Origin of the sequence: Veronia pacifica, assembly GCF_001707825.1 — a bacterium.
GTDB classification, from domain to species: Bacteria; Pseudomonadota; Gammaproteobacteria; order Enterobacterales; family Vibrionaceae; genus Veronia; species Veronia pacifica.
Genome location: NZ_LYBM01000004.1, coordinates 1 through 57,671 on the forward strand (window position 1 = coordinate 1; position 57,671 = coordinate 57,671).

The following is a 57,671-nucleotide window of genomic DNA, read 5'->3' on the forward strand; positions in this document are numbered from 1 at the left end:
GCAGTCTCAGCCAGTGATCAGTAGTCAGGCAGAATGGTGCCTTCATGGTGCACATGTGCAGGTGTACTTTGTCGATCTTGAGCTGTCCTTTGCCGATACTTTATTGTCATTTTGGTGTCAGACTCTGATATCCGCAGCGCCAGAATTCATCCAGCGGTCGATACAGGTTACTGATGCGGGCCTGATCGCTTTTGTCAAAGATGAAAACGGGACGGCTGACTACTGTGTTCCTGCCAAGACAGAACAAAGATTGTCGGTTAGCTATCATCAGACGACACAGGGCTGGCGGTTATGTTCGACTTTCCCTCCCGAGACAACAGACAGTGAAGTGTGTCTATTGGCACAAGGGATCATGATGTCACCAGAGGTTCAGGACAGAAGGCTTGAGGGACAATGTTATACCTTGGCGGCCAATCTGGATTTGATGCATCGCCAACTTAACATTGAGGGTATCTGGGATCAGTCACCAATTGACAGCATCTCAGCGATTCGACAGTCGCTGCGGTCGCTTGTTGACGAAGTACTGGTCGACAAGGCACAGATTATTGGAATCGGCTCGGGCGCAGAGGGGTTATGGCGGACACATTACAACAAATTCAGCCCTGCCTATCATAGTGCCTTGCTTCAAGCCAGTGGCTGCGAAACACAACCAGACTTTTACCATCCAGATGTCACCCGCCTGACGGACATTGCCAGACAGATGCTTAAGGCGTTGGATAATGTTGAAATGTCTTGATACAGAATTGGTGAAAACAGGTCAGCGTTTTAGGTAGCGGTCAAAATCAATATTCGTGACTCCGACGACAGCCTGAATACGGTTATGAACACCCAGCTTTCTCAAAATCGCTGACACATGAGATTTCACTGTGGTCTCAGAGATATTCAGATCGTAAGCAATCTTCTTGTTTGCCGATCCCTGTGCCATCGATTTGAGTACCAGCAATTGCCTGCGAGTCAGGGTGTGCAGCATTTCTGGAGAAAAGCCAGTGTCATTGCGGCTTGTCGGCGGCGAACAGTGATGGTCTGACGCGCGAATAATATCCGCGGGCAGAAAAATATGTCCTGCCAATATTTGTTCGATGGCATCCGCCATTTGCTCTCTCGCAGCACTTTTAGAAATGAAGCCCGCTGCACCATAAGTGATTGTCTGCAAAATGATCTGACGGTTTGTTTCTGCAGAAATGATCGCAACAGGGTGCAGCGGATAGTGATTTCTGAGTTCTAAAAGGCCTTTAAGTCCGGCCATGCCCGGCATGTTGAGATCAAGCAGGATTAGGTCAATATCAGCATGGCTTTCAGCCATGGCCAGGGTTTGATCAATTTCATCTGATTGCAGGATCTCGGCGTCCTGAAATCTTGAGCGAATCACTGAAACCAACGCATCCCTGAATAAAGGATGATCGTCAGCAACAAGAAACTTTGGCATATCTGCTCCCTCTGCTGTGAATAGTACCTCTGCCAGCCAGCAAAATTTCAACCATAAGAAACTGATTGCATTGAGGTTAAATGAATTCCGGTGATTACCTTTCTTTATCAGGAAGTGTAGTTATGTCCGTATAAGTTAAAGGGCTTAAGGCGTATCAGTTGTGAGAAGTGAAAGAAGTTAAGACAAGAGACGACCTAATATCCTTCTTACGGATGAGGTTGAAGTTCTAAGCTGCAAGTACACTTTTGATGTTGTTGTCTGTGACTGTCAGCTGCAAGACATGCTTTGTGAGAGCAAGCGCGAGTTTTGTATCTACCCCATGACAGTGGCAAGGTATCAGCGAGTTGTCGGAGGAGTTTCAATATGGTCAATCACGCCAGCATTCCCATCGTAAAGCAGGAATCGATTTATAAAGCAGAGACCTATCAGCTTGACCCTATCAAAGCCTCACGGGAACTCGCCCGCCAACTGGACGCTGAGGATATTGGCTTCATTCTGTTTTTCTGCTCGTCGGCTTATGAACTGAGTGCACTGGCTCCTGCGATGGATGACGCGTTTGCTGGGATCTCCGTCATGGGCTGCACCACAGCCGGAGAGATCACCAGCCAAGGCTACTCAGAAAGCAGTATCAGTGCGTTGGGATTCAGCCGGGATCTCTTTACAATTTGTGGTACTCGTGTGCCATTGAGTGACTTTGATCTGCAAAAAGCACAGCACTGCGTCAATTCGCTGGTGTCCTGTTGCAGTCGAGATCAGAAGGCACCGATCAACGACAATACTTTTGTGCTGACCTTGATTGATGGCCTCTCGCCCAGTGAGGAAAACTTTCTCGTCACGCTGGATACCGCACTGGGCGGTATTCCACACTTTGGCGGCTCGGCCGGAGACGATCAGAATCTGGCAAACACTCATGTCTATCATCAAGGGCAGTTTTATTCCGAATCAGCCATCGTGGTGATGTTTAACACCCTGTGTCCGTTTGAGGTTTTTACAACCCACCATATTGAGAGTCTCGACAGCAAGCTGGTGGTTACCCGCGCTGATTGTGAGCATCGCCGGGTCTATGAGTTTAATGCTGAACCCGCTGCTGTCGTTTATGCGCGTGAGATTGGCGTGTCGCTTGAGGATTTAAAGCCACAGGTTTATGCCACCAATCCGCTGGCCGTGATGATAGGTGATCAGTACTTTGTCCGGTCGATCCAGAAAGTGAATGATGACCTCAGTCTGGATTTTTACTGTGCGATGGATGATGGCGTCGTGGTCACGGCGATGCGTCCGGGCGATATTTTTGCCAACCTCTCGAAGACGCTGGACAGTGCGATTGAGCGGCTGGGTTCAATCGAAGTCACACTTGGTTGCGACTGTTTTTTACGTCGGTTAGAAATTGAACATAATATGGCATTAGCCAGTGCCCGATCTGCGTTGAGAGATTATCGTATCGTAGGATTTAACACCTATGGTGAGCAACTCAATGGTATCCATATGAACCAGACCCTGACTGGTGTGGTGATCGGTGAACCCAGTGACGTCGGTGATTCCTCCAGCGTTTTAACAGACACCGCGCTCAGGGCGGGTTGAGGGTGACAGATAGTAAGCAGGCTCTTCAACAACAACTTGATGCGCTTCGTCAGGAGAATGACCGACAGAAGAAGATTATCGATTCTCTGATCCACAGGGTAGAGAAGGGCAGTCGTCCACATGGGGATGCATGGAGCGCATTCCAGCATTCCGTGGTACTGGCTGATCAGGTCAGAGAGAAAACAGAAGCCCTCAACAATACTCTGCAAGATCTCGCCCTGATCAATCATCAGCTTTCGGCGGCCAAATCTGAGGCCGAGCAGGCGCAACAGCGTTTTGTTGATGCCATCGAATCTTTTTCTGACGCCTTTGCCCTGTACGATGAAAACCGCCGGCTGGTGTACTGTAACAGCCATTACCTTAACTTCTGGTCACAGCAGCCTTTTGTGATTGAGCATCAAGCGTTGGCACCGGAAGACATGTACATGCTGGCGATTGAAAAAGGCATGATCGAGCACGTCGAGGAAAGCTCCAGAACACCTGAAGAGCTCACTGTCAGATTGTGGGATCAGCGCTGGGTTAAAATCAATCAGAGAAAAACCAGTGAAGGTGGTTCGGTCATGCTGTATACCGACATCACTGAGTTAAAGCTGGCAGAGACCGCCCGTTTCGAGGCGGCAATGGCAGAGAAAAGCCGGGTGCTCCAGGCCATGATCGATAACCTCTCCCAAGGAGTGTTGATGGTGGATGGAGATGACCGAATAAAAGTGTTCAATCGCGCCTTTATTACCATCAGTGGTATTGAAAAGCCCCCTCTGGCTGGTGAAAAGATTGCAGACCTCTGCCAGACGTCACTGCTCAAGGTTTCCCGTATTGCCTCCGAAAAAATCCACAATCACGATGTACAGATACAGACGTTGGCCGATGGCAGGGTGATTGAAGTCCGTAGCCATTCGATGGGAGGTGACGCGTATGTTAATACCTACACTGACATTACGCAGGGTTATCAGGATGCCAGAGAGCTTCGTGAAAACGCTCAGTGGCTGCGCCTTATCACGGATAATGTTCCTGCACTGATTGCTTATGTCGGGGCTGACCTCGACTATCAGTTTACCAACCGTGCATATGATGAATGGTATGGCTTCGCGCGGGGCAGCCTGATTGGTCAGCACATCTCAGTACCGCGCGGGCCGCAGCGGTTCAGAGCGCTCAAGCCCTTTATTGAAAGGGCACTGGCGGGCGAAACCGTGATGTTTGAGTTTGAAGATAATGAAGACCCGAGCGGACAGCCACGTTTTGTAGTGAAAAGTTTGGTGCCAAACAAAGATGCCCGAAAAAAGGTCACGGGTTTGTTCGTCCTTAACTGGGACATCACCGAGCGCAAGCGGCATGCGGAACAACTTACCCAGTCTTACCAGACACTCGAAGCCAGAGTTCAGGAACGTACAGCGCAACTTCAACATGTTAACTACAAGCTGCAAAGCGAGGTGGAGGAGAGACGGGAAGCGCAGGCCAGATTACTGGAAGCCAAAAAGGATGCCGAGCACGCTAACCTGTCAAAAACTAAGTTTCTTGCCGCTATCAGCCATGATCTACTGCAACCCCTGAATGCTGCTTTGCTTTACCTTGGTTCTCTTCAGACACTACGTATGTCTTCCTCTGTTCGGCGGGTGACGGAAGCGTTGTCTTTCTCACTCCGTGACGTAGAGAGTTTGATCACCACGCTGGTGGATATATCCAAGCTGGATGCAGGCGCGGTTACCGCAGATAAGCAGTCGCTGCCGATGAGTGATTTGCTCGATAATCTGGCCGATGAATTTGGGGTGTTGGCAGAAAAGCTTGATGTGGATTTTCGCTATGTCAGTACTCATGTGTCTGTGTATACCGACCCACAGCTACTTGGTCGGATTGTCCGTAATCTGGTGACCAATGCCTTGCGATACGCCCCGAGAGGGCGGGTATTACTGGGATGCCGCAGGCGGGAAAATGGTGTGTCAGTCGAAGTGATCGATACTGGGGTTGGGATCCCGGCAGAGAAGCAGCGGGAGATCTTCCAGGAATTCTGTCGTCTTGATCCCAAGCATGATACGCACCATCACACCCAGCTCGGTCTTGGACTGGCGATTGTTGATAAGATCTCTCGTGTACTGGGGCACAACGTCAGTGTCAGATCAGAGTCGGGTAAAGGATCATGCTTTTCTGTGCTGGTGCCCTTCGGCGTGCAGCACGACCTTGCTGTGGCGCAGAAAAAACTACCCATACTGGATCAGGGGGTCGCCCTGCAGGGAGCCAGAGTCTGGGTGATCGACAATGACCCCAACATCTGCGCTGCCATGTCTGAGCTCCTGACACTCTGGGGATGTGAGGTCATTTCTGCCAGTTCGTTGTCCGATCTGCAGATGCAGTGCGATTTGGCGAGGACTCCGGTCGAATTGCTCGTGGTTGACTATCATCTCGACGACGGTGAGAACGGCATTGACTTGGTCACTTTCATTAACAGTCAGCGAGTCAGGCCCGTGGCTACCCTTTTAGTGACCGCAAATCGTAGCGAGGCGCTCAGCCAGCAAGCCAGAGAATCCGGATATCTGGTGTTGTTCAAACCCGTTTCTCCAATCCGGCTTAAAACAACGCTGATTCATCTTATTAAACAGCATAGCCACACTCCTCCTGAGCTTGTCACACAGAAAAATAGCGATTCTTCGCCCGTCTAATAGCCACTAGTCATCGAAAGACAGCCTTTTTTACTGCTCATCTCATTCAGCAATCATCCTTTACATTCGTTAAAAACCCTAATTAATGTCAGGTCTCACAAACGGAACGACCAATCCGGCAGGTATAAAACACACTGACTAAGCTTAATGTGAGCAATGTTTTACACAAAACAGCTAGTTGAATTGTCACTACTGTTTTGTTTCATTGAAGGAAACGACTTATGACTAAAACAGAACTTCGTGACCTTTTTAGCCAGCAAATGCTTGTTGAGGCGGTGGTTGAACCCTCATTGACTTCGGGTGGGTGGATTGTCGAGTTCAGGCATGCGAGAGGGGGACTGGTGCCTCTTACTGATGGAAAAGGTATCGAGCAGTGTTTTCAGGATGTTGACTTGGCAACAGAAAATGCGCTGGATATTGGTTTTCATCAGGTTCGAATCGTAGACAGCGATTGATATCTTAATACTTATTCTTAAACCTATTCTCATCGGTCAGCGCGACGTATTCATGTCGCGCTGATTTTCTTACCATTAGTTATAAAACATGCAGATCTATTCTTTCTAGTTATTACGGTCAATAGCTACCCTATGGTCACACTAGCGCGCGTCCCCCACGTCGTGCCGGAAAGAAGAAGGAATGTCGTGTCATGTTACTAAAGGATCTTTCTGCCCTCGCAAGCCCACTTAATGATCAGCAAATTGGTCAGTTGCAGCAGGCGGCGGCGGAGCTCAGCCCGCAACAGCTCGCCTGGATTAGCGGTTATTTCTGGGGCCTGAGTCAGACGCCTGTGGGTGCGTCCGCAGGTGCTCAGGTTGCAACTGCTGCCGCTGCGGTACCCGCGGGTAAGCTGACCATCATCTATGCCTCACAGACAGGTAACGCCAAAGGTGTTGCCGAATCGCTCGAAGAGCAGGTTAAATCCGCAGGCCTTGATGTGGCGCTTTACTCTGCAGATGATTACAAACCACGTGAACTGGCTAAAGAAACGCACGTGGTCATTGTTGCCTCGACAAACGGCGAGGGTGAGCCGCCCGATAACGCTATTTCATTGCATGAATTTCTTCAGTCGAAGAAAGCCCCAAAACTCGACAAACTGCAATATGCCGTTATTGGTTTAGGTGACTCAAGCTACGAGTTTTTCTGCCAGACGGCGAAAGACTTTGACAGCTATCTGTCAAAACTGGGTGCGACAGCCATGGTTCCGCGTGTCGACTGCGATGTTGACTACGAAGAGGAAACAGAAAGCTGGGCGGCTACCATTGTTAAAGAAGCGCAGGAGCGCCTCAAGTCTGGTTCGGGTGAAGTTGTCGTGCCACTGCATGCGACAGCAGCCGCTGTGGCTTCCGCATTCAACAAAAAGAACCCATATCAGGCAGAGTTACTCACTAACCAGAAAATCACCGGACGCGATTCTGGCAAAGATGTCCGTCATATTGAAATTGACTTGGGTGAATCCGGTATTACTTATCAACCCGGTGATGCCTTGGGCGTATGGTTCAAGAACTGCTCTGATCTCGCGGGAGAGATCCTGTCGACTGCTGGCCTGAATGGCGATGAAACTGTGGATGTTGGCGGTGAGTCTCTGTCGCTGAAGCAAGCGCTGACCGAAAAATTTGAAATCACTGCATCGAACCCACAACTGGTAGAGAAATACGCTGAACTGTCTGGCAGTAAGAAGCTTGAGAAGCTGGTGGCAGACAAAGATAAGCTGCGTGACTATGCCAATAACACTCAGGTAGTCGATGTACTGAAAGAGAAGAAAACCAAGCTCAGTGCTGAGCAGCTGGTAGGCCTGCTGCGTAAACTGACGCCGCGTCTGTATTCTATTGCTTCCAGTCAGGAAGAAGTTGGCGAGGAAGTCCATCTTACCGTCGGCGTAGTTGAATATCAGCAGGGTGATCAGACCCGTTTCGGGGGAGCCTCAAGTTTCTTGGCTCATAGAGCTGACGATGAAATTATTGGTGTATTCATCGAGCACAACAATAACTTCAAACTGCCTCAGGATGACAATGCACCTGTGATAATGGTAGGGCCGGGCACAGGTATTGCACCGTTCCGCGCCTTTTTACAGGAGCGTGACGCACGCGGAGCAGCAGGCGAAAACTGGCTGTTCTTTGGCGACCGTACCTTCACTCAGGATTTCCTGTATCAGGTGGAGTGGCAACAATTCCTCAAGTCGGGCACCTTGAACAAAATTGATGTTGCCTTCAGCCGTGATCAGGCCGAAAAAATCTACGTGCAACACAAGCTTCTTGAGAATGCCGAGGAGCTGTGGGCGTGGCTCGAAAAAGGCGCGTATTTTTATGTTTGTGGTGATGCCACTTACATGGCAAAAGATGTCCATGAAGCCCTCATTACTGTTGTGGAACAACAAGGCGGAAAGAGCCGTGAAGACGCAGAGAACTACTTAAACGAACTGCGCAAGGCGAAGCGTTATCAGAAGGATGTGTACTAATGAGCGATCAAAATATCTTAGGCGAAAATCTTGGTCCGCTTTCGGATAATGAGCGCTTAAAAAGGGAAAGTAACTTCCTGCGCGGGACGATAGTTCAGGATCTGGGGGACAGAATCACTGGTGGCTTCACCGCTGATAACTTTCAGCTGATCCGTTTCCACGGAATGTATCAGCAGGATGACCGTGATATCAGGGCGGAGCGTGCCAAACAAAAACTTGAGCCGCTTCAGAATGTGATGCTTCGTGCCCGTATGCCGGGTGGGGTGATCAAGCCAGAACAGTGGTTAGCCATTGACAAGTTCGCCACTGATCACACCATGTACGGCAGTATCCGCCTGACAACCCGTCAGACCTTCCAGTTTCACGGTGTTCTCAAGCCAAATATCAAGCTGATGCACCAGACGCTGAACCAGATTGGCATCGACTCCATCGCAACGGCAGGCGATGTTAACCGTAACGTACTGTGTACCACCAACCCTGTTGAATCTGAGCTGCATCAGGAAGCCTATGAATGGGCGGCAAGGATCAGTGAGCACCTGCTACCAAAAACCCGTGCTTACGCGGAGATTTGGCTGGACGGTGAGAAGGTTGAAGGGCATCAGGATGAAGAGCCAGTATTAGGTTCCAATTATCTGCCACGTAAATTCAAAACCACTGTGGTGATCCCGCCGCAGAACGATGTTGATGTTCATGCAAATGACCTTAACTTCATTGCTATGTCTGACAACGGCAAGCTGGTGGGCTTCAACGTCTTGGTCGGTGGTGGTCTCGCGATGACTCACGGTGACACTTCAACCTATCCGCGCCGTGCTGATGATTTGGGCTTTATTCCACTGGATAAAACCCTTGATGTTGCCGCTGCCGTAGTCTCGACACAGCGAGACTGGGGTAACCGTAGTAACAGGAAGAATGCAAAAACCAAATACACACTGGATCGCGTTGGAACAGAGGCCTTTAAAGCTGAGGTCGAAAAGCGTGCCGATGTGAAATTCGAGCCAAGCCGTCCCTTCGAGTTTACCGGACGTGGTGACCGTATTGGGTGGACACACGGCATTGATGGAAAATACCATCTGGCACTGTTCATTGAGAATGGCCGTTTGCTCGATTACCCCGGTAAACCGCTAAAAAGTGGTGTAGCTGAAATCGCCAAAATTCACACAGGTGATTTCAGGATGACGGCAAACCAGAACCTGATCATCGCAGGTGTGGAAGAAGCTCAGAAAGACATCATTGATAAAATTGCCCGCGATCATGGCTTGATCGATGATGGGGTGAGTGAGCAACGCATGAACTCTATGGCGTGTGTTGCCTTCCCAACCTGTCCTCTGGCGATGGCCGAAGCAGAGCGTTTCCTGCCAGGTTTTGTCACTGACATTGAAGGCATTATGGCTAATCATGGTGTGGGTCATGAACACATCATTCTTCGGGTCACAGGCTGTCCGAACGGATGTGGACGAGCCATGCTTGCGGAGATTGGTCTGGTGGGTAAAGCACCCGGCCGTTATAACCTCCACTTAGGCGGCAACCGTGAAGGTACCCGTGTCCCTAAGATGTACAAAGAAAACATTACTGATAAGCAGATCCTTGAGGAAATTGATTCTCTCGTTGGTCGTTGGGCGGCTGAACGTGAGGGGGATGAGTGCTTTGGTGACTTTGTTATTCGTGCTGGAATCATCGCTGAAGTGAAAGTATCCGTGAGGGATTTTTATGCCTGAATTTACATTATCGTCGCTGCTCGATCTCACCAAAGCGCAGCAGGTGATGGCGCTGGCAGAGATCAACGCCGAGCTGGAAACATTGAGTGCGCAGGAACGTGTGCAGTGGGCGTTGGAAAATTTGCAGGGTGAGTTTGCCCTGTCATCCAGTTTTGGTATTCAGGCCGCCGTTATGTTGCATCTGGTCACTCAGGTCAAACCTAACGTGCCTGTTATCCTGACTGATACGGGCTACTTATTTCCTGAAACCTATCAGTTTATTGATGAACTGACTGACAAATTGTCATTGGACTTGCGCGTATATCGTGCCGAGCAAAGTGCTAACTGGCAGGAAGCACGTTACGGTAAGCTATGGGAGCAAGGCGTCGAGGGTATTGAGAAATACAACCGCATCAACAAGGTTGAGCCAATGCGTCGCGCCCTTGATGAGCTTAATGTCAGCACCTGGTTCTCTGGTCTGCGTCGTCAACAGTCGAGTACCCGGGGTACCTTGCCTGTACTGGGTATTCAAAATGGTGTGTTCAAGTTTTTGCCTGTCATTGACTGGAGCAATAAAGATGTCCATCAATATCTGACTGACAATGACTTGCCTTATCACCCGCTGTGGGAGCAAGGTTATGTATCGGTTGGGGATGTACAGACAAGCCGCAAGCTTGAAGCTGGCATGACAGAAGAAGAAACCCGTTTCTTCGGCCTCAAGCGAGAATGTGGTTTGCATGAAGATGACGTGACTGATGGTGCGGGTATTTAAGCTCTGTTATCACGTAAAGAAAAAACGGTGCCAATTGGCACGTTTTTTTGTGTCTAATTTGTATCTTCTGATCTTGAAACACAGGAAAAAAGATATTTCGTATCTATATGAGCGCGTTTTCCGCCAACCATTTCTCCTTGAAAGTACACTCCGTTTGCATAAATTTTTCTATTAGGCCCCCACCTCAGCACGTCAGGTGCCTCGTAGTCAAAAAACGTCGGTCTGTTTGGTACCCAGTCACCCGTCTCTCGCATCATCGGGAAAGTGCCATTGCGGTAATAATTAGAACAGAATTTTTGTGCATCAATTGGTTTCATTTTGACGTAGTCGACCACACCATGATGGTACTTTTCAGCGAAGAGTTGCCAATCACGGTCATCCAGTGTCATCAGTTGTTCCCAGGTGATCGGCCAAAAGAAGGTTTTGGTTTTTCCGCCCTTGGTCACTTTGAGTTTCACTTTGTACGGGAAGGCGATACGTGTCGGATCATTTGCATCAAAGACACGCGCTAGTTTTCCTTTGAAAGACTGATTGTCGAAAGTCAGGAGTTTGTTATTGCTGTAGGTTTTCATTTCCCGACAGATATGATTTTGCTTACTATTAGGTTCCCCATTCAGGTCAATACAAAACAGCACTGGCTGACCTCTGAACAAAGAGGCCAAAACACTCGTTCCATCAAAAGGTGCAGGTGAGTTTGGATTCACGCTATTGAAAGCCCACATACCGCCATCCATTGACTCCCAATTTGATGACTTAAATGACGGATAACCCTTGAGTACGGGTACTACTTTACCCGTTTCATCGAAACGACCTTTACCTTCAAACCATGCGATATCTTCTTTAATACAGGTCTGACTGCCCGGACTGGTTGCATCATGTGGGGTGACACAAAACTCGATGGTATTTCCTCTTCCCTCATCCCCTTTCTGAAGCGTGTAGGAAAGATCATGACTTACGATTTCGTAATCGTTAGTGTCAGTTTCTCTATGGATCCGCCATTCATACATTGAATTTGATTCTGGGTCATGGTTCTTATCAAAATATTGATAACTACCAGTAACTTTGTGACCCTCAAATTTCGCCCCTGAAATATGAAGCTCAGTTGCTTCAGGGGCTGATGGATCGCTGCTGTAAATAAGTGTTCTTTGATTACAGGTCTCTTCGCCTGCTTTCGGGCTACCAGTTTTGGAATACGGCGTAATACACCCTTTCAGTGTGTTGAGCGCCATATTTTTATCAGGTGTGAATGTTTGGCCATGATTTGATTGTTTTTGATCACCCACGTACCAAGTAAAAAGCGATTTTGACGTGTCCTCTTCATCACCATCCTCATCATTGAATGTGTATTTCAATGCCACTGTTTGACCGGATTTGACAATTCTGCCAAAGTCTTCAACGTCGGCTGTGGGGGCCAATCCATCTATGGGTTGTATGGTATATGGCTGAGAGCAAGCTACCAGTGCACCGCTATCTTTTTTTTCCACACATGCTTCAACAGAGTTACCCTCTTCTTTCCTGCTATAGGGGTAATATTGACCCACTGGGGCACTATAATCTGCTTTAACTGTTCGCCAAATATACTTTATCCCATCAATGGGTAAGTTTTGGTATTTGTCATAGGCGAATAAACGTAACTCACTCTTGTCATCGGAAATAACGATCTGAATAGGCTCAGGTTTTGGTTTTTCAATGATCAGAACTGGCTCGCTGCATTGCTGCTCACCCTGCTTTCGATCGCCCCGATTTATCGGCGTTACACAGAATTTTATTGAGTCATCGACCAGCGTATCATCGTCACCCACGGTATAAGTTTTGTTATAAGAGATCGTGGTGTGGTTGCTGGTTTCCCAGTGGAAAGATGAACCATCCAATGAAGTGGGTATGCTGGATGAGAAAAATTCATAGCTGCCTTCGAGAGTTTCACCGGGAAATACAGTTGTCGTGCGAGGTGAGATGTCTACATTGATGGCTTGAGGTATATCAGAATGGCTTCTTGCCTCGGGGGGAACGGATTGCGCTCCACTGCCGCCACCGCCACCGCAAGCACTGAGAAGACTTAGGCTCAAAAGAGTACACAGTTTCGTTTTCATTGAACGTACCTAGTTTCTGGAAAGAGTGATGGAAATATTTTGGTTTCTATAGTCCCTAGATAAAAAACGAGCACTTTTTGTCGCTCAATAAATCACCGTCCAATTGACTGTGGTCGGGAATATAAAACATCGTTTCTTTTAGGTAAAGAGATTTTAGGATTAATTTTTGTTCACTGCGGGAGTCAGCGGTTTATATGGTGGTTTTAGAAACGAGAGGTGTAAAAAAACCGGAAGCAAAGCTCCCGGTTTTTCGATAAAAAGTGTTACGCAATTACAGCGCAGCCAGTGCCGCGTCGTAGTTTGGCTCTTCAGTGATCTCAGCAACACGCTCAGCGTGAACAACCAGACCTTTTTCGTTCAGGCAAACCACTGCGCGGGTAGCCAGACCTTTCAGTGCACCTTCGTTCAGGTTTACACCGTAAGCTTCAACGAAGTCAGTGTGACGGAAGAAAGATGCCATTTGTACACCTTCAATACCTTCTGCTGCGCAGAAACGACCAGTGGCGAAAGGCAGGTCAGCAGATACACAAACAACAACGGTGTTTTCTTTTGCAGCAGCTTTCTCGTTGAACGCTTTAACACTTGCAGCACATACAGGAGTGTCGACGCTTGGGAAAATGTTCAGAACTACTTTTTTGCCTTGCAGGCTTTCTGAAGTCAGATCGCTCAGGTCTGCAGCACAAAGGGTGAATGCTGGTGCTTGTTGGCCTGCTGTTGGGAATGAACCTGAAACAGAAACAGGGTTACCTTGGAAAGTTACTTGAGACATGATTAAACCTCTATCAATATAAAATGGTCAACTGACGCTTGAATGATTTTTTTGTATTCGCCACCTTAAACATTCACTGTGGCGAATCAATGAAAAGCGTTTCTAACTTTATGCTTTTTCAGCAATTTCAACCGCTTTTTCCAGATCTGGAATGGTCGTCAGTTCTGGTACGCGCTGAATATGCAGAACTTTACTGTCTTTACCGACGACAATGATGGTGCGTGTCAGCAAGCCAAGCGCATCGATTTGGGTGCCGGTTGATGCGCCGAATTCGTGGCTGCGGGCATCAGACAGGAAAGTCACCTGATCGGTAATTTTTGCGTGCTTTTTAAAGTTTGCCTGAGCAAATGGTGTGTCAGCACTTACTGCATAAAAATCAATGTCTAGGTTCGGATGTGCTTCGACAAACTCACTCAGTTCATGAGCCTGTTGATCACAAACGGGGGTATCGATAGACGGCATGATGCTGTAGATACGAACCTTGTTGCTTTTTGAAGCTGTATCGTGATCAGCAAACGCTTTGTCTTTCAGCAACGCCGAAGGCATATTGTCACCAACATGCAGTGAGTTACCCGCTAGATTGAAAGGGTTATTCTCGAGTGTAACGATTTGACCTTGGCCCAGTCCAGATGAAAGTTCAGTTTTCTCGAATTGTGGTTTGTTCGCACAACCTGAAACGATGGCAGCAACGGCAAGAGCCAATAGACACTTCTTGTTCATTTCTCAGTGTTTCCTGATTTGAATGATTTAGATCAAAACTTTATGCATTTGGTTTTCATATTGCACAACAAAAATCAAACTTAAATCAAATCAATAGTATTTACCGAATAAGTATCACTGCGAGAGAAGGAAATTAATCAGTTTGTTTAAAACTCGAAGAACAATATCTTTACATTTAAATCAAATTACTCTTGATGGAAATGCGTACAAGGTAATGAAAATAATGATGTTTGGACGCTTAACGCCTTTGATATCCAACCTAGGTTATTACCACTTTGATATTAACCTGGCCGATTTATTTTTGTCCAATTTACTGGGTTTTTAGCTCTGACGATACGAGATAGGCTGATGTTTTGCGTTGTCAGTAAATGACGGTATCAGTCGGTGGATTGACAAAAAAGCCAGCCTGTCGGCTGGCTCATTCGCTATGGTTTGATCAGCTATAACCTGAAGATCACAGGATCTCCAGCAGCTCTACTTCAAATACCAGTGCAGCATAAGGAGGGATCGCCGCGCCAGCGCCACGCTCACCGTATGCCAGATCCTGAGGAATATACAGTTTCCACTTAGAACCAGCAGGCATCATCTGAAGTGCTTCAACCCAGCCAGCGATAACGCCAGTAACTGGGAACTCAGCTGGTTGACCACGCTCTACAGAGCTGTCGAAAACAGTACCATCGGTCAGCATACCGTGATAATGAACACGTACTTGCTTGTCGCTGGTTGGGATCTCGCCTTCACCTGTTACCAGAACTTCGTACTGCAGACCTGATTCGGTCACAGTTACTTCGTCACGCTTGGCATTTTCAGCCAGGAAGGTTTCGCCTTCAGAAGCTGCTGCTTTTGCTGCTTCTTCACGAACAGCTTCAGCTTTGGTGTGCAGTTCACGCAGTGCGTTGTTGATATCATCAACTTCCAGCTCTGGCATGTTACCTGCCAGTGCAGTCGCGATACCTTTTGCGATAGCGTCTACATTCAGGCCCTCAAGACCACTACCAGCAAGTTGCTGGCCCATTTGCAGACCGATGCCATAGCTGGCTTTTTGTTCTACGGTCTCCAGTTTTACTTCAGACATGTTGTCTCTCTTTGTTTAGGTCATCAAAGTATGGAAGGATAACAGGTGAGACACTTCAGGCATACACCAAGAGCCTATAATCAGTGAGATTTATATGAGCCGGATTACAGCAGGGGAGCGTATTGCAAGCAAAAGGAAAGCAAAGCGGCGTCAGAAGATCACAAGGTCTGAGCTGATGGGCATTTTGTCAGAATTGCTGTCAACGCTAAAAAAAAATATGTCAGTATGGTCAAAGCAGTTACAGCATCTCTGGCAGCGGTTACCCTCTCGTCATCGAGCAGGGCTGGTCGTGGTTTCTGCGGTGTTGGTTATTTTATTGCTTTTACCTTTAGGGGAGAATGAACCTGAATCTGGGCCAGATCTACAAACAGTTGTGGATACGAGTAGTGAAAGGCAACCTGTAGCGATGGATAACACCGGGTTATCAGAATCAACACAAACTGATGAGGTTCGGGTGACTGAGTCAGATACCAAAGAAAACGTGCTCTCTGAAAACGTGGCTGTTGATCGTCCAGACATCTCACACAAAGTAAAAGATGGCGACACGCTGAGCAGTATCTTTCGTCGCCACTCGTTGTCTCTACCTGACTTGTACGCAATGATTAAAGTGGAAGGCAAAGGGAAAGCACTCAGCCGAATTCAGCCCGGCCAAAAGCTGCTGCTGAGTACCAACAATGAGGGACAGGTCAGCCTCATGAGAGTGACACGCGGGACCGATGAGTCGGTGACCTTTGTCCGCCAGCCCGATGGCAGTTTTCGTCGTCGCTGATTGATACCTAAGTGTGTTGTTTGATCATATCTGTATGGGGGATCCCGTCCTCCATGTATTCATCAGAACTGATATCAAAACCATGTTGGCGATAGAAGTCGATAAGATGGGACTGCGCGCCCATGACCACGGCGTCGCCAGGCCACCTTTGTTTTATTTCCAGCAGCGCCTGCCCAACCAATTCATGTCCCGCACCATTGCCGCGTTCCGTGCTTGCGGTGACCACTCTTCCTATGGCGATTTGAGGATAAGCGAGATCTTTAGGCAGGATACGCGCATAAGCTGTTAGCTTATCATCACGGTAGCCAAGTAGGTGAAGAGTGTCCCGATGGAGGTCATGGCCGTCTAAATCCTGATAGGCACATTCCTGCTCAACCACAAAGACTTCACAGCGAAGTCGCAATAGATCGTAAAGCTGGCGGGTTGAAAGTTGTGAAAATGAGAGTGTGATCCACTGCATCATGATAAGTCCCTCCGTTTTGTGCTTTATGGTACGGCAATGATTGTATTCTTAGCTCACTTATCATTGATAGCACCCGAGGCCTTTTTGCGTTGAGAAATAAGAAAAAAACCACGGCTATACCGTGGTTTGAAGTTTAAAAGACCGAGGTTACAACTGCTGGAGGTCAATGCGATATTGCGCAAACCCTGAGTCGTCCTCTCCAATTTTTTCCATCGGATACTGACCATTCTTCTTGATAAAGGCGCTCGCTTTCTCGCTTGGTGAAGTTTCAAACATCACATCCAGCTTATTAGCAGTCTTGATAGGTTTAAATGTCCAGTTGTTATCTGCTTTTGGCACGATTTGACCTTTTTCACGGCTGACGCGGGTGATGTAGTCTGCCAGCACAGTGCGGTTTTCATCTGGTGCTGCAAAGGCAATATGTTCTTTGCCAGTGCCCGGGAATTTACCCAGATAAGCGCGATAGTTGTTGGTTGCCACCAGGAAGGTTTGCTCTAAGTTCAGTGGTTTGCCGTTAAATGTCAGGTTCTGAATGCGGCTGGCGTTTTTATTGATCATCTGACATTCACCATCATAACGGGCTGGCTGGGTCACATCGACCTGATAGTTAACACCATCAATGATATCGAAGTTGTAGGTTCTGAAACCGTCCCAGTTAATCAGAGGCTGCACACCTGCTTTCTTTGGATCAATTTGATTGAACTGACCGGCTGTGCACTCAAGCCACTCTTTTACTTCTTTACCACTCACCTTCAGTGCGACCAGCGTGTTGGGGTAAAGATAGAGGTCTGCAGCATTGCGGAAGGTCATTTCGCCTGCTTCTACTTCAGTAAAGTTTGCTGGGTCGTTTTTACGGCCGCCCGCTTTGAAAGGAGCAGCGGCAGACAGAACAGGCAGCCCCTCAAGGTCAGGGTCGCCCTGAATAAAGCGTTCAACATAATCTTTCTGGGCGAGGTTAACTATTTGAACTGTCGGATCGTCCTGAACCAGTGCCAGGAAGCTGTACATTTCATCACTTGACTTGCCAATCTTGGAGTTAACGAAGTCACGGGTTTGTTTGTGGTCGTTTTCCAGTGCAGTACGGATACCTGCATCCGGTTTCGCCATTGACTTACCATCGAAGATAGGACGAGCGTGGGCGTTACCTTCGACAACTTTCCACTTACCACTGTCATTATTCAAGGTCAGATCCATGATACCAACATGGCTTCCCCAGCGGCCCGGCATAACAGCCGTTACACCATTGATGGTGCCTTTTTCATTATCGACACCCGGAATATAGTTGAAACCTTTGCCTGGGAAAACAGCGTGAGAGTGACCGAAGGCGATAGCATCGATGCCCTCAACCTTTGAGAGATAATAAACAGAGTTCTCTGCCATGACTTTATAAGGTGCACGTGACAAACCAGAGTGAGGAATCGCAACGATGACGTCAGCGCCTTTGGCTTTCATTTCAGGCACCAGCTTTTTAGCGGTCTGCAGAATATCTTTTGCGATAACTTTGCCTTCAAGGTTCTTTTTATCCCACACCATGATTTGTGGCGGCACAAAGCCAATGTAGCCAACCTTAACCGTATGCTTCTGGCCGTCAGTGTCTGTCATGCTATGGCTTTTGATAATGTATGGGGTGAAATAGTGTTCGCCAGTTTTCGCATCAAAGACATTCGCATTGATATAGGGGAAGCCTGCGCCTGAAAGGCTGTTTCTTAAAAACTCAATCCCGTAGTTGAATTCGTGGTTACCTATGTTACCCACTTCGTAGTTCAACTGATTCATGGCTTTATAAACAGGGTGAATTTCCCCTTTTTCAATGCCCTTTGCTGCCATGTAGTCGCCCATTGGGCTTCCTTGCAGCAGGTCACCGTTATCAACCAAAAGACTGTTTGTTACTTCGTTACGGGCGTTTTTAACCAGAGTCGCTGCACGGACAAGACCAATTTTTTCACTTGGTTTGTCCTTGTAGTAGTCGTAATCCATTACGTTCGTATGAATATCCGTAGTTTCAATGACGCGAAGTTGAATAGTTTCCGCCATCGCTTGGCTGCTCATAGCCATCAAACCACTGAGCACCGCGACAGATAGAGGACGAAGAGAGAACATACTAAAGACTCCAGTAGAGAGGATTATTTTCGCGGCCTATTTATCATATAAAATGTCAATTAGAAGTATTTTGTATCTTCATATGTGACATTGATCGCAACATATAAACGTTTGCGTAATCGTTTTCGTCCCCTCCTTTATTCGCCAATTCAGGCGCTGCGGCGCTTTACGGCATACCGTTTGCAATATTTCACTTTTTAATCATAACGCTCCCATACAACTGGTTATAAAAAATGAATATTTAGAATTTCCAGTAATATCAGAGCGTCTTTATAGTGACTGGCAATGGAGAAAACAGGGTGATGATGATGGAATACCTGCCGATTTTTGCAAACTTACGTGACCGCCAATGCCTCGTAGTGGGTGGTGGAGAAGTTGCATGGCGTAAAACCCGCATGCTGCTCAAAACGGGTGCAGCGGTGACCCTTGTTGCACCAGAGGTAGACAAGGAAATAGAAGAAGCGGCTGAAAAGGGTGTACTAACCTGGATCGCTGAACCTTTTTCTGCCAAATATCTTGATGGCGTGTTTCTCGCGATTGCTGCAACGGATCAACCTTTGGTGAATGCACTAGTTTCACGTTCAGCGGAAGAGAAGAAACTGCTGGTTAATGTGGTAGACGACACGCCCAAGTGTAGTTTTATTGTTCCTTCCATTGTTGATCGAAGCCCTATCGTTATCGCAATCTCTTCTGCTGGTAAGGCCCCCGTTTTGGCTCGCCTTATCCGTGAGAAACTCGAATCACTGATCCCCTCCCATACTGGCCGTATGGCTGCCATTGCAGGCAGTTTCCGTGACACGTTAAAAGAAAAAGTGACGACCTTAACCGGACGAAGAAAGTTCTGGGAAATGGCCTTTGATGGTCGCTTTTCTTCACTCGTCGCAGCCGGACGTGAAGACGACGCTCGTGAAGAACTCCATGATCTGACCTCAGGTATCTCAATGCGTGGAGAGGTCGCACTTGTTGGAGCCGGACCGGGTGATCCGGGCCTTCTCACTCTCCGTGGTCTGCAACTCATGCAGCAAGCCGACGTGATCCTGTATGACTATCTGGTATCGGATGATGTGCTGGAATTGTGCCGCCGCGATGCAGAAATGATTTGTGTTGGTAAACGCGCCGGTTTCCACAGCGTGCCGCAAGAAGAGACCAATGCACTGCTGGTCAAATTTGCCAGTCGCGGCAAGCGAGTAGTGCGCCTGAAGGGAGGCGATCCCTTTATGTTTGGCCGTGGCGGTGAAGAGTTGCAAGTGGTCGCCGAAGCTGGGATCCCATTTCAGGTTGTCCCAGGCATTACTTCAGCTGCCGGTGCAACAGCGTACGCGGGTATCCCACTGACTCATAGAGATCATGCTCAGAGCGTGATGTTCATTACTGGCCACCTGAAAAAAGAAAAAGACTCGCTCGACTGGAGCACACTGGCCCGTGGAAACCAGACACTGGTTATCTTTATGGGGCTGATGAAAAGTGACCACATCCGTGACCAGCTGATTAAGCATGGTCGTGCAGCACACACCCCCGTCGCCATTATTGAAAATGGCACCCGCTCAGAGCAGAGAGTGCTCAAAGGAACGGTTCATGACTTAGCAACCCTAGCGGAACATGCAAGTTCGCCTGCGCTCATTGTTGTTGGTGAGGTCGTGCAACTGGCTGAATCGCTAAATTGGTTTAAGCAATTCTCTTTCGCTGCAGACAGCGCACCCGACGCTCAGGCAGTGGTAAATCTGGAATAAGGAAACTCTCTAAAAATGGAAGCCAAGACCCTGACTCACCTCAAACAACTTGAGGCTGAAAGCATCCATATCATTCGTGAAGTGGCCGCTGAATTTGATAACCCGGTAATGATGTATTCAATCGGAAAAGATTCTTCCGTGATGCTGCATTTGGCTCGCAAAGCCTTTTATCCGGGCAAAATTCCTTTCCCTCTGCTCCACGTGGATACCGACTGGAAATTCCGCGAAATGATCGAGTTTCGTGACAAAACAGCGGAGAAATATGGATTCGAACTGCTGGTTCATAAGAACCCTGAAGGGCTGGCAATGGGGTGTAGCCCGTTCGTTCATGGCTCATCCAAGCACACAGACATCATGAAAACACAGGGTCTGAAACAGGCGCTGGACAAATATGGGTTTGATGCCGCATTCGGTGGTGCGCGTCGTGATGAAGAGAAGAGCCGTGCAAAAGAGCGTGTATACAGCTTCCGTGATAAACACCATCGCTGGGATCCAAAGAACCAGCGCCCTGAGCTTTGGCATACCTACAACGGCCAGGTAAACAAAGGCGAAAGTATTCGTGTGTTCCCTTTGTCGAACTGGACTGAGCTTGATATCTGGCAATACATCTATCTGGAAGGCATCGATATTGTTCCTCTTTATCTTGCCAAGCCACGTCCAGTTGTCGATCGTGACGGTATGCTGATCATGGTTGATGACGATCGCATGGAGCTTAAGGAAGGCGAAACCATTGAAGAGCGCAGTGTTCGTTTCCGTACGCTGGGTTGTTACCCGCTGACAGGTGCTGTTGAGTCAGAAGCCGATACCTTGCCTTCGATCATTGAGGAAATGCTGGTGGCTACGTCCAGTGAGCGACAAGGAAGGGCTATTGACCACGATCAGTCAGGATCGATGGAACTTAAAAAACGTCAGGGTTATTTCTAAGGGATTGATGATGAACAGTGTAATTGAACAACAAGTGGCTGAACTTGGTATAGAGGCCTATCTCGATCAGCATCAGAACAAGTCCCTGCTGCGTTTCCTGACCTGTGGTTCAGTGGATGATGGCAAGAGTACGCTGATTGGCCGTCTGCTCCACGACTCACATCAAATTTATGAAGACCAACTGGCTGCTATCCATGCTGACAGCCAGAAAGTAGGAACAACAGGTGAGAAGCCGGATCTGGCATTACTGGTTGATGGCCTTCAGGCCGAGCGTGAACAAGGCATCACTATTGATGTAGCGTATCGATATTTTTCGACCAAGAAGCGCAAATTTATTATCGCGGATACGCCGGGACACGAGCAGTACACACGTAACATGGCAACAGGGGCGTCAACCTGTGATCTGGCGGTGATCCTGATTGATGCGCGTAAAGGCGTATTGGATCAGACCCGTCGTCATTCTTACATTGCGAGTCTTCTTGGGATCCGTCACTTCATCGTGGCTGTCAACAAGATGGATCTGGTTGATTTTGATCAGCAGACTTATGACGTGATCCGCGATGAGTACCTCAATTTTGCTGAGAAACTGAACAAAGATATCAATATCACGCTGATTCCACTTTCTGCACTGGACGGTGACAATGTCGTTGAGCGCAGTGCACAAACACCTTGGTATGAGGGTGAAACTCTGCTGTCCCTGCTCGAAAGTGTCGATTTGAGCAAAGCGAGTGCAAATGCGGCCTTCCGTCTGCCTGTGCAGTATGTAAACCGACCCAATCTCGATTTTCGCGGATTTGCTGGTACGGTCGCATCGGGCGAGGTTCGTCCGGGCGATGAAGTAAAAGTATTGCCATCGGGCAAAACCTCTACGGTTGAGCGCATCGTTACCTTTGATGGTGACCTCGAACTGGCTCACGAGGGACTGGCCGTCACACTGACGCTGAAAGATGAAATTGACATCAGCCGCGGTGACCTGATTGTCCCCGTATCACATGAGCAGTCAGTGACTGACCATCTACTGGCAGATATTGTCTGGATGGCTGAATCACCACTTGAACCCGGCAAACAATACGACATCAAGGTTGCGGGCAAGAAAACTGTCGGCTCAGTAAGCAAGATCCATCATCAGGTTGATATCAACAACCTCAATAAGTTTGAGACCGACGCGTTGCCGCTCAATGGTATTGGTTTGTGTGAACTTGAACTGACTGAAAGTATTGCGCTTGATGCGTACAACGACAGCCAGGACACGGGTGGTTTCATCATCATTGACCGCCTGACCAATGTCACCGTTGGAGCGGGAATGATTCACTCGCTTCTTGAAGCGGGTCAGCAGCAAACCGCGACGGGTCAGTACTCAGCGTTTGAAGTTGAACTGAACGCACTGGTTCGTAAGCACTTCCCGCACTGGAACGCGCGGGACATCAGTAAGCTGCTGGGGTAAAGCGATGAGCCTGGAACAGGTTATAATTCTGTGCCTGTTGTTGGGCGTGATAGTCGGCTTGTTATTCACCCGTATCAAGCCTGCTATCCTGTTTGCTGTCGCTGCGTTCGCGGCGTTTCAGACAGGACAGGTGGGCCTTGATGAGATGGCGGATAACTTTACCAACGCCTCGTTGCTCACCTTGGTGCTGTTGATTCTGACATCAACAGCCCTTGAGAAGACCCGGCTGGTCAGCTGGGTCGGTGACCAACTGGCAGGTGGCCGTCTAGGAACAGTCGTTGCCAAACTTGGCCTTTCAACAGCATTTCTCAGCTCGTTTACCAATAATACAGCCGTGGTGGCATCCTTGATTGGTGCCGTAAAGCGTAACAGACGACATGCGCCTTCGCGCTTGCTGATGCCATTGTCTTACGCGGCAATTCTCGGTGGGACGTTGACCTTAATCGGTACGTCGACCAATTTAATAATTAACAGCTTCGTTGAAAATGCAGGGCTTCCGGCCCTCGATTTTTTTGCGCCTTCGATGATTGGTCTGGCGGTACTGGCAGGAGGCATGTTAATCCTCATTCCGTTGTGTTACCTGCTGCCAGACAATGATGATAAAGATGATGACACGCTACCGTACGTGCTTGAAGCATTGATTGAGCGGGGTTCACCGCTGGCAGGCCGAACGGTGACAGATAATGGCTTGCGCGCGTTGCGACGCCTTTATCTGGCTGAGGTTATCCGCGACAAAAAGGTCATTGCGCCTGTGTGTCCAGACACTGTTCTTCGGGCTGGCGATAAACTTCAGTTTGCCGGTGATGTTGAAAGTGTGGCGACCCTACAGGATATTCCCGGTCTGTCTTTGTTCGGTCAGCACCACATTAATGGCCAGAATCTGTTGGAAGTGGTTGTCAGTCACAGTGCCTCAATCCGGGGGACAACTCTTAAACAGGCTGCGTTTCGTGAAAACTTTGATGCGGTTGTGGTGGCTATTCGTCGGGGACACGAGAAGCTTGAGGGTGGTTTGGGCAACATCACGCTAATGGCAGGAGACACTCTGGTTCTTGTGCCGGGTAAAGATTTTCAGCGCAAGCAGGAAAGGCTTAACCGCGAGTTTGTGCTGGTGAACGGTCTTGATTCCAGTACCCGACTGGACAGCCGAAAAAGTCAGTGGGTGTTATCTGGGTTCGCTCTTGTCATTGGGGCTGCTTTGGTTGAATGGGTACCGCTGCTGAATGGGTTGGCGGCTTACTTGATGCTGTTACTGCTAACCGGTGTGATCACATTGCACGATCTTCAGCGCCGTTTTCCGGTAGATATCGTAGTGATTGTGGGTTCAGCCCTGAGCCTATCTCAAATGATGATTGAAAGTGGTCTGTCTGAACAAATGGGGCAGGTGTTCATGTTGTTTTTCAACGGCTGGGGTGTCTATGGCGCGTTGATCGCAACCTACTTCTTTACTTTGATTCTGACTGAGTTGGTGACAAATAACGCTGCGGCAGCCTTGGCATTTCCAATTGGTTACAGCCTGGCACTCAGCTATGGCGTTGATCCTATGCCCTTCATCATGGCGGTATTGTTCGGGGCAAGTGCCAGCTTTATGTCACCGTATGGCTACCAGACTAATTTGTTGGTTTACAGCGTGGGAAATTATCACTTTACCGACTATATTCGCATTGGCTTACCTGTCTCTGCTGTTTATTCGGTACTGGTGCTCAGCCTGATACCCGTGTTTTTCCCTTTCTGATTTTTAAAGGATGTATCAATGACTTCGGTCGATAATATAGAAAAAGATGAGAACGTGATTTGGCATCAGCATGCGATTGATAAGATGTTTCGTGCTGAGCAAAAACAGCAGCGTCCAGCACTGCTTTGGTTCACGGGGCTTTCTGGCTCGGGGAAATCAACCGTTGCAGGTGCACTTGAGCATGAACTGGCGCGCCTGGGTTATCACACTTATTTGTTGGACGGTGACAACGTCCGCCATGGGCTCTGCCGCGATCTTGGGTTTTCTGACCACGATAGACGAGAGAATATCCGCCGGGTAGGCGAGGTGGCAAAGTTGATGACAGATGCGGGATTAATCGTTCTGTCGGCTTTTATTTCTCCCTTCCGGGAGGAGCGCCAGTTGGTCAGAGATATGTTACCTGAGCAGGAATTTGTTGAAGTCTTCGTTGATACGCCGCTTAAGGTTTGTGAAAGCAGGGATCCAAAAGGGCTGTATAAAAAGGCCCGTGCAGGCGAAATTAAAGCCTTTACCGGTATCAGCTCAGCGTACGAGGCGCCAGAACAGCCAGAGATTCATTTGAGAACACATCATGGCAGCATTGCTGATCAGGTTGACCTGTGTATCGCCAGCCTGAAAAAAGCAGGCGTGATACGTTAACACTAATGTTACAATTTGATGAATGGCACTCAGCCATTAAAGCCATCCAAGGTCATTGTCTTGGGTGGCTTTTTTATTAACTAGCCTTGTGATTTCTCAAATAGTGAGCCTGATATTTTAAGAGCTTATCTTATTAAGCGCTCTTTTCCTTATTGTAAAAAAAGTAATGTTTTGTTAACATTTTGATGTTGTTTGGCGGTCATGAGGTATCAGCAGTAATGAGAAAATTTAAGGCGAACTCAATCAATGTTGTTTTGGTTGCCTGTTATATTGCAACCCTGCTGTATCTCTCGCAGTTTATCGGCTAACGCGAACGCTTATAACAGTCGCTGTTGTTTCCATTCATGAGCAGATGACAGACACTTTTTCATCGACTCCATTCAACCATTACTTTTATTTTTCTATATTTATCAATTCATTATTTTTTTACTCATCCCTCGAACTGATCCGATCTCTATTCACAATCAAAAGCTTGGAAATAAGTTCACAGAAAGTAACCCCTTAATCTTCTATGCTGCTTTAATAGTGTGACGATAGTTTTTTATCTGTGACACGCTATGTCTTATTACTGCCAGTTTTTTCCTCTCCGACGGGAATTTTAGACCTCTTCTGGGGTCATATATTTGGTTGACATGGAAGGAGATGCATTATGCTCAGAATTTTTCGCCAATACCGGCCTCTCCAAGTTGCACGGCACGTAAAGAGCTTCTTTCGCGGTAGAATTTACATTCAGGGTGTCGGCGCATTCGAATATGACAAAGGTCGCTTGCTACCTCCTGTCAGAAAGGACAAACGTTCTCTGGCAGTAATGAACGAGGTAAATAATCAGATCAAGGCGATGCTGGTCTTTTAAGATTGATTTTCGTTTATTATTGAGAAATGCCCACCGCGTGGGCATTTTTTGATCCAGTCTTTCTACTCAGGTGGGAAACAGACCCCAGTCCCGCCAAGACCACAATAGCCATTCGGGTTTTTATGAAGGTATTGTTGGTGATAGGTTTCTGCAAAGTAATATGAGCCTGCCGGACGGATTTCAGTGGTGATATCAAGATGTTTTCCGGCGTCAGCCAGTGCCTGTTGATAAGCAACTTTACTGGCTTCCACTGCCTCCTTTTGGCTCTCAGTAAACCAGTAAACGCCACTGCGATATTGGGTACCAATATCATTACCCTGGCGCATGCCCTGAGTGGGGTCATGACTCTGCCAGAACGTCGCCATGAGCTCTTCTACGCGTATTCTGTTTGGGTCATAAATCACCTGTACCACTTCGGCATGGCCCGTTTTACCGCTACAGACATCGTCATATGACGGATTGACTGTGTAGCCAGCACTATAGCCAACTGAAGTGTTCTTCACTCCATCCAAATTCCAGAACAATCGCTCAGCTCCCCAGAAGCATCCCATAGCGACAAGTATTTGCTCTAGGCCCTCCGGAGCCTCCTTAACAAGAGGGATATTATTGACGGCATGGGGTTGTGAGGGAATAATCTCTTTCAGTCTGTCCGGTAGGGCTGTCTCTGAGGTTATCGATTGCTGCTTTTTATTAAACATTGCGCAACTCCTTGCAATAATGTCGGTCAAAATAATCAGTGGTCGTATCAGTTGGCGCGAAACACCTTAATTAGGCCTGACATGACCTATCCGAAATGCTTTTCATTAAACATGGTAAGCCTCACCCGCACAACAGGATGTTTGACGCTTTGCTATTACGTACGAAATCATCGCATCGGTGGATGCTGTTATGCTTTTTTATGTTCTCTTTTTCGTCCCGGGCAGAAATTAGCATTGAGCTGAATATTGATGATGACGAATTAGAGACCAATATTGAAGCCTACCTTTCCGCGATTCCAGAAAGTCAGAGATATCTATCGCCAGCATTTGACAGTCGGCTGAAGAGTGAAGTGTCTGCTGCACTGCAAGCCCTCGGTTATTACCACCCTGAAATAACGATAGAAACTGATAAAACCTCTGATGAGGATGCGGAAATTCGGATCACTGTAGTGCCCGGCATGTCGGTCATCTTAAAACAAGTAGATGTTAAGTTATCCGGTGATGCCGCAACAGATATTGAGTTTGAAGAGCTGCTTGCGGATAAGCCCACTGTTGGTGATCGGCTGAACCACAAGAAATATGATGATTTCAAATCGAGTTTGTCTAATCTGGCCCTCAAGCGTGGTTATTTCGATGCCAAATTTAGTGAGTCTAAACTCGCGGTTTCTCCCTCCCGTAATCTCGCGTTTGTTACCCTGCATTTCGACAGTGGTAAGCGTTATCGCTTCGGTGAAGTGAACTACACAGATCAACAAATTCAGCTCGACAGAATACGCAGTATCGAGCCTTTTAAGCAGGGTGATTATTATCTGGTAAACGAACTGGGGAAGTTTAATCAGAGTCTTCAGGATACTGGCTGGTATTCTTCGGTGGTGGTTGAGGCGGATTTCAAAGGGGCCGAAGATGCAGTGATCCCAGTGAATGTTACCCTAGAGCCCAGTGCCCGCAATCAGTTCGAAACCGGGATAGGTTTTGTCACTGACACCGGACCAAGGCTCAAGCTCAACTGGAATAAACCTTGGTATAACTCTCGAGGACACAGTATCCGTAATAATTTCTCCATGTCAGCAAAAACCTACGAACAGAGTATTACCTACAAAGTACCACTGTCTGACGTTACCCGTGAGTTTTTTGAGCTGTCATCAGAATTTATTAGAGAAACTCAGGGCGATGCGGATACCAAATCAGTGGCGTTGAAAGCCAGCCGACACTGGAAATACGATAAGGGATGGCAACGTGCCTTATCTATCCGTTGGCTCTATGAAGAGTTTGAAGAGGTGAATGATGATAAAAATACCAATCTCCTCTTACCCGGTATCGAGTTCAACCGCCTTCGTTCCCGGGGCGGTGCTATGCCCTATTGGGGAGATCGGCAATCGTTGAATATTGAAGGAGCTGAAACATTTCTTCAGTCTGACATCGACCTGTTAAGGATCACCGGACGCACCACCTGGATCAGAACATATTTTGATAATCACCGTTTGCTGACCCGTATTGATGGCGGAACCTTATTGACCAGTGAATTCGAACGTGTGCCGACATCGCTGCGCTTTTTTGCAGGCGGTGACACCAGTATTCGAGGTTATGGTTACCGAGATATCTCGCCGAAACAAGAAGGAAAGCTGATAGGCGGTGCCAACTTTGCAACAGGATCTGTCGAATATCAGTATCGACTGACTGATGACTGGTGGCTTGCAACTTTCTATGATGTCGGTGATGCATGGACAAATGATTTAAAGTGGAAGCGAGGTGGTGGTGTCGGTATTCGCTGGGGATCTCCGGTTGGTCCTGTCCATCTCGACTTTGCTAAGGGCTTTGATGTTGAGGGAGACAACAGGGATAAGTTCCGCATTCACTTCAGCGTAGGACCTCAACTGTGATATTTCGAACCGTCAGAATACTGGTTTTACTTCTCTTTCTGGTCTTGACCCTACTGTACGCCGGACTGCTCACTCCTTCAGGCCTCAAGGGCGCGGTATGGACTGCTCAGAAGTTGTTACCTGAATTAAACATTAAATCTGCCGAAGGTGCCTTGCTGACTGGTATAACCCTTCGTGGTGTTCACTATCAACAACCCTCTGTTGTCTTGGATGCCGAGCGTTTTGAGCTGGCGCTATCGCCTAAGTGTTTCCGGGATGGTGAATTGTGTCTGAAGACGCTTGATGTAAAAGGCTTACAACTTGAACTCTCTCCTCCACCTGATGGTAGTCAGCCGAAAGAAGAGGCCGATAACCAAGATGTGCCCGCGAACAAATTCCGGATCCCCGTGCCTGTCACCGTTCAGTCCCTGAATCTTGACGATATCTCGCTGAATGTTGCGGGTAAACGTGTGGCATGGCAGCATTTCCAGTCGGCGGCATCATTTAAGGGCAGCGAACTGGTTATCGCTCCCACTGTTTTCTCCTCTCTCTCTGTGTCTTTGCCTAAAAAAGAGCCATCGTCAAACACTCAGCAAACGTCGAATAAAGCACCAACAAAAGCTCATGTAGACAGAGCTGTCGAGGCCCCAACCATTGTCTTGCCTGAGGTACAGTTTCCTTTTGATATAGATTTGCAAAAGCTGACAGTGAATGGATTGTCATTAATGTTGCCAGACGCCCGTCAGCTTAAATCCGTCATATTAAAAGCACAGTTCAAAAATGATGAAATCCGCGTATCTACGCTCAATGTCAATGCCGCAGAGGGAAGTGCAGATCTGACGGGTAAGGTCCGACTTTATGGTAACTACCCCCTTGATCTCTCTTTGAATGCCGATATCAAGCAAGCTCCTCTCGCCAACCAACAGCTCACTGTTCAGGTAAAGGGTGCGGTTGATGCGCTTAATCTGTCTGCAGGCGTTACGGGAACACAGAGCTTTACACTTAATGGGACTTTGAATGCAATCGATAGCCAGTTGCCCTTTACTCTCAATCTGACAGCAAATAATCTGCAGTGGCCTCTCAGTGGCAAGCCTCTCTACCAAGTATCCGATACCCGTGTTGACGGTAAGGGCAGTCTCGCTGGCTATCATTTCAGTCTCAATGGCCGCACCCGCAGTGAATATTATCCTCCAATGTCCCTACAAACTGAGGCAGAGGGAGATCTTGAACATCTTGCTTTGACGCAGCTTTCAGTCGATACCCTAAGAGGGCATGCAGAGGGGGAGGCTGGTGTGCAGTGGGGGCAGAAAGTGCGCTGGCAGGCAGATCTGAATGCCAACGATATTCAACCGGGAGAATTCTGGCCAGATCTTGAGGGCAAGCTATCCGGTCATCTTGTGCATGACGGTGGTGTGACAAACGCAGGTGGCTGGTTTGTTAATTTCCCGACAATGAAAGTAAATGGAGAATTGAGGTCACTGCCTTTTTTGGTCGAGGGACAGCTCTCACTTGAAGACAGGCAGGCAACGGGTGAACTCAAAACCAGCAGTGATGACCTAACGATAAGCCACGGTCCGAATAACGTCACTCTCAACGGCGTATTGGACGATAAATGGGATCTTAAACTGGCATTAGATGCGCCGGAGCTCAGTGCCTCACTACCAGATCTTCAGGGAAAACTGGTTGGCAGCGCCGTCTTGACAGGCAACTTTCAACAGCCGGAGTTATCGCTCGATATCGAAGCTAAACGGCTAAAGTGGCAGGATCTGGGGCTTGAGGCCCTATCACTCAAAGGCCAGGTAAAATCTACTGATATCATCTCTGGTGAACTGGCGGTAAAAGGACAAAAATTCACTCAGGGCGATGTGGCAATTAATACTGTTGACCTCCGCCTGACCGGGGATGAGACCAATCACACAGCAAAATTAACCTTCAATGGCAAACCTGTGGCAGGTGATCTTTCTCTTTCTGGCGGGTTTAATCGGAAGGCTGGTTGGCGCGGAGCCCTCACGCAAGGAGATATTGTTACCCCTCTCGGTAAATGGGTTCTGGCAGACAAGGCCGCCATCAGTCTGGGTCTACCTGTTAATAGTATCGATGTTTCCTCTCATTGCTGGCGACAGGGAGCAAGTGCGCTCTGCCTGACAGACAATGCTAAGATTGCGGAAAAGGGCAACGTTCAACTCAGTGCTTCCACTTTCTCTCTTGAACAATTAACACCCTTTTTACCGCCACACATGTCTGTTGAAGGTAATTTGGATGGAACAGCCAATGTAGAGTGGGGAAGCTCACTTCTTGTTAGTGCCCGCGTTAACCTGCCGCGTGGTGAGTTCACTCAGCAAAAGCCTGTGATGAGAACAATAGGCTGGGACAGCATTCAGCTGGTGGCCACAATGAATAATGAGACGTTGACGAGTGAGGCGGATATTGCGCTTACCGATAATGGAAAGGTACGAGCACAACTGGCCGTTAACGATCTGGCCTCGGACAACAAACGGCTGACGGGAGAGCTTGAGGCTGACAGTATCTCACTGCATCCCTTGGCGTCGTTTGTTGGAGAAGATGCGGTGGTTAAGGGAAACCTTAATTCACGTATTGCAATCACTGGCACGATGAAAAAGCCTTTGTTGACGGGCGATATTGCCATGTTAGGCCTGAAACTGGACAGTGCAGCTTTACCTGTCACCTTGAATGATGGCCGTCTTAACCTGCGCTTGCTAGGTGATCAGGCTGAGTTGGATGGTCAGTTAAACACTCCTGAAGGTAAGGTTGGGGTAGACGGGAAAGCAGACTGGCGTCAATCTGCAAACTGGCAGGGTTTTGTCAATTTGGATGCCGAAACATTGGATGTGTCTGTTCCTCCTATGGTCAGGCTAAAAGCTGCCCCCCGTCTTACTGTATCCATCAATAAAGATACCGTGATGGCTAAAGGTGAGGTGAATGTTCCCTGGGCGAGGATTGTTGTCGATAGCTTGCCAGAGACAGCCATCCGTGTTTCTGACGATCAGGTTTTGTTGGACGAGAACCTTGAGCCTATCCCTCAGGAGAAATCTGCAGCAACCTCTGTGAATGCCGATATTTTGGTTAAGCTGGGCGATGATGTCACTGTTGATGCTTTCGGTCTTAAATCTTTTCTGAACGGTGAGCTGAGAGTGCGGAACAGTGAACGTGGCCCGGGAGTAGTAGGAGAGGTTTCCCTGAGGGAGGGGACCTACCGTTCCTTTGGTCAGGATCTGGTGATCCGTAAAGGTGTGATCCGGTTTAATGGTGTGCCTGACCAACCTTATTTACAGGTAGTGGCGATTAGAAATCCAGAAACGATTGAAGACGATGTCACCGCGGGGATCAAGCTTAACGGGCCTGCCGATGAACCTCAGGTGACTTTGTTCTCCGATCCCGCAAAAGCTCAGGCTAATGTCCTGTCCTACCTGACACAAGGACGGGATCTTGATGCAGAATCTTCAGGCACCTCGTTTAACTCTCTCCTACTTGGGTTAGCTCTGTCACAAAGCGGCAAGATGGTCGGTAAGATCGGGGAAGCATTTGGCGTAGAAAACCTGACCCTAGATTCAAAAAGTAACGGTGATTCAGAAAATATTGAAGTATCAGGCTATGTACTACCGGGTCTACAGGTCAAATATGGCCTTGGGGTTGAGGAGCTGACAATTCGGTATCGGATAATGAAAGATCTGTATCTGGAGGCAATGTCGGGTCTCGAAAAGACCTTTGACTTACTCTACCAGTTTTCAATCCGCTGATATCGGTGTTGAATCTTTTAGTGTCCGGCACTGGCGAGAGTAATACCGATAGGACAGCGTTTTGGTGTTTTGATGGGAAAGGTGACATCTGAAAGTTGATAAAAATGGGCACCGGGCAGAGCGAGTGTTGCAGTGGCCGCTGGCGACAAAAGAATATGATCAAGCAACCCCTTATTCCTATTGTGGCATGGAGATAAATCGCCTGTAGCGTGATACAGCTCAGTACCCAGATATTCAACAGTCATATCTGATGCCTGTTCCATCCAGCGGTTGAACTCACCGAGTACGAGTAGTTTTTGGTTGTCTGGATATCGATTTAGCCAGTTTTTCAACAGGGGTAACTGGGTACGCATTTTCCGACAGTCTCGGTTCTTTTGAGTCAAGGAACCCTGAAAACACCCTTTTGGAAGCTCAATGTTCAGCATTTTGAGGTCAATTTGGGGTAGATCGAGCGTAATACCGTATTGCAGCGTTTTAGTGAGGGTAGTTTTTATAAGATCTTCCTGCTTGGTGTATCGGTATTTAATCCCTTTTTTAATTGCGAATGCCAAGCGGGCAGGGGAGCCTTTGATGCTATTACAGCGCGTATTTGTATTGGGTTTTGAAACGATAAAGTCATAGTGAAGGCCTGAGAATATTCTGTCGAGTGACTGGATACTACTGACTTGCTGTAATACATAGACATCTGCGTTTATTTCTCTGGCATACTGGCTGTAGACAGCATGTTCCAAGTCTGTTTTTACCCTGCAGTTATCTTCACTACCCAAATTCCAGGTAACTATCTCGAGATCTTCCGCATAAGCTGTCGCAGAAAGTAATGAGGCAATGATATAAAAGTTGGCAGAACGCATGTTCAAGAAAAGTCCCTATTAATTTCAACCAGCGCTTCCTAGTTTTATGTTGGAGTGTTTACCTACTACTGTACACAGTGTAAAAAAGTGACAGGCGTGTTTGTATGTATTGATATCAGTATAGGGTCGCAATTCTTAGCTTTGATATCATAATTATACTAATTAGATGTACAGAATATCTGTCTATCTAGATTTGATTAATTAGCATGAATTTTCTCATAAACGGACTGTTTACCCACTAAAAGTAAAAGATCCTGCTATTGCAGGATCAACTGATCAATGATAGAAGACCATTCTTCGCCTTGATTTAGCTTTGTGCTCTTTCAAATGACGTCAGGATCTCTTGTCGTGCCGCTTCAGCGTTATCCCATCCTTCAACCTTCACCCATTTACCCGCTTCAAGTTCTTTGTAGTGCTCAAAAAAGTGGGTGATTTGTGCTTTGAGTAACTCGGGTAGATCATTTACATCCTGAATATGATCGTATTCTTTTGATAACTTGCTGTGCGGTACAGCAACAATTTTGGCATCTTCACCAGATTCGTCAGTCATTTTCAGCACGCCAACAGGACGGCACCGGATCACTGAGCCCGGCACCAGTGGGTAGGGCGTTGGCACAAGTACATCGACGGGATCGCCATCAAGAGACAAGGTTTGATTAACGTAGCCGTAATTGCAGGGATAGAACATGGGTGCAGACATAAAGCGGTCAACAAAAACCGCCCCCGTGTCTTTATCCACTTCGTATTTTATAGGGTCAGCATTGGCTGGGATCTCGATGATCACATAGATATCATCTGGGATATTTTTACCGGCAGAAACATCATTCAGGCTCATTCTTATTTCCTTTTCTGGAGAAAACAACGGCTAAACCCCGCTCTATAGACTGCATCTAGCGGTGACTTATTTAGCGTAATGTAAAAAAAAGACAAAAAAAAGCAGGGATCGTTTTCGCCCTGCTTACTGCTATCTCTGCTTGGATTAAGTGCTTAATCTAAATCAGGATAACTGCTTATTAATTCTTCTACCTTTTCAACCATATCAGTTGAACCAACAAAGAAGGGGACACGTTCGTGTAACTCCTTCGGTTTTAAATCCATTATTCTTCCTGTGCCGTCAGAAGCTGAACCGCCTGCCTGCTCCACGATGAAAGCCATAGGGTTACATTCGTACAACAGACGCAGTTTGCCGTTTGGATAGGACGCAGTGCTCGGATAAAGGTAAATCCCACCTTTGAGCAGGTTACGGTGAAAGTCAGAGACTAAAGAACCTATATACCGAGAGGTATAAGGCCGACCCTCACTGGGAACACTTTCCTGACAATACTTAATGAATTTCTTTACCCCGAGAGGAAAATTAACGTAATTTCCCTCATTGATGGAATATATCTTACCTTTTTCGGGGATCGTCATGTTCTCATGTGAGAGACAGAATACACCGATTGACGGGTCATAGGTAAACCCGTGGACACCATTACCCGTCGTATATACCAGCATGGTCGATGAACCATAAACGACGTAGCCTGCGGCTACTTGTCGGTTACCGGGCTGAAGGAAGTCTTCTTCTGTGCATGGCCCTCCAACGGGAGACACACGGCGATAGATGGAAAAAATAGTACCGACTGAGACATTAACGTCGATGTTTGAGGAGCCGTCGAGAGGATCCATCAACACCACATACTTAGCGTTGCGATTGAGTTCTTTATTGAACACAACCATTTCATCTTCTTCTTCACTGGCGACACCACACACCTGATCACGTGCTTCTAGAGCGGCTTTGAATCTCTCGTTGGCGTATACATCGAGTTTTTGCTGCTGCTCTCCCTGTACGTTTTCAGAGCCCACACTTCCAGTTATATCTACCAGCCCCGCTTTATTGATTTCGCGGTTTACAATTTTGGCCGCTAAGCGGATAGATGAAAGCAAAGAACTCAGTTCTCCACTGGCATGAGGGAATTCATGTTGCTTTTCTATAATGAATTCTCCCAAGGTTTTCATATCTGGCATTACTTCTTCCTTTGGTGCGATATCAAAATCTTCGTTAAAATAAGGAGTCAGGCATCAAATGTGTCATAAATAACCTGTCCTTGCGCCCGGTTTTCCTTCCGGTCTCTTTGTTACAGTTTGATTGTATCGTGAACAACTTTTTACGCGTATTGAAGAAAGTCTATGCGTCGGATAAGTGTGATCAGTGAGCTTTGTGCAGTGATCTGAGTTGAATATTGAACAGGTGAGTAAACGACAATGCATATACACATTTTAGGAATTTGCGGCACCTTTATGGGCGGCGCTGCGATATTGGCGAGACAGCTGGGCCATAAAGTGACGGGCTGTGATGCCAATGTTTATCCGCCGATGAGCACCTTGCTTGAAGAACAGGGTATCGAAATTACCCAAGGTTACGACCCTTCACAGCTTGACCCTACGCCAGATTTGGTGGTGATTGGTAATGCGATGAGTCGCGGTAACCCTTGTGTTGAATATGTTCTCAATAAAAACCTGCATTACACGTCAGGCCCACAGTGGCTGCACGATATCTTACTCAAAGACCGATGGGTGCTTGCGGTAGCGGGTACGCATGGCAAAACGACCACGGCCAGCATGTTGGCATGGATCCTTGAGGATTGTGGCTATCATCCCGGATTTTTAATTGGTGGTGTGCCGGGAAATTTTGGAGTATCAGCCAGACTGGGCGACAGTATTTTCTTTGTTGTTGAGGCGGACGAATACGACAGTGCTTTCTTTGATAAGCGCTCCAAGTTTGTCCATTACCGACCAAAAACCTTGATCCTGAACAATCTTGAATTTGATCACGCTGATATATTTGATGATCTTGCGGCGATACAGCGGCAGTTTCATCATTTGATTCGAACGGTTCCGGGTATCGGCCGGATCCTCGCGCCAAAATCTGATCCTGCGATAGCCGAAACTCTCGATAAGGGATGCTGGAGCGAGACCGAATTTGCGGGTGAAGATGGCGGTTGGCAAGCAGATAAAAAAGTACCGGACGGCAGTCAGTTTAGTGTCAGGTTTGGTGATGAAAAAGTAGGTGATGTTGAATGGTCGCTGGTGGGTGAGCATAATGTTAACAATGCACTGATGGCTATTGCAGCCGCTCGTCATGTTGGTGTAACCCCAGAACTTGCCTGTGAATCTCTCGGCAGCTTCATCAACACCAAGCGCCGTCTGGAACACAAAGGTGATTTCGCAGGTGTGACGGTTTATGACGATTTCGCCCATCATCCAACAGCAATTCGACTGACGCTGGAAGGTTTGAGGGCCAAAGTTGGCGACAGAAAAATCCACGCTGTGCTTGAGCCGAGATCCAATACCATGCGACTGGGCGTACATAAAGACGACCTAGCCCCCTCATTATCCGCTGCTGACCAAGTATTTGTGTATCAGCCAGACAATCTTGGTTGGTCGGTGAATGCTATTACTGACGCCTGTGAAATGCCTGCTCATCCGCATACCGATATGGCAGAAATGATCACAGCACTGAGTGACAGTGCCAGGACAGGCGACATTATACTGGTGATGAGTAATGGTGGGTTTGGTGGGATCCATCCTAAATTACAGGTGGCACTTGAACGCTCAAACAGAAAAGACGAATGACAAAGATTATTAACGAACAAAAACGAATCACTTTATTTTGGAGCGGGGCTTCCGGAGCGCCCTACGGCCTTCGTTTGCTGGAAAGCTTGCTTGCAGCTGATTACCAGGTTTACCTTCTCATTTCATCAGCGGCACGGGTTGTGCTCGCGACTGAGCATGGTTTAAAGCTCCCATCGGGCCCTAAAGCCGCCGCTGAGGCACTCGCAAAGCACCTGCAATGTCCGACAGATAAACTTGTCGTTTGTGGTAAAGACGACTGGTTTTCTCCCGTTGCCTCGGGCTCTGCTGCGCCAAAACAAATGGTGGTTTGTCCGTGTTCTGCAGGAGCTCTTGCTGCCATTGCCCACGGGATGTCCGACAATCTTGCGGAGCGGGCGGCTGATGTTGTGATGAAAGAGCGAGGCCAGTTATTGCTGGTGGTGCGTGAAACGCCTTTCTCAACTCTGCATCTAGAGAATATGCTCAAGCTATCAAAGATGGGCGTCACTATTATGCCTGCAGCACCGGGCTTTTATCATCAGCCTGAATCAATCGATGACTTGGTGGATTTTATGGTGGCAAGAATTCTCGATCATTTGGGTATTGAGCAGGTGATGGTGCCACGGTGGGGATATGATCAGCGTGATAAATAATCGCTGACTTCTTGATGGCGGTGATGATCAAAAAGCCACCTGCGGATGAGGTGGCTAAGTCATTATCAGTGCTTCAGTATCATCACATGCACTTTGGCATTTTCCAGCACCTTACTGGCGTTAGAGCCGAGTAGGAGTTTATTGCCTCGTGAGCGTTTGTGACTGGGCATTAAAATCAGGTCGCAACCTAGATTGTCTGCGGTTTTAATAATCGCCTTATACGGTTTACCTTCTTCAACAGACAGGCTGTAAGCCTGACTCTCCGGTATTTTTTCCTTCGCAAACGTCTGCAGGCTACTTTTTACGTCCTGCTTCATTTTCTTCGCAGCATCCGCCGGGAAATATGACGACACCATAGAGTTGTGGATACCGGGTAATGCTGTGATCAGGTGCAATTTGGCCTCACATTTCCCAGCCATCCATAGCGCATGCTGAACGGCTTTGTCCGCGAATTCCGGGTCGTTGAGATCGACGGGGACGAGAATAAATCTGAACATCTTTTGCTACCTCTTTCGAGAAAGAAGCAGAGCAAAACATTGCTCTGCAATAGGGATCAGGCTTGTTTTATCCTACGTCTCTGGTTCCATCCCAATGCTGCCAACAGCAGTAGCGTTGGGATAAATACCCACTCCTTCATTGGACGGTCGGAAGGGACGCTGACCTGAGTGACTTCCCAGTCAAAATCAATACCGGCTTTTTCTGCATCGCTGCCGAACCTGATCATATCGACAATCATCTTGCCGTTATCCTGACGCAGTTCCAAACCTGTAGATTCAACCCGTGCCTGACCAGAGTCCTTGTTATGGTCAACGTTGAGGTGAACGTGCTTGCTGACCATATCGCCATCAATGTTCTCTCCAGCCACAATGATATTGAGAGTCTGATCCTGCGGCAGCTTTCCAGCCACTTCCATGATCTCAGTACCCTTATATATCACCTCTGGGTCATAGACTTTGTCCCACCAGAAACCCGGCCGGAATAGGGAGAAAGTGATCAATAGCATCAGCAGGGTTTCCCACCACTTGTTGCGGGTTAACCACCATCCCTGTGTGGCAGCTGAAAATACCAGCATGGCAGTTACTGCCGAGAATATGGTTAGGAACAAATGCCAGGGGCCATCCAGATCAAGAAGTAGGATCTGAGTGTTGAAGATAAACATAAACGGCAGAATCGCCGTTCGGATATCGTAGGTAAAACCTTGAATACCCGTCTTAATGGGGTCATCTTTCGCTATTGCAGCCGCTGCAAAGGCGGCAAGTCCAACAGGTGGTGTATCGTCAGCCAGAATACCGAAATAGAACACGAACAGGTGGACAGCAATCAAAGGTATGATGAGGCCTTCCTGTGCGCCGAGCGTCACAATGACCGGAGCCATTAGGGTCGATACCACAATATAGTTTGCGGTTGTCGGCAGTCCCATACCCAGAATCAGACTGATAATGGCGGTGAATAACAACATCAAAATAATGTTACCGCCTGAGATAAACTCAACAAAGTCAGTCATCACCAGACCTATGCCTGTCAGTGTGACCACGCCGACGACAATCCCTGCCGCTGCGGTGGCAACGCCAATACCTATCATGTTTCTGGCACCCGCAACGAAACCCTCTGCGAGATCAACAAATCCCTCTTTCAGCTCGGTAACAGGATCATGGGCCTGATTGAAAAATGCCATTAAGGGCCGTTGTGTGACCACAATGAACATCATAAACAGAGTCGCCCAGAATGCCGATAATCCCGGCGAGAAGCGCTCAACCATCAAACACCAGACCAAGACGACAATAGGCAGCAGGTAATAAAGACCAGAACGAACAGTTGGACCCGGATCAGGCACTTCTGATAAGTCGGCAGCGGCTGGATCTTCTACTGCCTCAGTTTTGTATTTGGCAGAATAACGAACCAAGGCAACATAACTGATGAAAATAAGGACAGCAATGATTGGACTGGCTGCATCGCCGAAGACATCTTTTGTCCAGCCAATGCCATAGTAGACGCCAAGGCTGAGCAAACAGATACCAATGACGATGACCACGAAATTCTGAAGGCTCTGCAAAAAGGTAGAGGTATGCCTGCGTGGTAGACCAGACATGCCAGCTTTACACGCCTCAAGGTGCACAATGTAGATCAGAGCAATGTATGAAATAAGGGCGGGAAGCAGGGCCGCTTTTATTACTTCGATATAAGGAATGCCCACGTACTCGACCATCAGGAAAGCAGCAGCTCCCATTATCGGTGGCGTGAGCTGACCGTTGGTTGATGCCGCAACTTCAACGGCACCCGCTTTGGTGCCCGGGAAGCCGACACGTTTCATCAAAGGGATGGTAAATGTTCCCGTAGTCACCACATTGGCGATCGATGAGCCAGAAATCAGGCCAGACAAGCCAGATGCTACGACTGCTGCTTTAGCAGGTCCGCCTCTCATATGACCGAGCAGCGAGAATGCCACTTTAATGAAATATCCCCCCGCTCCTGCACGGTCCAGTAACGCACCAAACAGTACAAACAGGAACACGAATGAGGTCGAGACCCCAAGAGCAACCCCGAATACGCCTTCGGTCGTCAGCCACATGTGAGACATGGTTTTGTTGAGGCTGGCACCCTTGTGAGCAATCACGTCAGGCATGTGTGGACCCGCGAAGGTATAAAGTAAAAAGACGGCGGCAACGACCATCAGAGGCGGGCCAAGTGCCCTTCGGGTTGCCTCTAGCAGAAGCAACATCCCGGCGACGGCAGTAATGATATCAAACTGTATTGGTGCACCTGCCCGTGTGGCAAGATCACTGTAAAACACATAGAGGTAAGAAGCTGAAAAGCTACCCACCAAGGCAAAGATCCAATCCTGTATTGGAATATGATCTCTCGGCGAGCTTTTCAGTGCCGGGTAGGCCGTGAAGGCGAGAAAAATAGCGAACGCGAGATGGATTGCCCTGGCTTCAGTATCATTCAGGGCAACAGTGAAGGGTGAGGCGTACCAAAGCTGAAAAATGGACCAGCATAAAGGGACGAACCACAGGATCCTGCCGGACAAACCTTTCGGTGATCTGGCACCGGTATCGGCCTGTGCGACGATGTCCTGTGCATCCTGAGTGGCATTGTTGTTTGTCATGGTTTGCTCCTGCTTAACCAACTCTGACTATTTTAGAGCTACATATGGTTAACTTCTGTGAGATATTGTTTTTGGGAATAAACCAGAAGTAATAAATGAACCAACCGAGTGTTGTATTATCTCAGCGGAATCGTTTCTAACTGTTTTCTTTCAATTGATTATGAGAAGAACAATCAACGGAGAGACGCTCGGATAACGCGAGATAACAGTCTATATTGCTTCTTCAATATAGACAGTTTGATCACGATTGGTAGCGAAGCATTAATGAGAAAAAAATGAAAAAGTAGCGTGAAAACGCATTTTTTGGATCAAGTACTGAATTTCAAAAAATGAAGTTAGAAATCACTTGGGTGAATAGGACAAGACAGAATTCGAAAAATAAACGATTTCACCCAACGAGTAATATCGGGATATGGCCCATACCTGCACGCAGTTAATGGCGATATAGGTGTGTTAAATATAACGAAAAAAGCTATCAACAGATGATATTAAATTGCATTATATCAATTACTTAATTTTTATTTTTTATTATCACTGCCACCTATTTCTCGATTGAATAAAGGTGATTGTCGACTTGGCTTCATGAGGTCATCAATGTGTCCAGTCGCTGATCAAGTTCATTTCATACACTGTGAATGTTTAAAATAATTTCTACTTGAACTCGCGCCATTGATGGCCTCTAAAATCTTATGTTTAGCGGAGCGATGACTTGCTAACGACTGTAGTTAAACAGCTCGCAAACCGCTTTGAACAAGGCCTCAGTAGTTGTATCTCGTGATGGTGTAATGAAAATCGTATCATCACCCGCAACCACGCCGAGGATGCCTTCTGCCTTGCCAAGTGAGTCCAAAAGGCGAGCGATAAGCTGTGCAGCTCCGGGACCAGTATGAATAACAACCAGTGCGCTGTTGTAATCAATATCCATCACCAGTTCTTTCAATGGGCTGCTGGTAGTAGGAACACCCAGCTCAACGGGCAGGCAATATACCATTTCCATTTTCGCATTGCGGGTACGAACCGCACCAAACTTGGTCAGCATGCGGGAGACTTTCGACTGGTTGATGTTTTCAAATCCCTGTGCTTTCAGGGCATCAACAATCTCGCCTTGCGAACTGAATTTTTCTTCTTTCAGAATCGCTTTGAATGCTCGAACGAGCTTGTCTTGTTTGTCTGAATTACGCATTGTCTCGATTCGGCTGTTGGTTAAAAAGGGCATTCTTGCATAATAATTCATTACGTCGCAAACCAACAGCACACTTTCTGACGAGCAAATCACTATTCAGAAGCACTTTTCCAGCTGAAAAATGCAAGTCAAATTTGAGAGGCCATGCTTATCCTGACCGGATTAGGCTTGTCGTTTCCAACGATAGACACGTATGATGCTATCACCAGTATATGTTGGGTTGGTCTCAAAACGGTTCGAATACCGATACAGAAAAGAAAAACCAACCCATGCTGGAGCTGAATTATAAAAGTTCGTAAACAAGGAGAACGAAATGAAAGTTGCTGTGATTGGCGCCGCGGGTGGCATTGGTCAAGCTTTAGCCCTGCTTCTGAAAAACCAACTACCTGCAGGTTCTGACCTGGCTCTGTACGATATTGCACCAGTAACCCCTGGCGTTGCTGTTGACCTGAGCCATATCCCTACCCCTGTTTCTATTAAAGGCTACGGCGGTGAAGATCCTACTCCGGCACTTGAAGGTGCGGATGTTGTTTTGATCTCCGCTGGTGTTGCACGTAAACCTGGCATGGATCGTTCTGATCTGTTCAATGTCAATGCAGGGATCGTTCGTTCTCTGACTGAGAAAATTGCTGATGTGTGCCCGAAAGCACTGATCGGTATCATTACCAACCCAGTGAACACCACCGTTGCGATTGCAGCAGAAGTGCTGCAAGCCAAAGGTGTGTATGACAAAAAACGTCTGTTCGGTATCACGACATTGGATGTGATTCGTTCTGAGACCTTTGTTGGTGAATTGAAAGACAAGAATCCATTAGAAGTGGAAGTGCCAGTTATTGGTGGCCACTCTGGTGTGACTATCTTACCTCTGCTATCGCAGGTTGAGGGTGTTGAGTTTACCGCTGAAGAAGTTGCAGCATTGACTCCACGTATCCAGAATGCGGGTACTGAAGTAGTTGAAGCGAAAGCAGGTGGCGGCTCAGCGACGCTGTCTATGGGTCAAGCAGCATGCCGCTTTGGTCTTGCTCTGGTTCGTGCCGCTCAGGGCGAAGAAAACGTTGTTGAATGTGCTTACGTTGAAGGTGATGGCAAATATGCTCGCTTCTTCGCACAGCCAGTTCGTCTTGGTAAAAACGGTGTTGAAGAGATCCTGGACCATGGTCCACTGAGCGATTTCGAACAGCAGGCGCTGGAAAGCATGCTGGATACACTGCGTGGCGATATTAAGCTGGGAGAAGAGTTCGTCAAGTAAACCGACGAGTTTCTTTCGCAACAAAAAAAGCGGCTCAAAGCCGCTTTTTTTTACGTTACGCCACAGTGTTATTTTTTTCTGTCGACGGCAATTCTTGCCAAAGCAATCAGTGCATCTTTGTAGTTAGATTCTGGTATAACACTCAAAGCCTGAATCGCTTTTTCGGCTTCATTTTCAGCACGTTCACGGCTATACGCTAATGATCCCGTCTGTTCCATACACTCAAGGATGGCATCCAGTTTATCAAGACCGTTCCCTTTTTCTATTGCCTCTCGGATCATGGCTGCCTGTTCCTCGGTGCCGTTAGCCATGGCATGCAGCAAGGGAAGGGTAGGCTTACCCTCGGCGAGGTCATCCCCGGTATTCTTACCCATTTCCTCGCCTTGAGACGTGTAGTCCATGACATCGTCTATCAGCTGAAACGCGGTACCGAGATAACGGCCATAGTCTTGCAGCGCTGTCTCAATGTGTTCAGGGGCGTCATTGAGGATTGCACCTATCTGAGTAGCGGCCTCAAACAGGCGGGCAGTCTTCGAATAAATCACCTGCATGTAATTTTCTTCGGTGATGTCAGGATCGTTGCAGTTCATCAGCTGCAGGACTTCGCCCTCTGCGATCACATTGGTTGCCTCGCTCATCAGGTCGAGGATCTTCAAAGATCGAAGCTCAGTCATCATCTGAAAAGAGCGGGTGTAGATATAATCACCGACCAGAACACTGGCTGCATTACCAAACATTGCATTCGCGGTAGCTTTGCCACGCCTCAAATCCGATTCATCCACCACATCGTCATGGAGTAGAGTCGCTGTGTGAATAAATTCGATAAATGCGGCGGCAGTGATGTGTTTATCACCCTGATAACCCAGCACGCGTGCTGAGATAATCGCCAGCATGGGACGGAGACGTTTGCCACCACCACTGACGATGTAAAACCCCAATTGGTTTATGAGTGCGACATCTGAATTGAGTTGAGCGAGTATTTTTGCATCCACTTTTGCCATGTCATCGGCGGTTAGCGTCTGGATAGTGTTAAAATCCATTATTAGGTCCGGTTTTATGGGGTTTTACAGTCTGACTGCTGCTATTTTGGGGTTGATCTTACACCAAATACAAGACTTCAACACGTTGTAGTTGAGCGAAAAAAAATGGGTATTATGCGCTGAGCACCTTTTCGCCAATTTTCTTCTCTTCACCCCTTGCCAGATTGTATTTATTACCGTAGAATTCGCGCCCTATTGATGAATTATATGCGCACCCCTAGCCGTTCAAATTTTGTACATTTACGGTAGGCTGTGCGGAAATGCGGAGTAAATCATGTACGCAGTTTTCCAAAGTGGTGGTAAACAACACCGAGTAAGCGAAGGCCAAACTATTCGCTTGGAAAAACTAGACGTTGAAACTGGCGCAACTGTTGAGTTTGACAACGTTCTGCTGGTAGCTAACGGAGAAGAAATCCAAGTTGGCGCACCGTTTGTTAACGGCGGCAAAGTAACTGCTGAAGTAGTTACCCACGGTCGTGGCGACAAAGTTAAAGTCGTTAAGTTCCGTCGTCGTAAGCATTCTCGTAAGCAAATGGGCCACCGTCAGTGGTTCACTGAAGTCAAAATTACTGGCATCAGCGCTTAATTTAGGAGAAGAGATAAATGGCACATAAAAAAGCTGGCGGTTCTACTCGTAACGGCCGTGATTCAGAAAGCAAACGCCTTGGTGTTAAGCGCTTCGGTGGTGAGTCTGTTCTTGCAGGTAACATCATCGTTCGTCAACGTGGTACTAAATTCCACGCGGGCACTAACGTAGGTTGCGGTAAAGACCACACTCTGTTCGCTCTGTCTGACGGCAAAGTGAAGTTCGAGATTAAAGGTCCTAAGAACCGTAAATTCGTTAGCATCGAAGCTGAGTAATCTCACTCGATACTGAATTTAGAAGCCCTGCCATTGGCAGGGCTTTTTGTTTGACTAAAGCCCAGACATTTCCTGACATGGCGATCGCCCCTCCTCAACGTTTGTTTACTTTAAACGTCTTAGGCGTGTGTGAAAGGGCATTATCAAGTTACAGCTGCGGTGTTCGTACTTATGCTGTGAATGATATGGCATTGTTGCAGGGTTCATCCAAGCGTCACAGTTATCATAAATCAGTATCTGTGAATCGCCTTTGTGTGATGAAAGTTAACCAGCAGTAGCAATTGATCCTAAGATCATTATGATCGTCGCCAACTATTCAATGCGAGATCGCTGGTCAAAGCGAAATCGCCGGGGTAGAGACCCTGAGCGGATGTTTATCCGGAAGGCCGGATGATGTTCAGCTGGCGTGGAGAAAGAAGATGAAATTTGTAGATGAAGCGGTAATACGCGTCGAAGCCGGTGACGGTGGTAACGGTACTGTCAGTTTTCGCCGTGAGAAGTATGTTCCTAAAGGTGGACCCGACGGCGGTGACGGCGGTGACGGCGGTGACGTTTATCTGCTTGCTGATGAAAACCTAAATACACTTATCGATTACCGCTTTGAGCGCTTTCACGCCGCAGTGCGTGGCGAAAATGGCCGTGGCGGTAACTGTACGGGTAAACGCGGTGACGATCTTATTCTGTCAGTACCTGTGGGTACGCGTGCGGTTGATGAAGATACTGGCGAAGTGATTGCCGATTTGACCCAACACGGCATGAAGATCATGGTCGCAAAAGGCGGTTTCCATGGTTTGGGTAATACCCGTTTCAAGTCGTCAGTTAACCGCGCGCCACGTCAGAAGACCATGGGTACCAAAGGCGAACTTCGTCACCTGCGTCTCGAGCTTCTTTTGCTGGCTGATGTAGGTATGCTTGGATTGCCAAATGCGGGTAAATCCACATTTATCCGTTCTGTTTCAGCAGCTAAGCCTAAGGTCGCCGACTACCCATTTACCACTCTGGTGCCAAGCCTGGGTGTAGTACGTGTTTCTCAGGAAAAGAGCTTTGTCGTTGCTGATATACCGGGTTTGATTGAGGGTGCTGCAGATGGTGCCGGTTTAGGTATTCGTTTCCTCAAACACCTTGAGCGTTGTCGTGTCTTGCTCCACATGATTGATTTGATGCCAGTCGATGGAACCGATCCAGTGGACAATGCCTTCACCATCATTGAAGAGCTGCAAAAGTATAGCGATAAGCTGTCAGAGAAGCCGCGTTGGTTGATCTTCAACAAGATTGATTTGATGCCAGAAGAGCAGGCTCAGGAAGAAATTGAGCGTATCCTCGATGCCCTCGGATGGGACGATAAGTACTTCTGCATTTCGGCGATCAACAAGAAAAACATTCAGCCGCTCACTTATGAGTTGATGGAATTCATTGATTCTCTGCCAGCAGAACTCGTTGAAGAACAGCAAGAAGAAGACAAGGTTGAGTTCAAGTGGGATGATTACCACGAAGAACAAATCAAGAAGCATGCTGTTGAAGATGACGACGATGATGATTGGGACGACTGGAATGAAGACGACTATGATGTAGAGATTATCTACAAACCTTAATTTTTATCCCGTCAAAAAAACGCCTTATGGCGGTTTTTTATTGCCATCAATCCCGTCATACTTCGGGGTAATTTGCTATCATCCCAAATGCTTACAGGTATTCAGGAAAAGAAAATAAATGAAGATCAGTATGATCGCCGCAATGGCAAAAGACAGAATTATAGGAAAAGACAATGCCATGCCGTGGCATTTACCCGCAGACTTCCGTTGGTTTAAAGCGCAGACCATGGGGAAACCTGTGATCATGGGACGTAAGACCTATGAATCTATTGGACGTCCTCTGCCCGGGCGAAGAAATCTGGTGATCACCCGCGATCCTGTTTGGCAAGCTGAGGGGGTAGAGGTGATGAACAGCATTGATACTGCTCTGAATGCGGTTGAAGGGGTCGAAGAGGCTGTGATCATCGGCGGCGGTTCAATTTATGATGCCTGTCTTCCCAAATCTGTCCGTTTATATCTTACCTTTATTGATGCCGAGCTGGATGGAGATACGCGTTTTCCGGAGTGGGGAGACAGCTGGACAGAGTCTCATTCTGAAACATTTAGCGCAGATGATAAAAATAAGTACAACATGCAGTTTGTGATACTCGATAGAAACTAAGCGGATAAAAGGGAACAGAAAAAGCATTACCCCTTCTTCTGTTCCGTAGCTTTCTTGCCTCGGAAATTAGCTTGAATGAACCGGGCAGGAGACAGTGAACACTTTTTTATCTTCCCACCTCAGCATGGTGAGACTGCCACCCCAGACGCAACCAGTATCGAGGCCGATAAGATTATCTTCTATGACGCCACCGAGGGCTGCCCAGTGCCCGAACACCAACGCCTCCTTGATCTTCTTTTTGCGCTTAAGGCTGAACCATGGTTTTAGCGGTCCCTCCTCAGTCAACTGAGACGGTGGATATTTGCAGGCCATATCCAATGCGCCAGTACTGTCACAATATCTCATTCGAGTAAATGCATTAATAATAAAGCGATAACGATCTAGCCCTTGAAGTGCCGGATCCCACTGATCTGGCTGGTTGGCGTACATATTCTCAAGTAACCAAAGATAATCGTCACCCTGAAGAATAGCTTCTACCTCAGTGGCACAATTTTTTGCCGTATTCAGCCCCCATTGTGGTGGAATACCAGCATGTGTCATCACAAAACCAGGTGTTTTACCTGATGGTTTATCATAATGAATTAACAGTGGTTGGTGTCTTAACCATGTCAGTAACTCATCTCTGTCTGGAGCTGAGAAGATTGGCGATGTTTTATCCTGACGCTTGCCTTTCATCAAGCCATTGGCAACTGACAACAAATGAAGATCATGATTGCCGAGCACAGTATGGGCGTGGGAGCCCATACCATGGATAAGACGAAGGACTTCGAGTGATTGAGGTCCCCGAGCGACAAGATCACCCGCTAAATAAAGGTGATCTTCTTTTAGATTGAAACTGACAAGTTCAAGCAGATCACATAAATCCCCGAAGCACCCCTGAATGTCACCGACAAGGTAGGTTGCCATTGATATGTGTCCTGCTAGTGAAGAATGTTTGGCATGGCAAGTCTGAACGGTGAAATTTCAACTTCAAACTCGTCATCGTCAATAGTCTGCATACCATAAGTGCCCTGCATGACACCAACAGGCGTCTCCAGAACAGTGCCACTCGTATAGGTATACTGGTCTCCGGCAACAATTATGGGCTGCTCACCGACGACTCCTTCGCCCTCTATGACCAGTTTTTTACCATTGGCATCCGTGATCAGCCACTTACGGCGGCGCAGTTGTGCGTCGATGTCGCCGTTATTTTCAATGGTAATGGTGTAAGAGAAAACATACCTCTGTTTGTCTGGTTCAGATTGTTCCTCAACATAATGAGTCACCACCCGAACCGTAAAGTGAGCTTTTACCAATCCTTGCAAGCGATAAATCCTTATTGGCTGTTGTGATTCTCGTCCAGCCAGTTTGCCATTGCCACAAATTGTGCCAAGGTCAGGTTTTCTGGACGCATGGTTGGGTTGATACCCAAAGATTCCAGTGTATCGCCGTCAATAAGCGCTTTGTAACAGTTTCGTACAGTTTTGCGCCGTTGGTTGAATCCATCACGACAAACGCGATCCAGCCACTTCATGTTATTGACAGGATGAGGCAATGTTTTGTGTGGGATCAGACGAACAACCGCAGAATCGACCTTTGGTGCAGGCTTAAACGCGCTTGGCGGCACTTCCAAAACAGGTACGACTTTGCAGTAGTACTGAGCCATAACTGTCAGGCGGCCATAAGCCTTGGTACCCGGACCTGCGGCAAGGCGGTTTACCACCTCTTTTTGCAGCATAAAGTGCATATCTTGAACAGCACCGGCAAAACTGAACAGGTGGAACATCAACGGGGTCGATACGTTATACGGCAGGTTGCCAAAAATACGTAACGGGTTTTGCTCGGATGACAACGATGCAAAGTCAAACTTCATTGCATCGCCTTGATAAATGTTCAGCTTATGTGAGAGCTCTGGATGATGGCGGAGACGCTCAGCCAGATCCCGGTCAAGCTCTACAACATTTAGCTTATCGGTTTCACGGGCCACTGGCTCAGTCAGTGCACCCAGACCTGGGCCAATTTCAACCAGATTTTGGCCTGGAAGTGGGTTAATGGCAGAAACTATCCCATCGATGATGTACGGGTCGTTAAGGAAATTCTGACCAAAGCGTTTTCTGGCCCTATGGCCTAAATGGACGTTGTCGCTCATGCTTTCTTATCTACTAACTCAATGGCGTGGGATAGCGCGGTCCGAAGGCTTCCTGTGTCCGCCGTTCCGGTACCCGCTAAATCCAATGCGGTACCATGATCTACTGAAGTACGAATAAAAGGCAGACCAAGTGTGATATTGACTGACTTTCCAAATCCTTTGAATTTTAACACAGGGAGTCCCTGATCGTGATACATGGCAAGCACTGCATCAGCATCATTGAGGTATTTGTCTTGAAACAGAGTATCTGCAGGAAGTGGACCAACCAAATCCATTCCTTGTTCACGCAACTCGTCCATGGTTGGGATCATGATGTCGAGTTCTTCGCGACCCAGACAACCATCTTCACCAGCATGTGGGTTCAGTCCACAAACGTATATTCGCGGTTTAGCAATACCAAACTTGGTTTTTAGATCATCATTTAGGATGTTGATAACCTGCACCAATCTTTCACTGGTAATGGCTTTTGCTACATAGGCCAAAGGAATATGGGTTGTAACAAGCGCAACGCGCAGCCCCTCTGTTGCAAGCATCATCACGACTTGTGGCACGTTTGCCTGATGAGCAAAAAACTCTGTATGGCCGCTGAATGATACTCCTGAGCGATTGATCACTCCTTTATGAACCGGGCCTGTGACTACTGCAGCGAATTCTCCCTGCATATTACCCTCTGCTGCCCGTGTGAGAGTGTTGAGAACATAACGGCCATTTCGCTCGTTAAGCTCTCCTGCAATCACATTGGCTTCCAATGGTTCATCAGCCACAAACAAACAACCGGGCTGATGAGGCTCAGGTGCAGTATCCGGCTGGTAACCTTTCAGTGTCACATTGAGCCCAAGTAATGCTGCCCTTTCAGCAAGCATCTGTTTGTTGGCACACACCACAATCTGGTGATGACAGACTTCATCAGCCAGTGCGAGCACCAGGTCCGGGCCAATACCAGCAGGCTCGCCCGGTGTAATGGCAATGCGTTGTATCTTGTTATGGTTAGCGTTCATCAGACTGTTCATTAATATTTTCTATATACGCCGCAGCGCGTAACTCCTGTAGCCATGCCTGAACTTCATCGTTGAACTTTCGTCTGAACAGTATGTTAGCTGCACGATTCTTAGCTGCATCGTCGGTTCGGTCGGCAATCCGTTTATCAATCAGTTTTATGACGTGCCAGCCATAAATCGTTTTAAATGGTTCACTGATTTGTCCTACTTTCAGCTGCTCAAGTTGTTCCTTGAAGTCTGATGTGTAGGTATCAGATGTCTGCCAGTCCAGTAGGCCACCATTGGCAGATGATCCTGTATCCTCACTATATTCCTGTGCGATGTCAGCGAATGATCGTTTGCCAGTGCGAACATCTCTCATCAGATCCATCAATTGTTTTTTAGCACCTGTGTCACTGAGAATGACTGAAGGTTTTATTAGTATATGTCTTGCCTTGAACTCAGTGACAGCAACGGTTTTCTGTCCTTTCACATCATCAATCTTAATGAAATGAAACCCGACACCACTTCGGAACGGACCAATGATTTCGCCTTTTTTATGGTTTGCTATTTGGTCAGCAAAGAGTGTTGGCATTTCTTCAAGACGAAGCCATCCCCAGTCGCCACCTTCAAGTGCTCGACGACCCTTTGAATACGCCAATGCCATTGAAGAGAAATCAGCGCCTTCCTTAAGCTTCTTTTCAATAGCGCGAACAAGGTACGCCGTTTTGTTTTTCTCTTCTGCTGTTGCCGCTTCTTTCAGTGGTAGCTGAATATGTGAGAACTTATACTGTATATTTTGCTGTTCACGGGCATTCAGTGCAGTACTAAGTGCATCAATTTCCTGAGGTAATATGTTGATTCGACGGCGAACCTGAGCCGTACGTGCCTCACTGGCAGCCATTTGTTGTCGAATCTCCTCGCGATAATCGGCCCAGCTCAGTCGGTAGTCGATTAATTTTTTTCGTAATTGCTGGACCGTCAGACCATCTTCTTTCGCAATCCGGGTAATAGCTTGGTCAAGACGTATATCTCCAACTCTGATCCCAAGACGCTCGGCCTGTTGCAACTGAAGCTTTTCGTCAATCAGATCGTTAAGGATTTGTGCATTGAGTATTTCTTCAGAAGGCAGCTTGTCGGTGCTGCCGTCAGCTCTGAAGATCACCAGTTTGCGCATGATATCGATGTCACTTCTCAGTATCACATCTTCATTGACGACGGTGACGACACGATCAAGTTCGCTCGGTACCGCAAAAGATGGGGCGGCGCTGAGAGCGAGCAGCAGTGCTGCTGTAATTTGGGTCCATTTCTTCATTGAGGATTCCAATATCTAACTATATTCAGTTTTTCAAACCATACGGGTTGTAGTAACCCAATGCACTCTTGGTGTTGTCGCTAAAGCCAAAGCCCGCATTGGCGCCTAGTCCAAGGAGGCTGAACGACAGTGAGACACCACTGTCAAATTTAGGTTCCTGTGAGATATTACCCCTGCTGAGCAGATATTCACTGTAAGTCAGTCCCAGCTGCCAGCAGGCATCTCGGTAAACAAGTCCAACCTGATTTTCCAGTTTAATGTCTTGGGTCAGGTCGTGGAAATACTGTCCCTGAAGACTGAATCTATCTGTAATGGGTATGCCTGCAATAAGGCCGACCTGAGAAATACCGTCTTCTGTGATACTGTCGATTGACCCGTTTCTCAGCGTTGAAGCAATGTAGTCTTTGCTGACAAAGCGATAACTGGCCTGAGTGAAAAAGCTACCGTTGCGGTACTCAGCGAGGCTGTTTGCGAACTGTAATTTACTGATATTGTTGTCATATTCCATTGAGCCTTTCAGGAACCAATGATCAGCGACGTTAATTTCTGTTTCCAGTGCCCAGGCTGAATAATTAACCCGCGCTTCGCCGGAACCAAAGGGGCGATCGACATAAAAGATCTGGCCGACAGAAAGGTTAAACCTCTCTTTTAATGCGTCATCGTAAAATCGGGTTGAAGCGCCAAGCGTAAACTGATTCGCAGAGTTAATGTAGTCAATATTACTGTATTGGTTGGTTCGGAATAGCCCATAGTAGTCAGTTTGCAGCCTAACCGTGTCGTAACCACCACCTTTGTAGGACACAGGATTATAGATCTGACTTTGATCAACATCTTTAACGTATAAATACTGAATGCGAGGTTCTAGTGTCTGTAGATAATTGGTTCCCCAAAGCGGTTGCTCACGCTCAAGGATGATCGTGCTGTTGAGGCGAACGACAGGTACAGAGCGGGTGGTATGTGATCCAAGTGTTGAGCGGATATCATTCGACAGCGTGCTGCTCACATCCTGCTCGTAGTAGGTATACAAAAGCTTAGCTTCGGCCGACGCCTGCAGCCAAGGCAAGTTGTAAGGCAGAGTCAATGTCGGTTCAATATGAAGACGCGTCGCATCAGGTTTTGATTCAGTATCGGTTTCAAAGCGACTGATTTGACTGGGTACCGTAAAAGACATGTTTCCCGGTAAATTAGGGCCGTAATAGTTAAGCGCCAACTGCGGCATTAATCGATACACAGTTGAATTTTTTGTTAACGGCTGGAAGTCCCGTACTTTCAGGTGTGCGTCCCAGCTGTCCTCACGGTAAGCCACTTCAGCAGTCTGCAGCAGGTTACTATCCTCTCTTTTACCCACTTGGGAGTCGGTATGACGACTGAAGTAGGTGATGTCACTGACACGGCTGTAATCTAAATCATAAAGCCAGTGATCCTGAACACCACTATGACGCCAGTTTATCCCCCAGCTATCTTCCACTCCCGGATACTCGCGGTCTTCGGGCATGTATTCCGTTATGATCGAGCCGTTGCCCGGTCGGACCAGGTAATTGAATTCTGTTGTTAGCTGAGTACCACGATTAGACATCAGCTTTGGTGTAAACAACATATCGGCTTGCGGATGGATGTTCCAATAAAATGGCGTTTGTACCGAAATACCGTCTTTCTCGTCGAGAAAGCCAATAGTCGGATACAAAAATCCGGTCAGGCGTCCATCTTCAACAGGCACTCGAAGATAGGGTAGATAAAAAACTGGGGTATTAAGTATCTGAAAACTGGTGCCGTACATGTCCGCAAAGATATCGTCATCTTTTTTCTCTATGCGTTTGGCACCGAACCGCCAACTCTTATTTTCTTCAGGACAGGTGGTATATGTTCCATCGTCCAATTGGTAAAAAGTAGTGCCGTTTTTGAAGACTTTCTTTGCCTCACCGCGCCCTGACTGACAAAGTAGACGATACTTCGCATTTTCGACATAAGTGTCCTGATTTGTCAGATTTGATTGTATACGGTCACTTTGGATCAACATTTCACCATCATTGAAGATAACATTACCTTCAGCGGTTACTTGCCTTTCCCCCGGGGTGGTCAGCACCATAGTGTCAGACTCTAGGGTTCTGTGCCCCTGTCTGACAATGACATCTCCCTCGTAGGTGATTTTTTCCTTGTCACCGGCAGTACTTGACGCATTGATAGTGATTGGCAGCGTATTGATATCGTCCGCGTTTTTATTCTTTGCCACTGCGCATGGGTATGCCTGTTTATGGCATTTTTCATCAGAAGTGATCAGGCTCGGATCTATGCTGGTAGTATCTGTATCAGCAAAAGCCGGGCTATGAACGAATAGCATGGCAATAGCTGGGAGAAAAATACGGGCGGTATATGGCATTGAACAGTACAATCCTGTGTTTATTTTGCAGCCTTGATATACTTTTAAGGCGCTGCTTTCGGCACGTTTTCGCTAAAAATGTTAGCTATGATAATGCAATTTACACTCAACAGCACCCGTAACCTGCCTGAAGTCAGAGTGAAACGGGTAAAACTTAACGGATAGAGATAGATCAGATGTCTGTATGGGGAAAATTAGTTGGCGCGTCATTTGGTTTCCTTTTAGGCCATCTTCCGGGTCTGCTTTTAGGCAGCTTTCTAGGACATAAGTTCGATCAAAAGCGGCAAAAAGAGATGTACGAGGGAGCCCGTTGGGGTTCTCAGGGAGCCGAGCAACGGGAACAAGGGTATTTTTATGCCACATTTGCTGTCATGGGGCATATTGCCAAGGCGAAAGGGCAGGTCACAGAGAACGAGATTCGCGTTGCTACAAAACTAATGGATCGTATGGAATTGCACGGCGAGTCAAGGCAGCAGGCGCAGAATGCCTTCCGCGAAGGTAAGGACATGCAATTTCCGTTGGAAGAAGTGCTGTGGAGAGTGCGCAGAGAGCAGTCTGGTCGCTTTGATCTCCTGCAATTTTTTCTTGAAGTGCAAATACAGGCAGCCTGTGCAGATGGAAACCTTCATCCTAACGAACTGCAGGTGCTTCATGTTGTAGCCAGCAGACTGGGTTTCTCCCGGCGTCAATTGGAACAGCGCCTTGCCATGCAGCATGCCAGCTACCGTTTTCACGAACACAGCACCAAATATGACAAACACAGTAGCCACTGGCGGACCCGAGACCTGAGAGACAGAATATCGGGTGCCTGCGAGTTGCTGGGCGTCTCCCCTGACGCGTCAGCGAAAGAGCTCAAGAAAGCTTACCGCAAGCTGATGAACGAGCACCATCCAGATAAGTTGGTCGCTAAAGGCTTACCTGCCTCCATGATGGAAATTGCCAAGCAAAAAGCACAGGATATTCAGGCTGCCTACGATCTGATCCGGAAAGAAAAAGGGTTCACCTGACAGCCCAAGTAATAGTTTGCTTGTTAGAGCAGGTTTTGCGGCTTTCCACTTTTGAAGGCCTCTATGTTTTGTGTTAACTGGTCAGCCAGTGCCTGAAGGGAAGAATCTGAACCCCATGCTACGTGTGGGGTCAGTAACAAATTAGGTAAGCCAGCATGCGCCACCAATGGATTTGATATTGTGGCAGGCTCTTCGGTAAATACATCTATTCCGGCCGCAGCAATCGTCCCGCTTTTCAGTGCATTCACCAGCGCATGTTCATCGACAAGCCCTCCTCTTCCAGCGTTAATCACGATTGCCTCTGGTTTCATCATCGCGAGCTCAGGTTGACCAATCAGATGATGTGTTTGCTCATTGAGTGGACAATGCAGCGAAATGGCATCTGCGACTGAAAGAACGGTCTCAAAAGGAGTGTAGCCAGGTCTGCAATCACCAGCCCCCTTGTGCTCTGCGAACAGTACGTTGATGCCGACGGCCTCAGCAAGTGCAGCGACGCCTTTACCAAGACTGCCCTTTCCGAAGATGCCAAGTGTTGAGCCAGCAATATCTCCAATGGGGTGAGTGAAAAAGCAAAACTGCCCTTTTTCCTGCCAGACATCGTTTTGAATATCCCGCTGATAAGCACAAAGGCTACGCCGAAGGCTGAACAACATCGCTATCACATGCTCGGGTACAGACCGGGTGGCATACCCTCGGATATTGCAGACAGGAAGCTGATTGGCATGGCACCAGGAAAGATCGACATTGTTATATCCTGTTGCTGCAACGGCGATTAATTTAAGCGATGGCAATCGGGGCAGCATCGTTTTATCAAGAATCACTTTATTAGTGACGACGATAGTGGCGTCTTTTAGCCGTTCCTCAATCTCATCGGGCGAGGTCGACGGGTAACTCGTCCAACGATGAGGAAAGTGTGGGGCAGGTATCTTGATATGATCTGGAATAGTCTCCCGATCGAGAAAGACAATATGTTCCATGGCAGGCAACTCCTTTTTCCTGCCACTTTACGGTTACCAAGGTGGTAATTACAACTCCAGCGGGGTTGCGGCTAATCCACGTGTGATCAACATATCTTTTGGTGCGGCCGGATAAAAGTCACAAGGCGCGCAAAGATGCATGGATTGATTGGTGGCCGGATGCAAAAAGCTCAGCTCAGCGGCATGAAGCTGAAGGCGAGGCGAATAACGGAGGGCCTGAGGGTGTGCGTAAAACTCATCACCGACGATAGGGTGCTCCATTGCCAACATATGAACCCGCAGCTGGTGCGAGCGGCCAGTGATGGGCAGTAGACGGACCAGGCTGGTTTTTTTCTCTCGCTTCACCACTTCGAAGCCGGTCTGAGAAGGTTTACCAGTCTCAAAGCATACTTTTTGCCTCGGGCGGTTGGGCCAGTCGCATATCAGGGGAAGGTCGATTTCCCCCTGGTCATTGTCAGGGTGTCCCCATACCCGCGCGTAATAGAGCTTATGAGTCACTCTCTCACGGAATTGGGCTTTCAGGTGACGCTCAGCTTCTTTGTGTTTGGCAAACACGATCAGGCCGGATGTTGACATGTCCAGTCGATGCACAAGCTCTGCGTCAGGGAAGTCTTTTTTAATCCGAGACCAGGCGCTGTCGTAATGTGCAGGGTCCCTTCCGGGATTTGTCAGCAGGCCACTGGGTTTGTTGATGGCGATAATATCGTCATCCTGATAAATCACATCCAGCCAGGGGGAGGTCGGTGGACGGTATACGAATTCGTTGTTCATAATCTTGCTCAAAAAACAGTCGGCGCAAGTTTAACACGCTATATACGACAAGGCACTGCCGTAGAGTTTATGAACCCTAGACAGTGCCTCTTTGGTCAGTTCGATTTACTGATGACTGACGATCACCACGCGCAGCGCGTCGAGACGAAGCTGTGCCTGACCGATATAGTTACGCAACTCAGCCATCTGATTTTCCAGTGTCTCCAGCTCTTCATCGCGGATGTTTGGATTGACAGCCTTCAATGCCTGCAGTCGGTCTAATTCTGCGCGCAGGCTATGCGTCATTTCTTCCGCTGCGTCTGCTTTAACCGTCTCCAGTTCTTTTTCCGCCTGCGTGTCTGCTACTTCAATCAAGCTGTGGATCTGGGTCTGGACTGAGGTCACCAGTTTACTGCTCAGATGGCGATTAACTGGACTCAATTGACGGTGGAACCCTTCAAAGGCGACGTTTTCAGCAAGGTTATTGCCTTTTGCATCTAACAGCACCCTGACTGGGGTGGCAGGTAAGAAGCGATGAATACCCGAAGATTTCGGTGCCTGAGCATCAATCACGTACAGGAGCTCAAGGAAAAGAGTACCGACTGGCATAGCCTTGCTCTTCAGCAGAGAAACTGCCGTCGTACCAACATCTTCACTCAACAGCAGGTCAATGCCACCTTGAATCATTGGGTGCTCCCAGCTGATCAGGTGCAAATCTTCACGTGACAGCGCGGTATCGCGATCAAAAGTGATTGTGCAGCCTTCAGCAGGCAGACCTGGATAGCTTGGCACCAGCATATGCTCTGACGGGGTTACGACAATCGCATTTTCCCCTTTGTCGTCCTGATTGAGTCCAATGGTGTCAAACAGCCCTAGCGCAAAGGTGACCAAGTTGGTATCTCCGTCTTTTGCGGCGATTTGCTCTACCAAGTCTTGTGCGCCTTTACCACCGTTGGAATGCATTTCAAGCAATCGGTCACGTCCCTGCTCCAGTGCGGCCTTCAGCTCATGGTGCATGGCAGAACTGGTTTCAATAAGATTATCCAGTGCTTCCCCATCGGACTCACCGTTTGCCAGCATCTCGATGAGATCACTGCGGACATGTTCGAATACCGCACGGCCGGTTGGGCAGGTTTCCTCAAATGCATTAAGGCCTGTGTTATACCAACGCGCCAGCAGAGCCTGAGAAGTTCCTTCCATGTAAGGAACATGGA

General features: G+C 47.8%; 48 protein-coding genes (1 of these 48 running past the window's edge). 24 read left to right on the forward strand and 24 right to left on the reverse strand.

All coding sequences use genetic code 11. From position 1 onward, the window contains the following. Positions 1-736, forward strand: a 736-nt coding sequence (locus A8L45_RS24390) for a hypothetical protein (RefSeq protein WP_175401897.1), incomplete at its 5' end; no start/stop codon positions are given. A gap of 21 nt (positions 737-757) precedes the next feature. Here A8L45_RS24390 and A8L45_RS03715 read toward each other — a convergent pair. After that, positions 758-1,426: a response regulator gene (locus tag A8L45_RS03715; RefSeq protein ID WP_068899382.1), complete on the reverse strand. Its 669-nt coding sequence runs from the start codon at positions 1,424-1,426 to the stop codon at positions 758-760. A gap of 363 nt (positions 1,427-1,789) precedes the next feature. On the opposite strand from A8L45_RS03715, the gene nosP reads away from it, so the two are divergent. The 6 genes from nosP to A8L45_RS03745 all read left to right on the forward strand — a co-directional run bounded on the left by nosP (position 1,790) and on the right by A8L45_RS03745 (position 10,576). Further along, the gene (nosP, locus tag A8L45_RS03720) at positions 1,790-3,004 is read left to right on the forward strand and encodes a nitric oxide-sensing protein NosP (protein WP_068899383.1); all 1,215 of its coding nucleotides are present in this window, start codon (positions 1,790-1,792) and stop codon (positions 3,002-3,004) included. Positions 3,005-3,006: 2 nt separating this feature from the next. Beyond that, positions 3,007-5,655, forward strand: coding sequence for a hybrid sensor histidine kinase/response regulator (locus A8L45_RS03725; protein WP_068899384.1), 2,649 nt, complete (start codon positions 3,007-3,009; stop codon positions 5,653-5,655). Positions 5,656-5,876: 221 nt separating this feature from the next. Further along, positions 5,877-6,110 carry a thymidylate kinase gene (locus A8L45_RS03730; RefSeq protein ID WP_068899387.1) on the forward strand — a complete coding sequence of 78 codons (234 nt, stop codon included), beginning with the start codon at positions 5,877-5,879 and terminating at the stop codon, positions 6,108-6,110. 191 nt (positions 6,111-6,301) lie between these two features. Beyond that, positions 6,302-8,110 carry an assimilatory sulfite reductase (NADPH) flavoprotein subunit gene (locus A8L45_RS03735; protein ID WP_068899389.1) on the forward strand — a complete coding sequence of 603 codons (1,809 nt, stop codon included), beginning with the start codon at positions 6,302-6,304 and terminating at the stop codon, positions 8,108-8,110. Then, a complete protein-coding gene (cysI, locus tag A8L45_RS03740) occupies positions 8,110-9,825 on the forward strand; it encodes an assimilatory sulfite reductase (NADPH) hemoprotein subunit (protein ID WP_068899391.1) in 1,716 nt (571 codons plus the stop codon). Before A8L45_RS03735 ends, cysI begins: the two co-directional genes overlap by 1 nt. Continuing rightward, positions 9,818-10,576, forward strand: a complete 759-nt coding sequence (locus A8L45_RS03745; protein WP_068899393.1) for a phosphoadenylyl-sulfate reductase — start codon at positions 9,818-9,820, stop codon at positions 10,574-10,576. The genes cysI and A8L45_RS03745 overlap by 8 nt, the downstream gene beginning before the upstream one ends. Positions 10,577-10,629: 53 nt before the next feature. On the opposite strand, the gene A8L45_RS03750 is transcribed toward A8L45_RS03745, so the two are convergent. From A8L45_RS03750 to bamJ, 4 genes are all read right to left on the reverse strand, one after another. After that, on the reverse strand, positions 10,630-12,666 hold the full coding sequence (locus A8L45_RS03750) for a hypothetical protein (protein ID WP_068899395.1): 2,037 nt from the start codon (positions 12,664-12,666) through the stop codon (positions 10,630-10,632). Positions 12,667-12,937: 271 nt separating this feature from the next. Next, the gene (tpx, locus tag A8L45_RS03755) at positions 12,938-13,435 is read right to left on the reverse strand and encodes a thiol peroxidase (RefSeq protein WP_068899397.1); all 498 of its coding nucleotides are present in this window, start codon (positions 13,433-13,435) and stop codon (positions 12,938-12,940) included. Between the two features lie 108 nt (positions 13,436-13,543). Further along, complete coding sequence (locus tag A8L45_RS03760) at positions 13,544-14,155, reverse strand: peroxiredoxin (protein ID WP_068899404.1); 612 nt, start codon at positions 14,153-14,155, stop codon at positions 13,544-13,546. A 454-nt stretch (positions 14,156-14,609) separates the two neighbouring features. Then, positions 14,610-15,230 (reverse strand): BamJ family beta-barrel-assembly machinery protein, encoded by a 621-nt coding sequence (gene bamJ, locus A8L45_RS03765; RefSeq protein ID WP_068899407.1) that lies wholly within the window; start codon positions 15,228-15,230, stop codon positions 14,610-14,612. 94 nt (positions 15,231-15,324) lie between these two features. Here bamJ and A8L45_RS03770 point away from each other — a divergent pair, with 94 nt between their 5' ends. Beyond that, complete coding sequence (locus tag A8L45_RS03770; protein ID WP_068899410.1) at positions 15,325-15,999, forward strand: LysM peptidoglycan-binding domain-containing protein; 675 nt, start codon at positions 15,325-15,327, stop codon at positions 15,997-15,999. A gap of 7 nt (positions 16,000-16,006) precedes the next feature. Here A8L45_RS03770 and A8L45_RS03775 read toward each other — a convergent pair whose 3' ends face one another. Next, positions 16,007-16,459 carry a GNAT family N-acetyltransferase gene (locus tag A8L45_RS03775; RefSeq protein WP_068899620.1) on the reverse strand — a complete coding sequence of 151 codons (453 nt, stop codon included), beginning with the start codon at positions 16,457-16,459 and terminating at the stop codon, positions 16,007-16,009. 150 nt (positions 16,460-16,609) lie between these two features. Next, entirely contained in the window at positions 16,610-18,562 is a 1,953-nt protein-coding gene (locus A8L45_RS03780) for a bifunctional 2',3'-cyclic-nucleotide 2'-phosphodiesterase/3'-nucleotidase (protein WP_068899412.1), read from the reverse strand. Positions 18,563-18,870: 308 nt separating this feature from the next. On the opposite strand from A8L45_RS03780, the gene cysG reads away from it, so the two are divergent. From cysG to A8L45_RS03810, 6 genes are all read left to right on the forward strand, one after another. Beyond that, positions 18,871-20,292, forward strand: coding sequence for a siroheme synthase CysG (gene cysG, locus A8L45_RS03785; protein WP_068899622.1), 1,422 nt, complete (start codon positions 18,871-18,873; stop codon positions 20,290-20,292). Between the two features lie 15 nt (positions 20,293-20,307). Further along, positions 20,308-21,216 carry a sulfate adenylyltransferase subunit CysD gene (gene cysD, locus A8L45_RS03790; protein ID WP_068899414.1) on the forward strand — a complete coding sequence of 303 codons (909 nt, stop codon included), beginning with the start codon at positions 20,308-20,310 and terminating at the stop codon, positions 21,214-21,216. Between the two features lie 10 nt (positions 21,217-21,226). Next, complete coding sequence (gene cysN / locus A8L45_RS03795; RefSeq protein WP_068899416.1) at positions 21,227-22,660, forward strand: sulfate adenylyltransferase subunit CysN; 1,434 nt, start codon at positions 21,227-21,229, stop codon at positions 22,658-22,660. A gap of 4 nt (positions 22,661-22,664) precedes the next feature. Continuing rightward, positions 22,665-24,392, forward strand: a complete 1,728-nt coding sequence (locus tag A8L45_RS03800) for an SLC13 family permease (RefSeq protein WP_068899418.1) — start codon at positions 22,665-22,667, stop codon at positions 24,390-24,392. A gap of 18 nt (positions 24,393-24,410) precedes the next feature. Beyond that, entirely contained in the window at positions 24,411-25,031 is a 621-nt protein-coding gene (gene cysC, locus A8L45_RS03805) for an adenylyl-sulfate kinase (RefSeq protein ID WP_068899420.1), read from the forward strand. A gap of 649 nt (positions 25,032-25,680) precedes the next feature. Continuing rightward, positions 25,681-25,884 (forward strand): DUF1107 domain-containing protein, encoded by a 204-nt coding sequence (locus tag A8L45_RS03810; RefSeq protein ID WP_068899422.1) that lies wholly within the window; start codon positions 25,681-25,683, stop codon positions 25,882-25,884. Between the two features lie 62 nt (positions 25,885-25,946). Here A8L45_RS03810 and msrA read toward each other — a convergent pair whose 3' ends face one another. Further along, positions 25,947-26,582: a peptide-methionine (S)-S-oxide reductase MsrA gene (gene msrA / locus A8L45_RS03815; protein ID WP_068899424.1), complete on the reverse strand. Its 636-nt coding sequence runs from the start codon at positions 26,580-26,582 to the stop codon at positions 25,947-25,949. A gap of 182 nt (positions 26,583-26,764) precedes the next feature. Between msrA and tamA the strand changes: the two genes are divergently transcribed. Both tamA and tamB read left to right on the forward strand, forming a co-directional pair. Further along, positions 26,765-28,462, forward strand: coding sequence for an autotransporter assembly complex protein TamA (gene tamA / locus A8L45_RS03820; protein ID WP_245680637.1), 1,698 nt, complete (start codon positions 26,765-26,767; stop codon positions 28,460-28,462). Next, on the forward strand, positions 28,459-32,199 hold the full coding sequence (tamB, locus tag A8L45_RS03825; RefSeq protein WP_083228191.1) for an autotransporter assembly complex protein TamB: 3,741 nt from the start codon (positions 28,459-28,461) through the stop codon (positions 32,197-32,199). The genes tamA and tamB overlap by 4 nt, the downstream gene beginning before the upstream one ends. A gap of 17 nt (positions 32,200-32,216) precedes the next feature. On the opposite strand, the gene A8L45_RS03830 is transcribed toward tamB, so the two are convergent. The 3 genes from A8L45_RS03830 to fbp all read right to left on the reverse strand — a co-directional run bounded on the left by A8L45_RS03830 (position 32,217) and on the right by fbp (position 35,054). After that, positions 32,217-33,050, reverse strand: coding sequence for an endonuclease/exonuclease/phosphatase family protein (locus tag A8L45_RS03830; RefSeq protein WP_068899428.1), 834 nt, complete (start codon positions 33,048-33,050; stop codon positions 32,217-32,219). 307 nt (positions 33,051-33,357) lie between these two features. After that, positions 33,358-33,885, reverse strand: coding sequence for an inorganic diphosphatase (gene ppa / locus A8L45_RS03835; protein ID WP_068899430.1), 528 nt, complete (start codon positions 33,883-33,885; stop codon positions 33,358-33,360). A 152-nt stretch (positions 33,886-34,037) separates the two neighbouring features. Next, on the reverse strand, positions 34,038-35,054 hold the full coding sequence (gene fbp / locus A8L45_RS03840; protein ID WP_068899432.1) for a class 1 fructose-bisphosphatase: 1,017 nt from the start codon (positions 35,052-35,054) through the stop codon (positions 34,038-34,040). 237 nt (positions 35,055-35,291) lie between these two features. Between fbp and mpl the strand changes: the two genes are divergently transcribed. After that, the gene (gene mpl / locus A8L45_RS03845) at positions 35,292-36,662 is read left to right on the forward strand and encodes a UDP-N-acetylmuramate:L-alanyl-gamma-D-glutamyl-meso-diaminopimelate ligase (RefSeq protein ID WP_083228192.1); all 1,371 of its coding nucleotides are present in this window, start codon (positions 35,292-35,294) and stop codon (positions 36,660-36,662) included. Continuing rightward, on the forward strand, positions 36,659-37,294 hold the full coding sequence (locus tag A8L45_RS03850; protein ID WP_068899436.1) for a flavin prenyltransferase UbiX: 636 nt from the start codon (positions 36,659-36,661) through the stop codon (positions 37,292-37,294). The genes mpl and A8L45_RS03850 overlap by 4 nt, the downstream gene beginning before the upstream one ends. A 65-nt stretch (positions 37,295-37,359) precedes the next feature. Here A8L45_RS03850 and A8L45_RS03855 read toward each other — a convergent pair whose 3' ends face one another. From A8L45_RS03855 to argR, 3 genes are all read right to left on the reverse strand, one after another. After that, on the reverse strand, positions 37,360-37,791 hold the full coding sequence (locus A8L45_RS03855; RefSeq protein ID WP_068899438.1) for a universal stress protein: 432 nt from the start codon (positions 37,789-37,791) through the stop codon (positions 37,360-37,362). A 56-nt stretch (positions 37,792-37,847) separates the two neighbouring features. After that, entirely contained in the window at positions 37,848-40,400 is a 2,553-nt protein-coding gene (locus A8L45_RS03860) for a TRAP transporter permease (protein WP_068899440.1), read from the reverse strand. A gap of 712 nt (positions 40,401-41,112) precedes the next feature. After that, positions 41,113-41,583 carry a transcriptional regulator ArgR gene (gene argR, locus A8L45_RS03865; RefSeq protein ID WP_068899626.1) on the reverse strand — a complete coding sequence of 157 codons (471 nt, stop codon included), beginning with the start codon at positions 41,581-41,583 and terminating at the stop codon, positions 41,113-41,115. Between the two features lie 313 nt (positions 41,584-41,896). Between argR and mdh the strand changes: the two genes are divergently transcribed. Then, on the forward strand, positions 41,897-42,832 hold the full coding sequence (gene mdh / locus A8L45_RS03870) for a malate dehydrogenase (protein WP_068899442.1): 936 nt from the start codon (positions 41,897-41,899) through the stop codon (positions 42,830-42,832). 68 nt (positions 42,833-42,900) lie between these two features. Here mdh and ispB read toward each other — a convergent pair whose 3' ends face one another. After that, complete coding sequence (ispB, locus tag A8L45_RS03875; RefSeq protein WP_068899445.1) at positions 42,901-43,872, reverse strand: octaprenyl diphosphate synthase; 972 nt, start codon at positions 43,870-43,872, stop codon at positions 42,901-42,903. A 274-nt stretch (positions 43,873-44,146) separates the two neighbouring features. On the opposite strand from ispB, the gene rplU reads away from it, so the two are divergent. The 4 genes from rplU to folA all read left to right on the forward strand — a co-directional run bounded on the left by rplU (position 44,147) and on the right by folA (position 46,926). Further along, entirely contained in the window at positions 44,147-44,458 is a 312-nt protein-coding gene (gene rplU, locus A8L45_RS03880; protein WP_068899447.1) for a 50S ribosomal protein L21, read from the forward strand. Between the two features lie 17 nt (positions 44,459-44,475). Then, positions 44,476-44,733, forward strand: coding sequence for a 50S ribosomal protein L27 (rpmA, locus tag A8L45_RS03885; protein ID WP_068899449.1), 258 nt, complete (start codon positions 44,476-44,478; stop codon positions 44,731-44,733). Between the two features lie 419 nt (positions 44,734-45,152). Further along, positions 45,153-46,325, forward strand: coding sequence for an Obg family GTPase CgtA (gene cgtA, locus A8L45_RS03890; protein WP_068899451.1), 1,173 nt, complete (start codon positions 45,153-45,155; stop codon positions 46,323-46,325). Between the two features lie 118 nt (positions 46,326-46,443). Continuing rightward, on the forward strand, positions 46,444-46,926 hold the full coding sequence (gene folA, locus A8L45_RS03895; protein WP_068899452.1) for a type 3 dihydrofolate reductase: 483 nt from the start codon (positions 46,444-46,446) through the stop codon (positions 46,924-46,926). Positions 46,927-46,992: 66 nt separating this feature from the next. On the opposite strand, the gene A8L45_RS03900 is transcribed toward folA, so the two are convergent. The 6 genes from A8L45_RS03900 to lptD are packed head-to-tail and all read right to left on the reverse strand — an operon-like array spanning position 46,993 to position 53,723. Further along, positions 46,993-47,832 (reverse strand): symmetrical bis(5'-nucleosyl)-tetraphosphatase, encoded by an 840-nt coding sequence (locus A8L45_RS03900; protein WP_068899453.1) that lies wholly within the window; start codon positions 47,830-47,832, stop codon positions 46,993-46,995. A gap of 14 nt (positions 47,833-47,846) precedes the next feature. Beyond that, complete coding sequence (gene apaG / locus A8L45_RS03905; protein ID WP_068899628.1) at positions 47,847-48,221, reverse strand: Co2+/Mg2+ efflux protein ApaG; 375 nt, start codon at positions 48,219-48,221, stop codon at positions 47,847-47,849. Positions 48,222-48,241: 20 nt separating this feature from the next. Beyond that, positions 48,242-49,054 carry a 16S rRNA (adenine(1518)-N(6)/adenine(1519)-N(6))-dimethyltransferase RsmA gene (rsmA, locus tag A8L45_RS03910; RefSeq protein ID WP_068899454.1) on the reverse strand — a complete coding sequence of 271 codons (813 nt, stop codon included), beginning with the start codon at positions 49,052-49,054 and terminating at the stop codon, positions 48,242-48,244. Then, positions 49,051-50,064, reverse strand: coding sequence for a 4-hydroxythreonine-4-phosphate dehydrogenase PdxA (pdxA, locus tag A8L45_RS03915; protein WP_390335465.1), 1,014 nt, complete (start codon positions 50,062-50,064; stop codon positions 49,051-49,053). The genes rsmA and pdxA overlap by 4 nt, the downstream gene beginning before the upstream one ends. Then, the gene (surA, locus tag A8L45_RS03920; RefSeq protein WP_068899455.1) at positions 50,042-51,346 is read right to left on the reverse strand and encodes a peptidylprolyl isomerase SurA; all 1,305 of its coding nucleotides are present in this window, start codon (positions 51,344-51,346) and stop codon (positions 50,042-50,044) included. Before surA ends, pdxA begins: the two co-directional genes overlap by 23 nt. A 25-nt stretch (positions 51,347-51,371) precedes the next feature. After that, positions 51,372-53,723 (reverse strand): LPS assembly protein LptD, encoded by a 2,352-nt coding sequence (gene lptD / locus A8L45_RS03925; protein ID WP_068899457.1) that lies wholly within the window; start codon positions 53,721-53,723, stop codon positions 51,372-51,374. A gap of 176 nt (positions 53,724-53,899) precedes the next feature. Between lptD and djlA the strand changes: the two genes are divergently transcribed. After that, positions 53,900-54,730 carry a co-chaperone DjlA gene (gene djlA / locus A8L45_RS03930; protein WP_068899459.1) on the forward strand — a complete coding sequence of 277 codons (831 nt, stop codon included), beginning with the start codon at positions 53,900-53,902 and terminating at the stop codon, positions 54,728-54,730. A gap of 23 nt (positions 54,731-54,753) precedes the next feature. Here djlA and A8L45_RS03935 read toward each other — a convergent pair whose 3' ends face one another. From A8L45_RS03935 to rapA, 3 genes are all read right to left on the reverse strand, one after another. Beyond that, positions 54,754-55,707, reverse strand: coding sequence for a D-2-hydroxyacid dehydrogenase (locus A8L45_RS03935; protein ID WP_068899461.1), 954 nt, complete (start codon positions 55,705-55,707; stop codon positions 54,754-54,756). A 48-nt stretch (positions 55,708-55,755) separates the two neighbouring features. Continuing rightward, positions 55,756-56,478, reverse strand: a complete 723-nt coding sequence (rluA, locus tag A8L45_RS03940) for a bifunctional tRNA pseudouridine(32) synthase/23S rRNA pseudouridine(746) synthase RluA (RefSeq protein ID WP_068899463.1) — start codon at positions 56,476-56,478, stop codon at positions 55,756-55,758. Positions 56,479-56,583: 105 nt separating this feature from the next. After that, a protein-coding gene (gene rapA, locus A8L45_RS03945; protein ID WP_068899465.1) for an RNA polymerase-associated protein RapA crosses the window boundary here: on the reverse strand, positions 56,584-57,671 show its end. 1,831 nt of this gene lie beyond the right edge of the window; the window shows 1,088 of its 2,919 coding nt (coding positions 1,832-2,919); its start codon lies beyond the right edge, outside the window; the stop codon is at positions 56,584-56,586.

What these genes read in the sequence shown, in the direction of transcription:
- A8L45_RS03715 (WP_068899382.1), bottom strand. Translation starts at nt 1,426, where the DNA reads ATGCCAAAGTTTCTTGTTGCTGACGATCATCCTTTATTCAGGGATGCG.
- nosP (WP_068899383.1), top strand. Translation starts at nt 1,790, where the DNA reads ATGGTCAATCACGCCAGCATTCCCATCGTAAAGCAGGAATCGATTTAT.
- A8L45_RS03730 (WP_068899387.1), top strand. Translation starts at nt 5,877, where the DNA reads ATGACTAAAACAGAACTTCGTGACCTTTTTAGCCAGCAAATGCTTGTT.
- A8L45_RS03735 (WP_068899389.1), top strand. Translation starts at nt 6,302, where the DNA reads ATGTTACTAAAGGATCTTTCTGCCCTCGCAAGCCCACTTAATGATCAG.
- cysI (WP_068899391.1), top strand. Translation starts at nt 8,110, where the DNA reads ATGAGCGATCAAAATATCTTAGGCGAAAATCTTGGTCCGCTTTCGGAT.
- A8L45_RS03745 (WP_068899393.1), top strand. Translation starts at nt 9,818, where the DNA reads ATGCCTGAATTTACATTATCGTCGCTGCTCGATCTCACCAAAGCGCAG.
- A8L45_RS03750 (WP_068899395.1), bottom strand. Translation starts at nt 12,666, where the DNA reads ATGAAAACGAAACTGTGTACTCTTTTGAGCCTAAGTCTTCTCAGTGCT.
- tpx (WP_068899397.1), bottom strand. Translation starts at nt 13,435, where the DNA reads ATGTCTCAAGTAACTTTCCAAGGTAACCCTGTTTCTGTTTCAGGTTCA.
- A8L45_RS03760 (WP_068899404.1), bottom strand. Translation starts at nt 14,155, where the DNA reads ATGAACAAGAAGTGTCTATTGGCTCTTGCCGTTGCTGCCATCGTTTCA.
- bamJ (WP_068899407.1), bottom strand. Translation starts at nt 15,230, where the DNA reads ATGTCTGAAGTAAAACTGGAGACCGTAGAACAAAAAGCCAGCTATGGC.
- A8L45_RS03770 (WP_068899410.1), top strand. Translation starts at nt 15,325, where the DNA reads ATGAGCCGGATTACAGCAGGGGAGCGTATTGCAAGCAAAAGGAAAGCA.
- A8L45_RS03775 (WP_068899620.1), bottom strand. Translation starts at nt 16,459, where the DNA reads ATGCAGTGGATCACACTCTCATTTTCACAACTTTCAACCCGCCAGCTT.
- A8L45_RS03780 (WP_068899412.1), bottom strand. Translation starts at nt 18,562, where the DNA reads ATGTTCTCTCTTCGTCCTCTATCTGTCGCGGTGCTCAGTGGTTTGATG.
- cysG (WP_068899622.1), top strand. Translation starts at nt 18,871, where the DNA reads ATGGAATACCTGCCGATTTTTGCAAACTTACGTGACCGCCAATGCCTC.
- cysD (WP_068899414.1), top strand. Translation starts at nt 20,308, where the DNA reads ATGGAAGCCAAGACCCTGACTCACCTCAAACAACTTGAGGCTGAAAGC.
- cysN (WP_068899416.1), top strand. Translation starts at nt 21,227, where the DNA reads ATGAACAGTGTAATTGAACAACAAGTGGCTGAACTTGGTATAGAGGCC.
- A8L45_RS03800 (WP_068899418.1), top strand. Translation starts at nt 22,665, where the DNA reads ATGAGCCTGGAACAGGTTATAATTCTGTGCCTGTTGTTGGGCGTGATA.
- cysC (WP_068899420.1), top strand. Translation starts at nt 24,411, where the DNA reads ATGACTTCGGTCGATAATATAGAAAAAGATGAGAACGTGATTTGGCAT.
- A8L45_RS03810 (WP_068899422.1), top strand. Translation starts at nt 25,681, where the DNA reads ATGCTCAGAATTTTTCGCCAATACCGGCCTCTCCAAGTTGCACGGCAC.
- msrA (WP_068899424.1), bottom strand. Translation starts at nt 26,582, where the DNA reads ATGTTTAATAAAAAGCAGCAATCGATAACCTCAGAGACAGCCCTACCG.
- tamA (WP_245680637.1), top strand. Translation starts at nt 26,765, where the DNA reads ATGCTGTTATGCTTTTTTATGTTCTCTTTTTCGTCCCGGGCAGAAATT.
- A8L45_RS03830 (WP_068899428.1), bottom strand. Translation starts at nt 33,050, where the DNA reads ATGCGTTCTGCCAACTTTTATATCATTGCCTCATTACTTTCTGCGACA.
- ppa (WP_068899430.1), bottom strand. Translation starts at nt 33,885, where the DNA reads ATGAGCCTGAATGATGTTTCTGCCGGTAAAAATATCCCAGATGATATC.
- fbp (WP_068899432.1), bottom strand. Translation starts at nt 35,054, where the DNA reads ATGCCAGATATGAAAACCTTGGGAGAATTCATTATAGAAAAGCAACAT.
- mpl (WP_083228192.1), top strand. Translation starts at nt 35,292, where the DNA reads ATGCATATACACATTTTAGGAATTTGCGGCACCTTTATGGGCGGCGCT.
- A8L45_RS03850 (WP_068899436.1), top strand. Translation starts at nt 36,659, where the DNA reads ATGACAAAGATTATTAACGAACAAAAACGAATCACTTTATTTTGGAGC.
- A8L45_RS03855 (WP_068899438.1), bottom strand. Translation starts at nt 37,791, where the DNA reads ATGTTCAGATTTATTCTCGTCCCCGTCGATCTCAACGACCCGGAATTC.
- A8L45_RS03860 (WP_068899440.1), bottom strand. Translation starts at nt 40,400, where the DNA reads ATGACAAACAACAATGCCACTCAGGATGCACAGGACATCGTCGCACAG.
- argR (WP_068899626.1), bottom strand. Translation starts at nt 41,583, where the DNA reads ATGCGTAATTCAGACAAACAAGACAAGCTCGTTCGAGCATTCAAAGCG.
- mdh (WP_068899442.1), top strand. Translation starts at nt 41,897, where the DNA reads ATGAAAGTTGCTGTGATTGGCGCCGCGGGTGGCATTGGTCAAGCTTTA.
- ispB (WP_068899445.1), bottom strand. Translation starts at nt 43,872, where the DNA reads ATGGATTTTAACACTATCCAGACGCTAACCGCCGATGACATGGCAAAA.
- rplU (WP_068899447.1), top strand. Translation starts at nt 44,147, where the DNA reads ATGTACGCAGTTTTCCAAAGTGGTGGTAAACAACACCGAGTAAGCGAA.
- rpmA (WP_068899449.1), top strand. Translation starts at nt 44,476, where the DNA reads ATGGCACATAAAAAAGCTGGCGGTTCTACTCGTAACGGCCGTGATTCA.
- cgtA (WP_068899451.1), top strand. Translation starts at nt 45,153, where the DNA reads ATGAAATTTGTAGATGAAGCGGTAATACGCGTCGAAGCCGGTGACGGT.
- folA (WP_068899452.1), top strand. Translation starts at nt 46,444, where the DNA reads ATGAAGATCAGTATGATCGCCGCAATGGCAAAAGACAGAATTATAGGA.
- A8L45_RS03900 (WP_068899453.1), bottom strand. Translation starts at nt 47,832, where the DNA reads ATGGCAACCTACCTTGTCGGTGACATTCAGGGGTGCTTCGGGGATTTA.
- rsmA (WP_068899454.1), bottom strand. Translation starts at nt 49,054, where the DNA reads ATGAGCGACAACGTCCATTTAGGCCATAGGGCCAGAAAACGCTTTGGT.
- pdxA (WP_390335465.1), bottom strand. Translation starts at nt 50,064, where the DNA reads ATGAACAGTCTGATGAACGCTAACCATAACAAGATACAACGCATTGCC.
- surA (WP_068899455.1), bottom strand. Translation starts at nt 51,346, where the DNA reads ATGAAGAAATGGACCCAAATTACAGCAGCACTGCTGCTCGCTCTCAGC.
- lptD (WP_068899457.1), bottom strand. Translation starts at nt 53,723, where the DNA reads ATGCCATATACCGCCCGTATTTTTCTCCCAGCTATTGCCATGCTATTC.
- djlA (WP_068899459.1), top strand. Translation starts at nt 53,900, where the DNA reads ATGTCTGTATGGGGAAAATTAGTTGGCGCGTCATTTGGTTTCCTTTTA.
- A8L45_RS03935 (WP_068899461.1), bottom strand. Translation starts at nt 55,707, where the DNA reads ATGGAACATATTGTCTTTCTCGATCGGGAGACTATTCCAGATCATATC.
- rluA (WP_068899463.1), bottom strand. Translation starts at nt 56,478, where the DNA reads ATGAACAACGAATTCGTATACCGTCCACCGACCTCCCCCTGGCTGGAT.